At 72.8% G+C, this 54,909-nt stretch carries 53 protein-coding genes and 1 pseudogene (1 of these 54 only partly in view); 35 read left to right on the top strand and 19 right to left on the bottom strand.

Annotated features, from left to right (window positions below):
• Nucleotides 1-1,475 carry the 5' portion of an alpha/beta hydrolase gene (locus ACZ7L0_RS02380; RefSeq protein ID WP_471240506.1) on the bottom strand. The gene continues 103 nt to the left of window position 1, outside the view, so only the first 1,475 of its 1,578 coding nucleotides appear in the window; it begins with the start codon at nt 1,473-1,475; its stop codon lies off the left edge, out of view.
• Between the two features lie 135 nt (nt 1,476-1,610).
• A complete protein-coding gene (locus ACZ7L0_RS02375) occupies nt 1,611-2,663 on the bottom strand; it encodes an Rv2578c family radical SAM protein (protein ID WP_471240505.1) in 1,053 nt (350 codons plus the stop codon).
• A gap of 169 nt (nt 2,664-2,832) precedes the next feature.
• On the opposite strand from ACZ7L0_RS02375, the gene ACZ7L0_RS02370 reads away from it, so the two are divergent.
• The 9 genes and pseudogenes from ACZ7L0_RS02370 (at nt 2,833) to ACZ7L0_RS02330 (ending at nt 14,941) form a co-directional block, all read left to right on the top strand.
• Nucleotides 2,833-3,276 carry an SRPBCC family protein gene (locus ACZ7L0_RS02370; protein ID WP_471240504.1) on the top strand — a complete coding sequence of 148 codons (444 nt, stop codon included), beginning with the start codon at nt 2,833-2,835 and terminating at the stop codon, nt 3,274-3,276.
• Nucleotides 3,277-3,372: 96 nt separating this feature from the next.
• On the top strand, nt 3,373-5,763 hold the full coding sequence (locus ACZ7L0_RS02365) for an MFS transporter (protein ID WP_471240503.1): 2,391 nt from the start codon (nt 3,373-3,375) through the stop codon (nt 5,761-5,763).
• 162 nt (nt 5,764-5,925) lie between these two features.
• Nucleotides 5,926-8,443 (top strand): annotated as a pseudogene (locus ACZ7L0_RS02360) (ATP-binding SpoIIE family protein phosphatase).
• 77 nt (nt 8,444-8,520) lie between these two features.
• Complete coding sequence (locus ACZ7L0_RS02355; RefSeq protein ID WP_471240502.1) at nt 8,521-9,252, top strand: methyltransferase domain-containing protein; 732 nt, start codon at nt 8,521-8,523, stop codon at nt 9,250-9,252.
• Nucleotides 9,253-9,317: 65 nt separating this feature from the next.
• Nucleotides 9,318-10,151 (top strand): M55 family metallopeptidase, encoded by an 834-nt coding sequence (locus ACZ7L0_RS02350; protein WP_471240501.1) that lies wholly within the window; start codon nt 9,318-9,320, stop codon nt 10,149-10,151.
• Nucleotides 10,144-11,448, top strand: a complete 1,305-nt coding sequence (locus ACZ7L0_RS02345) for a M20/M25/M40 family metallo-hydrolase (RefSeq protein WP_471240500.1) — start codon at nt 10,144-10,146, stop codon at nt 11,446-11,448. Before ACZ7L0_RS02350 ends, ACZ7L0_RS02345 begins: the two co-directional genes overlap by 8 nt.
• Nucleotides 11,449-11,463: 15 nt before the next feature.
• Nucleotides 11,464-13,416 (top strand): S9 family peptidase, encoded by a 1,953-nt coding sequence (locus tag ACZ7L0_RS02340; protein ID WP_471240499.1) that lies wholly within the window; start codon nt 11,464-11,466, stop codon nt 13,414-13,416.
• Complete coding sequence (locus ACZ7L0_RS02335; protein WP_471240498.1) at nt 13,413-14,339, top strand: S66 peptidase family protein; 927 nt, start codon at nt 13,413-13,415, stop codon at nt 14,337-14,339. Before ACZ7L0_RS02340 ends, ACZ7L0_RS02335 begins: the two co-directional genes overlap by 4 nt.
• A 50-nt stretch (nt 14,340-14,389) precedes the next feature.
• The gene (locus ACZ7L0_RS02330; protein ID WP_471240497.1) at nt 14,390-14,941 is read left to right on the top strand and encodes a GNAT family N-acetyltransferase; all 552 of its coding nucleotides are present in this window, start codon (nt 14,390-14,392) and stop codon (nt 14,939-14,941) included.
• Here ACZ7L0_RS02330 and ACZ7L0_RS02325 read toward each other — a convergent pair.
• Together ACZ7L0_RS02325 and ACZ7L0_RS02320 are read right to left on the bottom strand one after the other, a co-directional pair.
• Nucleotides 14,913-15,260: a DUF6204 family protein gene (locus tag ACZ7L0_RS02325; RefSeq protein WP_471240496.1), complete on the bottom strand. Its 348-nt coding sequence runs from the start codon at nt 15,258-15,260 to the stop codon at nt 14,913-14,915. The genes ACZ7L0_RS02330 and ACZ7L0_RS02325 overlap by 29 nt on opposite strands.
• A 75-nt stretch (nt 15,261-15,335) precedes the next feature.
• Nucleotides 15,336-15,683, bottom strand: coding sequence for a VOC family protein (locus ACZ7L0_RS02320; RefSeq protein ID WP_471240495.1), 348 nt, complete (start codon nt 15,681-15,683; stop codon nt 15,336-15,338).
• A gap of 137 nt (nt 15,684-15,820) precedes the next feature.
• On the opposite strand from ACZ7L0_RS02320, the gene ACZ7L0_RS02315 reads away from it, so the two are divergent.
• Entirely contained in the window at nt 15,821-16,318 is a 498-nt protein-coding gene (locus ACZ7L0_RS02315) for a phage holin family protein (RefSeq protein ID WP_471240494.1), read from the top strand.
• A 63-nt stretch (nt 16,319-16,381) separates the two neighbouring features.
• Here ACZ7L0_RS02315 and ACZ7L0_RS02310 read toward each other — a convergent pair whose 3' ends face one another.
• Nucleotides 16,382-17,341, bottom strand: coding sequence for an LLM class F420-dependent oxidoreductase (locus ACZ7L0_RS02310; protein ID WP_471240493.1), 960 nt, complete (start codon nt 17,339-17,341; stop codon nt 16,382-16,384).
• Between the two features lie 163 nt (nt 17,342-17,504).
• Here ACZ7L0_RS02310 and ACZ7L0_RS02305 point away from each other — a divergent pair, with 163 nt between their 5' ends.
• The 13 genes from ACZ7L0_RS02305 to ACZ7L0_RS02245 all read left to right on the top strand — a co-directional run bounded on the left by ACZ7L0_RS02305 (nt 17,505) and on the right by ACZ7L0_RS02245 (nt 27,447).
• Nucleotides 17,505-19,106 (top strand): FAD-dependent oxidoreductase, encoded by a 1,602-nt coding sequence (locus ACZ7L0_RS02305; RefSeq protein ID WP_471240492.1) that lies wholly within the window; start codon nt 17,505-17,507, stop codon nt 19,104-19,106.
• A complete protein-coding gene (locus ACZ7L0_RS02300) occupies nt 19,103-20,950 on the top strand; it encodes a transketolase (protein WP_471240491.1) in 1,848 nt (615 codons plus the stop codon). The genes ACZ7L0_RS02305 and ACZ7L0_RS02300 overlap by 4 nt, the downstream gene beginning before the upstream one ends.
• On the top strand, nt 20,947-21,873 hold the full coding sequence (ligD, locus tag ACZ7L0_RS02295) for a non-homologous end-joining DNA ligase (protein WP_471240490.1): 927 nt from the start codon (nt 20,947-20,949) through the stop codon (nt 21,871-21,873). The genes ACZ7L0_RS02300 and ligD overlap by 4 nt, the downstream gene beginning before the upstream one ends.
• A 113-nt stretch (nt 21,874-21,986) precedes the next feature.
• A complete protein-coding gene (locus tag ACZ7L0_RS02290; RefSeq protein WP_471240489.1) occupies nt 21,987-22,373 on the top strand; it encodes a gas vesicle protein GvpO in 387 nt (128 codons plus the stop codon).
• Nucleotides 22,374-22,440: 67 nt separating this feature from the next.
• Nucleotides 22,441-22,872: a gas vesicle structural protein GvpA gene (locus tag ACZ7L0_RS02285; RefSeq protein ID WP_471240488.1), complete on the top strand. Its 432-nt coding sequence runs from the start codon at nt 22,441-22,443 to the stop codon at nt 22,870-22,872.
• Complete coding sequence (locus ACZ7L0_RS02280; protein ID WP_471240487.1) at nt 22,869-23,639, top strand: GvpL/GvpF family gas vesicle protein; 771 nt, start codon at nt 22,869-22,871, stop codon at nt 23,637-23,639. Before ACZ7L0_RS02285 ends, ACZ7L0_RS02280 begins: the two co-directional genes overlap by 4 nt.
• 28 nt (nt 23,640-23,667) lie before the next feature.
• Nucleotides 23,668-23,931, top strand: a complete 264-nt coding sequence (locus ACZ7L0_RS02275) for a gas vesicle protein GvpG (protein WP_471240486.1) — start codon at nt 23,668-23,670, stop codon at nt 23,929-23,931.
• The gene (locus ACZ7L0_RS02270) at nt 23,928-24,689 is read left to right on the top strand and encodes a DNA primase (protein ID WP_471240485.1); all 762 of its coding nucleotides are present in this window, start codon (nt 23,928-23,930) and stop codon (nt 24,687-24,689) included. The genes ACZ7L0_RS02275 and ACZ7L0_RS02270 overlap by 4 nt, the downstream gene beginning before the upstream one ends.
• A complete protein-coding gene (locus ACZ7L0_RS02265; protein ID WP_471240484.1) occupies nt 24,686-25,867 on the top strand; it encodes an SRPBCC family protein in 1,182 nt (393 codons plus the stop codon). Before ACZ7L0_RS02270 ends, ACZ7L0_RS02265 begins: the two co-directional genes overlap by 4 nt.
• Entirely contained in the window at nt 25,864-26,199 is a 336-nt protein-coding gene (locus ACZ7L0_RS02260) for a gas vesicle protein (RefSeq protein WP_471240483.1), read from the top strand. The genes ACZ7L0_RS02265 and ACZ7L0_RS02260 overlap by 4 nt, the downstream gene beginning before the upstream one ends.
• A complete protein-coding gene (locus ACZ7L0_RS02255; protein ID WP_471240482.1) occupies nt 26,196-26,984 on the top strand; it encodes a GvpL/GvpF family gas vesicle protein in 789 nt (262 codons plus the stop codon). Before ACZ7L0_RS02260 ends, ACZ7L0_RS02255 begins: the two co-directional genes overlap by 4 nt.
• Nucleotides 26,981-27,169: a gas vesicle protein gene (locus tag ACZ7L0_RS02250; RefSeq protein ID WP_361802846.1), complete on the top strand. Its 189-nt coding sequence runs from the start codon at nt 26,981-26,983 to the stop codon at nt 27,167-27,169. Before ACZ7L0_RS02255 ends, ACZ7L0_RS02250 begins: the two co-directional genes overlap by 4 nt.
• A complete protein-coding gene (locus ACZ7L0_RS02245) occupies nt 27,166-27,447 on the top strand; it encodes a gas vesicle protein K (protein ID WP_471240481.1) in 282 nt (93 codons plus the stop codon). The genes ACZ7L0_RS02250 and ACZ7L0_RS02245 overlap by 4 nt, the downstream gene beginning before the upstream one ends.
• A gap of 28 nt (nt 27,448-27,475) precedes the next feature.
• Here the strand turns inward: ACZ7L0_RS02245 and ACZ7L0_RS02240 are convergent, their stop codons facing one another.
• The 3 genes from ACZ7L0_RS02240 to ACZ7L0_RS02230 all read right to left on the bottom strand — a co-directional run bounded on the left by ACZ7L0_RS02240 (nt 27,476) and on the right by ACZ7L0_RS02230 (nt 30,077).
• Nucleotides 27,476-27,646 carry a hydrophobic protein gene (locus ACZ7L0_RS02240; protein ID WP_471240480.1) on the bottom strand — a complete coding sequence of 57 codons (171 nt, stop codon included), beginning with the start codon at nt 27,644-27,646 and terminating at the stop codon, nt 27,476-27,478.
• Between the two features lie 42 nt (nt 27,647-27,688).
• A complete protein-coding gene (locus ACZ7L0_RS02235) occupies nt 27,689-28,510 on the bottom strand; it encodes a class I SAM-dependent methyltransferase (protein ID WP_471240479.1) in 822 nt (273 codons plus the stop codon).
• Nucleotides 28,511-28,577: 67 nt separating this feature from the next.
• Complete coding sequence (locus ACZ7L0_RS02230) at nt 28,578-30,077, bottom strand: phosphatase PAP2 family protein (RefSeq protein WP_471240478.1); 1,500 nt, start codon at nt 30,075-30,077, stop codon at nt 28,578-28,580.
• A gap of 80 nt (nt 30,078-30,157) precedes the next feature.
• On the opposite strand from ACZ7L0_RS02230, the gene ACZ7L0_RS02225 reads away from it, so the two are divergent.
• On the top strand, nt 30,158-30,814 hold the full coding sequence (locus ACZ7L0_RS02225; protein ID WP_471240477.1) for a histidine phosphatase family protein: 657 nt from the start codon (nt 30,158-30,160) through the stop codon (nt 30,812-30,814).
• A gap of 42 nt (nt 30,815-30,856) precedes the next feature.
• Nucleotides 30,857-32,476 (top strand): ABC-F family ATP-binding cassette domain-containing protein, encoded by a 1,620-nt coding sequence (locus ACZ7L0_RS02220; RefSeq protein ID WP_471240476.1) that lies wholly within the window; start codon nt 30,857-30,859, stop codon nt 32,474-32,476.
• 43 nt (nt 32,477-32,519) lie between these two features.
• On the opposite strand, the gene ACZ7L0_RS02215 is transcribed toward ACZ7L0_RS02220, so the two are convergent.
• Nucleotides 32,520-33,635: a baeRF2 domain-containing protein gene (locus ACZ7L0_RS02215; protein WP_471240475.1), complete on the bottom strand. Its 1,116-nt coding sequence runs from the start codon at nt 33,633-33,635 to the stop codon at nt 32,520-32,522.
• Nucleotides 33,636-33,692: 57 nt separating this feature from the next.
• Between ACZ7L0_RS02215 and ACZ7L0_RS02210 the strand changes: the two genes are divergently transcribed.
• Complete coding sequence (locus ACZ7L0_RS02210) at nt 33,693-33,980, top strand: DUF6158 family protein (RefSeq protein ID WP_471240474.1); 288 nt, start codon at nt 33,693-33,695, stop codon at nt 33,978-33,980.
• A gap of 54 nt (nt 33,981-34,034) precedes the next feature.
• Here the strand turns inward: ACZ7L0_RS02210 and ACZ7L0_RS02205 are convergent, their stop codons facing one another.
• From ACZ7L0_RS02205 to ACZ7L0_RS02185, 5 genes are all read right to left on the bottom strand, one after another.
• Nucleotides 34,035-36,140 (bottom strand): catalase, encoded by a 2,106-nt coding sequence (locus ACZ7L0_RS02205; protein ID WP_471240473.1) that lies wholly within the window; start codon nt 36,138-36,140, stop codon nt 34,035-34,037.
• Entirely contained in the window at nt 36,140-36,682 is a 543-nt protein-coding gene (locus ACZ7L0_RS02200; RefSeq protein ID WP_471240472.1) for a type 1 glutamine amidotransferase domain-containing protein, read from the bottom strand. The genes ACZ7L0_RS02205 and ACZ7L0_RS02200 overlap by 1 nt, the downstream gene beginning before the upstream one ends.
• Nucleotides 36,654-37,382, bottom strand: a complete 729-nt coding sequence (locus ACZ7L0_RS02195; RefSeq protein ID WP_471240471.1) for a diguanylate cyclase — start codon at nt 37,380-37,382, stop codon at nt 36,654-36,656. The genes ACZ7L0_RS02200 and ACZ7L0_RS02195 overlap by 29 nt, the downstream gene beginning before the upstream one ends.
• The gene (locus ACZ7L0_RS02190) at nt 37,379-37,753 is read right to left on the bottom strand and encodes a DUF2795 domain-containing protein (protein ID WP_471240470.1); all 375 of its coding nucleotides are present in this window, start codon (nt 37,751-37,753) and stop codon (nt 37,379-37,381) included. The genes ACZ7L0_RS02195 and ACZ7L0_RS02190 overlap by 4 nt, the downstream gene beginning before the upstream one ends.
• 87 nt (nt 37,754-37,840) lie before the next feature.
• The gene (locus ACZ7L0_RS02185; RefSeq protein WP_471240469.1) at nt 37,841-39,649 is read right to left on the bottom strand and encodes a thiamine pyrophosphate-requiring protein; all 1,809 of its coding nucleotides are present in this window, start codon (nt 39,647-39,649) and stop codon (nt 37,841-37,843) included.
• Nucleotides 39,650-39,933: 284 nt separating this feature from the next.
• Between ACZ7L0_RS02185 and ACZ7L0_RS02180 the strand changes: the two genes are divergently transcribed.
• The 4 genes from ACZ7L0_RS02180 (at nt 39,934) to ACZ7L0_RS02165 (ending at nt 44,277) form a co-directional block, all read left to right on the top strand.
• Nucleotides 39,934-40,728: an RNA polymerase sigma factor SigF gene (locus ACZ7L0_RS02180; RefSeq protein WP_471240468.1), complete on the top strand. Its 795-nt coding sequence runs from the start codon at nt 39,934-39,936 to the stop codon at nt 40,726-40,728.
• A 184-nt stretch (nt 40,729-40,912) separates the two neighbouring features.
• Complete coding sequence (locus ACZ7L0_RS02175) at nt 40,913-41,755, top strand: hypothetical protein (protein ID WP_471240467.1); 843 nt, start codon at nt 40,913-40,915, stop codon at nt 41,753-41,755.
• A gap of 87 nt (nt 41,756-41,842) precedes the next feature.
• Nucleotides 41,843-43,195: an aminotransferase class I/II-fold pyridoxal phosphate-dependent enzyme gene (locus ACZ7L0_RS02170; RefSeq protein ID WP_471240466.1), complete on the top strand. Its 1,353-nt coding sequence runs from the start codon at nt 41,843-41,845 to the stop codon at nt 43,193-43,195.
• Nucleotides 43,192-44,277 carry an MBL fold metallo-hydrolase gene (locus ACZ7L0_RS02165; protein WP_471240465.1) on the top strand — a complete coding sequence of 362 codons (1,086 nt, stop codon included), beginning with the start codon at nt 43,192-43,194 and terminating at the stop codon, nt 44,275-44,277. Before ACZ7L0_RS02170 ends, ACZ7L0_RS02165 begins: the two co-directional genes overlap by 4 nt.
• On the opposite strand, the gene ACZ7L0_RS02160 is transcribed toward ACZ7L0_RS02165, so the two are convergent.
• Both ACZ7L0_RS02160 and ACZ7L0_RS02155 read right to left on the bottom strand, forming a co-directional pair.
• A complete protein-coding gene (locus tag ACZ7L0_RS02160) occupies nt 44,267-44,893 on the bottom strand; it encodes a DedA family protein (RefSeq protein WP_471240464.1) in 627 nt (208 codons plus the stop codon). The genes ACZ7L0_RS02165 and ACZ7L0_RS02160 overlap by 11 nt on opposite strands.
• A complete protein-coding gene (locus ACZ7L0_RS02155) occupies nt 44,890-45,663 on the bottom strand; it encodes an MBL fold metallo-hydrolase (protein WP_471240463.1) in 774 nt (257 codons plus the stop codon). Before ACZ7L0_RS02155 ends, ACZ7L0_RS02160 begins: the two co-directional genes overlap by 4 nt.
• An 85-nt stretch (nt 45,664-45,748) precedes the next feature.
• Between ACZ7L0_RS02155 and ACZ7L0_RS02150 the strand changes: the two genes are divergently transcribed.
• The 4 genes from ACZ7L0_RS02150 to dnaK all read left to right on the top strand — a co-directional run bounded on the left by ACZ7L0_RS02150 (nt 45,749) and on the right by dnaK (nt 50,936).
• Nucleotides 45,749-46,180: a hypothetical protein gene (locus ACZ7L0_RS02150; protein WP_471240462.1), complete on the top strand. Its 432-nt coding sequence runs from the start codon at nt 45,749-45,751 to the stop codon at nt 46,178-46,180.
• A 102-nt stretch (nt 46,181-46,282) separates the two neighbouring features.
• Nucleotides 46,283-48,376: a phage holin family protein gene (locus tag ACZ7L0_RS02145; protein WP_471240461.1), complete on the top strand. Its 2,094-nt coding sequence runs from the start codon at nt 46,283-46,285 to the stop codon at nt 48,374-48,376.
• Between the two features lie 114 nt (nt 48,377-48,490).
• Nucleotides 48,491-48,916, top strand: coding sequence for an OsmC family protein (locus ACZ7L0_RS02140; RefSeq protein WP_471240460.1), 426 nt, complete (start codon nt 48,491-48,493; stop codon nt 48,914-48,916).
• Nucleotides 48,917-49,064: 148 nt separating this feature from the next.
• Nucleotides 49,065-50,936 (top strand): molecular chaperone DnaK, encoded by a 1,872-nt coding sequence (gene dnaK, locus ACZ7L0_RS02135; protein ID WP_471240459.1) that lies wholly within the window; start codon nt 49,065-49,067, stop codon nt 50,934-50,936.
• Between the two features lie 32 nt (nt 50,937-50,968).
• On the opposite strand, the gene ACZ7L0_RS02130 is transcribed toward dnaK, so the two are convergent.
• The 3 genes from ACZ7L0_RS02130 to ACZ7L0_RS02120 all read right to left on the bottom strand — a co-directional run bounded on the left by ACZ7L0_RS02130 (nt 50,969) and on the right by ACZ7L0_RS02120 (nt 53,739).
• Nucleotides 50,969-51,784, bottom strand: coding sequence for an SAM-dependent methyltransferase (locus ACZ7L0_RS02130; protein ID WP_471240458.1), 816 nt, complete (start codon nt 51,782-51,784; stop codon nt 50,969-50,971).
• Nucleotides 51,785-51,896: 112 nt separating this feature from the next.
• The gene (locus tag ACZ7L0_RS02125) at nt 51,897-52,760 is read right to left on the bottom strand and encodes a helix-turn-helix domain-containing protein (RefSeq protein WP_471240457.1); all 864 of its coding nucleotides are present in this window, start codon (nt 52,758-52,760) and stop codon (nt 51,897-51,899) included.
• A 100-nt stretch (nt 52,761-52,860) separates the two neighbouring features.
• Nucleotides 52,861-53,739, bottom strand: coding sequence for a helix-turn-helix domain-containing protein (locus ACZ7L0_RS02120; RefSeq protein WP_471240456.1), 879 nt, complete (start codon nt 53,737-53,739; stop codon nt 52,861-52,863).
• A gap of 29 nt (nt 53,740-53,768) precedes the next feature.
• On the opposite strand from ACZ7L0_RS02120, the gene ACZ7L0_RS02115 reads away from it, so the two are divergent.
• A complete protein-coding gene (locus tag ACZ7L0_RS02115) occupies nt 53,769-54,872 on the top strand; it encodes an ADP-ribosylglycohydrolase family protein (RefSeq protein ID WP_471240455.1) in 1,104 nt (367 codons plus the stop codon).
• Nucleotides 54,873-54,909: the final 37 nt, after the last annotated feature.

Here is a 54,909-nt window from a genome sequence, read left to right as displayed (position 1 = left end):
GCGTCGGCCCCGCCGTGGCCGCGCGGGACCTTGCCGCTGGTCAGGTAGGTCGCCAGGTGCTTGTCCAGGCAGGTGTTGCCGCTCAGGGTGATGCCGTGGTTGCCGCCGCCCCGCTCGACGACCAGGCTGGAGCCGGTGAGGAGGTGATGGACCGTCACTCCGCCCTGGTAGGGGGTGGCCGCGTCGTTCGTCGCCTGGAACAGCAGGGCCGGCGGCAGCTTGCCGTTGGCGACGTTCACCGGGCGCAGGGATTCCTTCGGCCAGAAGGCGCACGGCGCGTTGTACCAGGTGTTGTTCCAGGCCATGAAGGGTGCCCGGTCGTACGCCGCCCAGGTGTCCTTGTGCCACTGCTCCCAGCCGCGGGGCCAGGAGGCGTCCCGGCACTGCACCGAGGTGTAGACGCCGTAGCCGTTGTCGCCCGAGGCGTCGAGGGCGGCGAAGTCCTGGTACGTCTCGAGGAGCGGACCGGTGTCCCGGTCGTTGGTGTAGGCCGCGAACACCTTGGCGAGCTCGGGCCAGTAGCCGTTGTAGTAGCCGGCCGGGATGAAGGTGTCCTCCAGTTCGGAGGCGCCGACCTTGCCGCCCGCGGGCTTCTTCGCCAGCGCCGCCCGCATCGCGTACCACTTGGCCTCGACCTTCTCCGGATCGGTGCCGAGCCGGTAGGCCGAGTCGTGCCGGGCGATCCACGCCATCAGGGCGCGGTGGCGGTCGTTGAAGGCGTGGTCCTGGCGGAGGTTGTCGTCGTACCAGACGCCGGACGGGTCGACGACGGAGTCCAGGACCAGGCGGCGCACCCGCTGCGGGTAGAGCTTGGCGTAGACCGCGCCGAGATAGGTGCCGTACGAGTAGCCGAGGTAGTTGAGCTTCTTCGCGCCGAGGGCCCGCCGCACGGCCTCCATGTCCCGGGCGGCGCTGACGGTGCTGATGTACGGCAGCACGCTCGCGTACTTCTTGCCGCAGGCGGCGGCGAAGGCCTTCACGCGCGTGAGGCCCGCCTCCTCGACCGCGGGCGTGCCGGGGACGGTGTCGGGGCGTACGGGATCGAAGTAGCCGCGCTTGCAGTTCAGCGCGGGGGTGCTCTTGCCGACGCCGCGCGGGTCGAAGCCGATCACGTCGTACTGCGCGGCCACCGCCTTGGGCAGCGTGGACGCGACGAAGCCGGCCAGCGTCAGACCGCTGCCGCCGGGGCCGCCGGGGTTGACCAGCAGCGGGCCCTGGAAGGTCCTGGCGGTGTGCCGGACCCGGGACAGGGCGAGCGTGATCTGCCGGCCGGTGGGTTTCGCGTGGTCGAGCGGCACCTTCAGCGACGCGCACTGCAGCGTCGGATAGTCGGTGGTGGCGCACTTCTTCCAGGCGAGACCGGCGGCCTGGACGGCGGGCGCGGTCTGCGGCGTCGTCGCGTCGGCGGGGACGGCCGTGACCGACCCGGCCACCATGACGGCGGCACCGCACAGCATGGCTGCGCGTGTTCTCAATGGGTCCTCCCGGGACGGAGGGGCGCGGACCGCGAGGGCCGCGGTCCTCGCCGCATCGTCCCGGGAAGCGGATCCGGAAGAACCTGTTCTGCCGATACTTGACCCGATTGCGCCGTGGGATCCCCCCGAACGTGCTCAGATCAGCGTGAGTTGGGTCGGTCCGCACACCTCGTGCCCGGGGTCCGGGGCTTCGGCCGGTTCGGAAGGGCCGACCCGCCGGTGCGCGCCCGCGCGCGTGGGGCCGATGCCGTACTCCTGGGCCAGCTCGTGGACCTGACGGGTGATCCGGCGCTGGTACCACTTCGGCGCGTAGGCGCCCTCCGCGTACAACCGCTCGTAACGGCGCACCAGATGCGGGTGGTGCGCGGCCAGCCAGGCCATGAACCACTCGCGGGCCCCGGGCCGCAGATGCAGCACCAGCGGGGTGACGGAGGTGGCCCCGGCGGCGGCGATGGCCCGTACGGTGGCGCGCAGTTGCGCCGGGTCGTCGCCGAGGAACGGGATCACCGGAGCCATCAGCACCCCGCAGCCGATGCCGTGCTCGCCGAGGGTGCGTACGACGTCCAGGCGGCGCTCGGGCGCGGGCGTGCCCGGCTCCACGGTGCGCCACAGGCCGTGGTCGGTGAAGCCGACGGAGACCGAGATGCCGACGTCCGTGACCTGCGCGGCCCGGGTCAGCAGGTCGAGGTCGCGCAGGATCAGCGTGCCCTTGGTCAGGATCGAGAAGGGGTTCGCGTGGTCGGTGAGGGCGGAGATGATGCCCGGCATGAGGTGGTAGCGGCCCTCGGCCCGCTGGTAGCAGTCGACGTTCGTGCCCATCGCGACGTGCTCGCCCGCCCAGCGGCGGGAGGAGAGCTGGCGGCGCAGCAGCTCGGGCGCGTTGACCTTGACCACGATCTGGGTGTCGAAGCCGATGCCCGTGTCGAGGTCGAGGTAGCTGTGCGTCTTGCGGGCGAAGCAGTACACGCACGCGTGCGTGCAGCCCCGGTAGGGATTGACCGTCCACTCGAACGGCATGCGGGAGGCGCCCGGCACCCGGTTGAGGATCGAGCGGGCCCGGACCTCGTGGAAGGTGATCCCGCGGAACTCGGGTGTGTCGAACGTACGGGTGGTGACCGCGTCCGCGTCGAACAGTGCGGTGTCGGCCCGGCCGTGTTCGGACTCGGCTGTGAGGTTCTCCCAGCGCATCAGGCCTCCTCGGTAGCGCTGGCCCCAGAATAGAACATTCGTTCGCATGATCGTGCGAGACGGTTTCCGACCGCATCGGACACCCCGATTTGGGCGGCCGGGGACCGGGGTGGTTGGCTTGCCTCCCACCCCGAGAAACCCCGAGCACAGCAGGTCCTGGAGGAACGCAATGGCGCAGGTCGAGGCCACTACGGAGCGGGTCGTCGCGGCGGACGCGGAGAAGGTGTTCGACGCCCTCGCCGACTACACCGGCACGCGCGCGAAGCTGCTGCCCGAGCACTTCAGCGAGTACGAGGTGCGCGAGGGCGGCGACGGCGAGGGCACCCTCGTCCACTGGAAGCTCCAGGCCACCAGCAAGCGCGTGCGCGACTGCCTCCTGGAGGTCAGCGAGCCCACCGACGGCGAACTGGTCGAGAAGGACCGCAACTCCTCGATGGTCACCACCTGGCGCGTCACCCCGGCCGGCGAGGGCAGCTCCCGGGTCGTCGTCACCACCACCTGGAAGGGCGCCGGCGGCATCGGCGGCTTCTTCGAGCGGACCTTCGCCCCCAAGGGTCTCGCCCGGATCTACGACGCCGTCCTCGCCAAACTCGCCGCCGAGGTCGAGAAGTAGCTCCGCCCAAGGCCGTAACTCGTCGCACTTGCTCGCAGTTGTCGCATTAGGTGGTTACGCGGCAATTGATCGGCAGTGCGACGAGGGGAGCGACAGGTGGGCGGGACGACTCTGGTGCAGGACGAGCCGGCCCGGGCGGCCGGCCGACCGCCCGCCCCGCCGCCCGCACCGGCCGCCGGACCGAGCCCGCGCCGGGTCCGGCTGGTCTTCGCCGCGCTGATGCTCGCGCTGCTCCTCGCCGCCCTGGAGCAGATGATCGTCGCCACCGCGCTGCCCCGGATCGTCGGCGAACTGCACGGCGTGGACCGGATGTCCTGGGCGATCACCGCCTACCTGCTCACCTCCACCGTGGGCCTGCCCGTCTACGGCAAGCTCGGCGACCTCCTCGGCCGCAAGGGCGTCTTCCAGTTCGCCATCCTCGTCTTCGTCGCCGGCTCCGCGCTCGCCGGGCGGGCGCAGACCATGGACCAGCTGATCGCCTTCCGCGCGGTGCAGGGCGTCGGCGCGGGCGGGCTCATGACCGGGGTGCAGGCGATCATCGCCGACATCGTGCCGCCCCGCCGGCGCGGCCGCTACCTCGGCCTGATCGGCGCCGCCTTCGGCCTCGCCTCCGTCGCCGGACCGCTCCTCGGCGGCTACTTCACCGACCACCTCTCCTGGCGGTGGTGCTTCTACGTCAACGTGCCCTTCGGCCTGATCACGCTGGCCGTCGTCACGGCCGTGCTGAAGCTCCCCAAGCCGCCCGCCCGGGGCCGTTTCGACGTACTCGGCACGGTGCTGCTCACGGCGGCCTCCACCTGCCTGGTGCTGCTGACCAGCTGGGGCGGCACCGAGTACGCCTGGGACTCGCGCGAGATCCTCGGCCTCGGCGCGGGCGCGCTGGCCGCGACCGTCCTCTTCCTGGTCGTCGAGCACTTCGCCGTCGAACCCCTCATCCCGCTCAGGCTGTTCAGGGACTCCGTCTTCACCGTGACCGGCCTGGTGGGCCTGGTGACCGGCGTCGCCCTGTTCGGCGCCGCGAGTTACCTGCCGACCTACCTGCAGATGGTCGACGGCGCCTCCGCCACCGAGTCAGGACTGCTCATGCTGCCCATGACGGGCGGCATCGTCGGCGCCTCCGTCCTGGCCGGGCAGCTCATCACCCACACCGGCCGCTACAAGGCGTTCCCCGTGCTCGGCGGCGCCCTCTCCGTGGCCGGCATGTGGCTGCTGTCCCGGCTGGAGGCCGACACGCCCCGGCTGCACCACGGCATCTGGATGGCCGTCCTCGGCGCCGGCATCGGCATGGTGATGCCCGTCCTCGTCCTCGCCGTGCAGAACTCCGTGCACCCCGCCGACCTCGGCACCGCCACCAGTGCGGGCAACTACTTCCGGCAGATCGGCGGCAGCGTCGGCGCCGCCGTCTTCGGCACCCTCTTCACCGCCCGGCTCACCGACGCCCTGCACGACCGCCTCCCCCCGCACACCGGCGCCCGCCTCCCCGACCCCGAGGCGCTCACCCCGCACCTGGTGCACGCGCTGCCGCCCGCGCTGCGCGACGCCTGCGTCCGCGCCTACGCCGACGCGATGCCCCGGATCTTCCTCTACCTCGTCCCGGTGCTCGTCATCGGCCTGCTCCTCGCCTTCTTCCTCAAGGAGAAACCACTGGTGTCCCACAACGCCCCCGTAGCCGACCAGGAGACCGCGCCGGTGAACGCCCCGATCCCGCAGGCCCGTTCGCCGTACGCCTCCGGAGTCCCCGTCTGCGGCACGGTGCAGCACTCCGACGGGACCGTGGTGCCCCGCGCGGCACTCACCCTCATCGACATCGCCGGGCAGCAGGTCGGACGGGGCGCCAGCGGCGAGGACGGGCGGTACGCGCTGTCCACGCCCGGCTCGGGATCGTACGTACTGATCGCCGCCGCGGGCGGCCACCAGCCGCAGGCCGTCTCCGTGACCGTCGGCGAACGCCCCGTCGAACTCGACGTCGTCCTCGGCGGCGCCGGACGCCTCGCGGGCAGCGTGGTCACCGCCGACGGCACCCCCGTACGGGACGCCACCGTCACCCTCACCAACGTGCACGGCGAGGTCGTCGCCAGCACCCGCAGCGGCCGCGAGGGCGGCTACGCCATCACCGAACTGGTCGCCGGCGAGTACACCCTCGCCGCCAGCGCGCCCGCGTTCCGCCCCGCCGCGCTCCCGGTCAGCGTCCAGGCCTCCCGGGAGACCCGCCAGGACGTCGAACTCGCCGGCGGCGCCGTGCTGCGCGGCACCGTCCGGGCCGGCGGGGGACGGCCCGTGGAGGACGCCCGCGTCACCCTGCTCGACGCCGCCGGGAACGTCGTCGACACGCTCACCACCGGGAGCGAGGGAACCTTCCGGTTCGTCGACCTCTCCTCCGGCGAGTACACCGTCATCGCGGCCGGCTACCCGCCCGTGGCCACCGTGCTCCAGGTCGCCGGGGGCGGCAGGACGGAACGGGACCTCCAACTGGGGCACGAAGACTAGCCCTTGAACGTGCGCCGCGGGGCCGGGTACGGGAATTCATCGATTGCCGCACACACGACGTGTCGCGCCCGTACCGTGGAGTAGGCGGCACAGATCATGACGTGGCTCGTGCGGTGCCGACGGGGAGCCCGCGCGTTTCGAGGGGGAGGAAGGGTCGGGGCCATGGACCATGGCACGGAAATGGGCGAAGACCCCGGGGACGGCGCCGCGCCGCCACGGCATGCCGGGGCCGGCCGGATTCCGCTCGCCGTGGTCATCGTCGACCGCGACGGCCTGGTCTCCCACTGGAGCACGGGCGCGCGACGGCTGTTCGGCGTGGCCCGGGAGGACGCCGTGGGCCACTCCGCCGCCGACCTGCTGCCGGTCTCCGGCGCCCTGCCCGACACCCTCGACACCGAACCGCTGCTCGACGCCTACGAGGCGTACGACGCACTGGGCCCCGACCTGGAGTCCTCCCTCGGCGGCCGCACCGCCTACCCGACGGCGGGCCGGGCCCGGATCTCCGGGCGCCACGGCGAAGGGCCCGGACAGACCGGACCCGGATCCGAACGCATCGACGTCCTGTGGTGGGCCTACCCGCTCGTCGGCCCCGGGCCCGCACGGCTCCTGGTGCTCGCCGCCGACGCCACGCGGCTGCGCGACGAGCGCGGCCACGACGAGGAGGCCGCCGAGCGCATCTCGCCCGGCTTCGCCCGCCACACCGAACTCCCCGCCTCCGACGACCTCGCTTGCCGGCTGCCCGAGATCCTGCCCAACATGGGGCCCGGCCTGAGCGGCCGCGTCGTCTCCCAGATCCTCGAACTCGGCTATCCCGTCCTGGAGTTCAGCCAGTACGACCGGGTGCCCGTGACGCCCGACTGGGGCGTGCCGCGCCGCGCGGGACGCCACCCCCTCGAAGCCGCCCCGCAGCGGCACACGGTGGCCGTCGTCCCCGCCGGCGCCGAACACGACCTGGAGTACGCGGCCGTCCGCGAGCGGCTGGAGTTCCTCAACGAGGTCAGCTCCGGCATCGGCTCCTCCCTCGACCTCGGCGAGACCATCCGCGAGGTCACCAGCGCCGCCGTGCCCCGCTTCGCCGACTTCGCCGGCACCCATCTGCGCGCCGCGGTCCTCGCGGGCGAGGGGTTCCCCGACGGCCCGCCGGACGCGAGCACCGTGATGCACCGCGTCTGGGTCGAACACAACGACGAACCGGGCCGCTGGGACGACACCGTGCCGGTCGGCGAGGCCTTCGCCTTCCCCGAACACACCCCGTTCTACAAGTGCATGGTCAGGGGAGAGCCGGTCCTCATCCCGAGGGTCACCGAGGAACTGTCCGACCGCATCTCCGGCGAGTTCGAGAAACGCGACCTCAGGCCCCTCATCACCGGCCGCTCCCTGCTGATCGTCCCGCTCAAGGCACGCAACGTCGTCCTGGGCTTCATGGTGCTGATGCGCCGTCCGGACCGGCAGCAGTTCGACGACATGGACCGCACCACGGGCGCCGAACTCGCCGCCCGCGCAGGCCTCGTACTCGACAACGCCCGCATGTACACCTACCAGGAGAACGTCGCCGACACCCTCCAGGACAGCATGCTGCCGCAGGTGGCCCCGCGCACCGCCGGCTGCGACGTCGCCACCCGCTACCTGCCCGGCACCCGGCTCGGCCGGATCGGCGGCGACTGGTTCGACACCATCAAACTGCCCGGCTCGCGCACCGCGCTGGTGGTCGGCGACGTCATGGGCCACGGCCTCAACTCGGCCGCCATGATGGGCCAGTTGCGGACCGCTGTACAGACCATGGCCGCCATGGAGACCCCGCCCGCCCAACTGCTGCGCAACCTCGACGACCTGGCCCGCCGACTCGGCGAGAACTACCTCGCCACCTGCCTGTACGCGGTGTACGACCCGATCCGCGGCGAACTGCAGCTCTCCAACGCCGGCCACATCCCGCCCGTCCTGGTGCGCGCCGAGGACGGCAGCAGCGAGCTGCTCGACCTGCCCACCGGCGCCCCCGTCGGCGTGGGCGGCGTCCCCTTCGAGGCCGCCGTCGTCCGCGTCCGGCCCGGCGACCGGCTGGTGCTGTGCACGGACGGGCTGGTCGAGGTACGCGGCGCCGACATCGGCGAGGGCCTCGCCCGCCGACATCGGCGAGGGCCTCGCCGCGCTCTGCGAGTCCGCCGCGCACCCCGCGGCCTCCATGGACGCGGCCTGCGACACCATCATCCGGGCCCTCAACACCCGCGGCGGACGCAAGGACGACGTCGCCCTGCTCATGGCCCGCCTCAACGGCGTCCCCGCCGACCACGTCGCCCAGTGGCAGCTCGCCCGCGACCCGCGCGAAGTGGCCCGCGCCCGGCGGCTGGTGCGCGCCCAACTGCTCCAGTGGGACCTCCCCGACGCGGTGGACACCGCGGAACTGCTGGTCAGCGAGGTCGTCACCAACGCCGTACGGCACGGGGACGGCGACCGGATCGGACTGCGGCTGGTCCGCACCGACGCACTGCTGTGCGAGGTCACCGACGACGAACCGGCCCTGCCCGCCCTGCTCAGCGCGGGCACCTACGACGAGTCGGGCCGCGGCCTGCGCGTCGTCAGCCGCCTGGCCGGCGAATGGGGCGCCAGCGCCGCCGGGCACCGCAAGACGGTCTGGTTCGAGCAGGCCCTCACCCCTCGGCGCAGAGGCTCGAACATCAGGTGAAAGGTGGACTCCCACCCCTTGCCCGGCATCCCGTGAACGCGATACTTCGGTCACGGCACCGACCCTGGGGAGTTCACATGAAGGTCTCGGAGAACTACCGCGACAACTGGGAGAGTTACTGGCGGCAGACGTCCGACGCACGGGGCGAGGCGATCTGGGACGCCGATCCGTCCCTGACCTCGGCGCCGCACAGCGAACTGCTCCTGCCCTACGCGGACACCACCCGCCCCATAGTCGACCTCGGCTGCGGCAACGGCACCCAGACGCGGTACCTCGCCACCCGGTTCGCGCGCGCCGTCGGCGTCGACCTCTCGCACGCCGCCATCGCACACGCCCGCCGCGCCGCCGACGGCGACACCGTCGAGTTCCAGCAACTCGACCTGACCGACACCGAGGCCGTGCGCGCCCTGCACGCCCGCACCGGCGACAGCAACGTGTACATGCGGGCCGTCATCCATCAGAGCGAGCCGGCGGCGCGCCCCCTGGTGGCCGGCGCGGTCGCCGAGCTCATCGGCTCCGAGGGGCGGGCCTTCGTCGTCGAACTGACCTCCGGCTCCCGGCAGGTGCTGCGCCGCGCCGCCGCCGGCCCCGACGGGCCGCCGCCCAAGCTGCGCCGGGTCTTCGAGCACGGGCTCAAGCCCGCCGACGCGGAGGACGAGGAGATCCCCCAGCTGCTGCGCAAGGCCGGGCTCGAGATCCTCGCCAGCGGCGAGACGACCCTGCCGCAGACCGAGCACATGGCGGACGGCACCCTCATCGACCTCCCCGCACGCTGGTTCGTCCTGGCCGGCGACGGCGCGGCCGGCTGAGCGCGGGCCGACGGGGCGTACGGGATCCTGGCCGGAGGGGTTCCCACCGCGTAGCGTGACGTCGTATGAAGATCCTCATCAGTGCGGACATGGAGGGCGCCACGGGGGTCACCTGGCCGGCCGACGTGCTGCCCGGGACGCCGCAGTGGGAGCGCTGCCGCGCGATGTTCACCTCGGACGTGAACGCCGCCGTGCTCGGCTTCTTCGACGGCGGCGCCGACGACGTGCTCGTCAACGAGGCCCACTGGACCATGCGCAACCTGCTTCTCGAACAGATGGACGAGCGGGTGCGGATGCTCACCGGGCGGCACAAGTCGCTGAGCATGGTGGAGGGCGTGCAGCACGGCGACGTCGACGGCATCGCGTTCGTCGGCTACCACGCCGGCGCCGGCATGGAGGGCGTCCTCGCCCACACCTACCTGGCCAACTCCGTCACCGGGGTGTGGCTGAACGGCGTACGGGCCAGCGAGGGCCTGCTCAACGCCCACGTCGTCGCCGAGTTCGGCGTACCCGTCGTCCTCGTCACCGGCGACGACGTGGCCTGCGAGGACGCGCTCGGGTACGCGCCGGAGGCGCTCAAGGTCGCGGTCAAGGACCATGTGTCGCGGTACGCGGCCGTGTGCCGCACTCCGGCCAGGACCGCCGCCGACATCCGCGCCGCGGCGAAACAGGCGACCGAGTTGGCGGTTCGTCAAAACCCTGTCGTCGCAGGGCCCTTCACCCTCACTCTGGAGTTCGACGCCGAACACCTCGCCCAGGCCGCGACCGTCGTGCCGGGCGTGGACCGGATCGGGGAGCGGAAGGTGGCGTACACCAGCGACACCATGTACGAGGGGATCCGTACCTTCAAGGCGGTCACCACGATCGTCTCGGCCGCGGTGGAGGAGCAGTATGGCTGACGAGCGGGCGCTGGACGAGGTCGTCCGGTTCACCTCCGACCTGATCCGGATCGACACCACCAACCGGGGCGGCGGCGACTGCCGGGAACGCCCGGCCGCCGAGTACGCCGCCGAGCGGCTCGCCGGGGCGGGACTCGAACCCGTGCTGCTGGAGCGCGCGCCCGGGCGGACCAACGTCGTCGCCCGGATCGAGGGCACCGACCCGTCCGCCGACGCGCTGCTCCTGCACGGTCACCTCGACGTGGTGCCCGCCGAGGCCCGCGACTGGAGCGTCCACCCCTTCTCCGGCGAGATCCGCGACGGCGTCGTGTGGGGGCGCGGGGCCGTCGACATGAAGAACATGGACGCGATGATCCTCGCCGTGGTGCGCTCCTGGGCCCGGGAGGGTGTGCGGCCCCGGCGGGACATCGTGGTGGCCTTCACCGCCGACGAGGAGGCCAGCGCCGAGGACGGCTCCGGCTTCCTCGCCGAACGGCACCCGGGGCTGTTCGAGGGGTGCACGGAGGGCGTCGGCGAGTCGGGGGCGTTCACCTTCCACGACGGCGCAGGGCGGCAGCTGTACCCCATCGCCGCCGGCGAACGCGGCACCGCCTGGCTGAAGCTCACCGCGCGCGGACGGGCCGGACACGGCTCCAAGGTCAACGCGGAGAACGCGGTGACCCGGCTGGCCGGCGCCGTCACCCGGATCGGCGAGCACGAGTGGCCGCTGAGGCTGACCCCGACCGTGAGCGCTGCCCTCACCGAACTCGCCGCCCTGTACGGCATCGAGGCGAACCTGAGAGAGGTGGACCGGCTGCTGGAGAAGCTCGGGCCGGCCGCGAAACTCGTCGAGGCCACCGTCCGCAACAGCGCCAACCCGACGGTGCTGCAGGCCGGTTACAAGGTCAACGTGATTCCGGGGGAGGCGGTCGCCTACGTGGACGGCCGGTTCCTGCCCGGCGCCGAGGAGGAGTTCCGCGCCACCCTCGACCGGCTGACCGGGCCGGACGTGGACTGGGAGTTCCACCACCGCTCGGTGGCCCTCCAGGCGCCGGTGGACTCGCCCACGTACGCCCGGATGCGGGCCGCCGTCGAGGAGTTCGCCCCCGAGGGGCACGTGGTGCCGTACTGCATGTCCGGCGGCACGGACGCCAAGCAGTTCTCCCGCCTCGGCATCACCGGCTACGGGTTCGCGCCGCTGAAGCTCCCGGACGGGCTGGACTACCAGGCGCTCTTCCACGGTGTCGACGAGCGGGTCCCCGTCGAGGCGCTCCACTTCGGCGTCCATGTCCTCGACCGCTTCCTGCGGTCGGCCTAGGAGGTGGAGAACGGCGTGCGGACGCTTGCCTACGGTTCCTGGCCCTCGCCCATCGACGCGGCGCTGGCCGCCGCCCACGACGGGCACCCCGAGTGGGTGGGCTTCGTGGGCGAGGAGACATGGTGGACGGAGCCCCGGCCCGCCGAGGAGGGCCGCCGCACGCTGGTGCGGCGACGGGCGGACTCCACCGAGGAGTCGGTGCTGCCCGCGCCGTGGAACGTGCGCAGCCGGGTCATCGAGTACGGCGGCAAGCCCTGGGCCGGGGTGGTCCGAGGCGGCCGGCCCCTCGTGGTGTTCGCGCACTACGCCGACCAGCGGCTGTACCGGTACGAGCCCGGCGGCGAGCCGCGTCCGCTGACGCCTGTGTCCACGGTGGGCGGCGGACTGCGCTGGGCGGAGCCGCTGGTGCTGCCGGAGCGCGGCGAAGTGTGGTGCGTGCTGGAGGAGTTCACCGGGGAGGGGCCCGGCGACGTGCGCCGTGTCCTGGCCGCCGTGCCGCTGGACGGTTCCGCCGCCTCCGACCGGGGCGCCGTCCGCGAACTCACCGGCGACCGGCACCGCTTCGTGACCGGGCCGCGGCTGTCGCCCGACGGGCGTGGTGTCGCCTGGCTGGCCTGGGACCATCCGCGGATGCCGTGGGACGGTACGGAGCTGATGCGCGCCGAGGTGGGCGACGACGGTGTGCTGCATACCGTACGCACGGTGGCGGGCGGGCCCGAGGAGTCGATCGCCCAGTGTGAATGGTCGACGGACGGCGGTCTGCTGTATGCGAGCGACCGCACCGGCTGGTGGAACGTATACCGCGACGGCGTCCCGCTGTGCCCGCGCGAGGAGGAGTTCGGCGGACCGCTGTGGAAGCTCGGGCAGCGCTGGTTCGCGCCGCTGGCGAGCGGGCTGATCGCCGTCGTCCACGGTCGGGGGTCGACCGCACTCGGGATACTGGATCCCGAATCCGGCGAGGTCGTCGACGCGGCCGGCCCCTGGACCGAGTTCGCGCCCACCCTCGCGGTGCACGGCGATCGGGTGGCGGCCGTCGGAGCCAGCCCGCGCAGCGCCTACGAGGTCGTCGAGCTGGACACCGGGACCGGCCACGCCCGGGTGATCGGCGCCCCGCACGCCGACCCGGTGGATCCCGCGTACTACCCGGAGCCGCAGATCCGCACCTTCACCGGCCCCGAGGGCCGCGGGGTGTACGCCCACATCTACCCGCCCCACCACCCCGGCTGCGTCGCGCCCGGCGACGAGCTGCCGCCGTACGTCGTCTGGGCGCACGGCGGCCCCACCAGCCGGGCACCGCTGGTGCTGGACCTGGGCATCGCCTACTTCACCTCGCGCGGCATCGGGGTCGCCGAGGTCAACTACGGCGGCTCCACGGGGTACGGCCGGGCGTACCGGGAGCGGCTGCGCGAGCAGTGGGGCGTGGTCGACGTCGAGGACTGCGCGGCCGTCGCCCTCGCCCTCGCCGACGAGGGCACCGCGGACCGCGGCCGGCTCGCGATCCGGGGCGGCAGCGCGGGCGGCTGGACCGCCGCCGCCTCGCTCGCCACGACCGGCGTCTACGCCTGCGGCACGATCGCCTACCCCGTCCTGGACGTCACGACCTGGGCGTCGGGGGAGACCCACGACTTCGAGTCGCGCTATCCGCAGACGCTGGTCGGACCGCTCACCGAAGTGCCGGGACGGTACACCGAACGGTCGCCGGCCGAGCAGGCCGACCGGATCACCGCGCCGTTCCTGCTGCTCCAGGGACTGGACGACGTCATCTGCCCGCCCGCGCAGTGCGAACGTTTCCTCGCCCGGATCCAGGGGCGGGGCGTGCCGCACGCCTACCTCGCCTTCCCGGGGGAGGGCCACGGGTTTCGGCGGACCCGGACGCTGGTCAGGGCGCTGGAGGCGGAGCTGTCGCTATACGCTCAGGTGTTCGGCCTGCACCCGGCCGGCGTCCCCACCCTGGAGCTCGCCCCATGAAACAGCTGGTCCGCCCCGCCCGCCTCGCCCCCGGCGCCCGGGTGGCCGTCGTCGCCCCGAGCGGCCCGGTGCCCGAGGAGCGGCTGCAGGCCGGCCTCGACGTGCTGCGCGGCTGGGACCTCGACCCGGTGGTCGCCCCGCACGTACTCGACCGGCATCCGGAGTTCGGCTACCTGGCGGGCACGGACGCGGACCGCGCCGCCGACCTGCAGAACGCCTGGTGCGACCCGTCCGTGGACGCGGTGCTGTGCGCCCGGGGCGGGTACGGCGCGCAGCGGGTGACCGACCTGCTCGACTGGGAGGCGATGCGGGCCGCCGGACCGAAGGTGTTCGTCGGCTTCAGCGACATCACCGCGCTGCACGAGGCCTTCGCCGTCCGGCTGGGGCTCGCCACGCTGCACGGGCCGATGGCGGCCGGTGTCGACTTCATCAAGAACGCGCGGGCGCAGGAACACCTGAAGGCCACCCTCTTCGCCCCTCAGACGGTCCGCACCATCGCCTCCGGCGGCCGTGCCCTGGTCCCCGGCCGCGCCAGGGGTGTCACCCTCGGCGGCTGCCTGTGCCTGCTCGCCGCGGAGTGCGGCACCCCGCACGCCCGGCCCTCGGCGCGCGGCGGGCTGCTGTGTCTGGAGGACGTGGGCGAGGAGACGTACCGCCTGGACCGCTACCTCACCCAACTCCTGCGCGCGGGCTGGCTCGACGGGGTGCACGGCGTGCTGCTCGGATCCTGGGAACAGTGCGAGGCCGAGGACCGGGTGCGCGCCCTGCTCGCCGACCGGCTCGGCTCCCTCGGCAACATTCCCGTCGTCGAGGATTTCGGCTTCGGCCACTGCGCGGGCGCGTGGACGATCCCGTTCGGGCTCACCGCCGAACTCGACGCCGACGCGGGCACGTTGACCCTCGACGAACCCGCCCTGCGCTGACCGCGCCCGTTCCTGAAGCGCCCCGGCCGATGACGTCGTATCGTGGCGGGATGCCGCACACCGCGTCCCGCTATCTCGCCGAAGGCCCCCGGGTGGGCATACGCCACTTCACCTACGAGGACGGCCCCGAGTTCGCCGCCCGGGCCCGGGAGAGCAAGGACCTGCACCACCCGTGGCTGTTCCCGCCGCTCACCGAAGAGGCGTACACGGCCTACGCGGGACGGCTGATCGAGGACCCGACGAAGGCCGGGTTCCTGGTCTGCGAGAAGGACGGCGGGGCCGTCGCCGGATTCATCAACATCAACAACATCGTCGGCGGCGGCTTCCAGTGCGGCGCCCTGGGCTACGGCGCCTTCGCCCACGCGGCCGGGCGCGGGCTGATGCGGGAGGGCCTCGACCTGGTGGTGGGCCACGCGTTCGGGCCGATGCGGCTGCACCGGCTGGAGATCAACGCGCAGCCCGGCAACGCCGCGTCCATCGCCCTCGCCCGCGGCGCCGGCTTCCGCCTGGAGGGCTTCTCGCCGAACATGATCTACGTCGACGGGGCCTGGCGGGACCACGAGCGGTGGGCGATCACCGCCGAGATGCGTGCTTCCGGTTGACCTTCATGGTGTCGAGGTCCGTGACGGTCGACCGCAGGTCGCGAAAACCGTAGCCGAGGGCGCCCAGCGCGCGCTCCGCCCGGTCCTCGGCGATCGCCGCCGCCATCTCCTCGCCGTCGGCCGCGTCCGACACCACCACGTACCGCATCGAGAAGTGCTTCAGCGGCGACGGCTCGTACGACAGCGAGCCCTCCTCGGTGAACCGCATGCTCGTCATCCCGTGGCCGGCCGCCTCCGCCAGCAGCCGCGCCCGGGCCTCCTCGGTGAGGGCGTCCCAGGTGCCCCGGACGATGACCCGGTAGGTGTGCCGCTCGCTCATCCGCTTCCGTACCTTTCGTGAAGACAGCAGACAGCCGACTGTATGCCGTAGGCGATGCCCGTGCGCGGGCGAGCCTCAGCCCGCCTGGTCCACGTACTCGAAGACGGCCCCGTCCGGATGCATCGCGATCAGATTGCGGCCCACCGGTGTCGCGAGCGGGCCCGCGATGACGCGGGCGCCGAGGGTGGTGAGGACCCGCTCGGCCTCCTCGACGTCCTTGACCGCGATCGTCGCGGTCACCTTGCGCAGCAGCTCCAACTCCGCCTCGGGGCCGCTCATCAGCAGGAAGGAGCCGACCGCGGCGACCTGCACCCCGCCACGGGCGAAACGCATGGCTCTGGCGCCGGTCAGACGCTCGTAGAAGGGGATCACGGTGTCGAGGTCGGCGACGTAGATGCGCAGTGCGGCGCCCTGAATCTCCATGCCGACGAGCCTAGTTGGCGGCGGCCGGGGGAGGAGATCCCTTCACCCGATCCCCTCCGCCCGCCGCAGGCTCACCCGCGGGCACGGCGGTGTCACGGACCGCGTTAACCGCACGTGTGTGCGGGTACCCGGGATACATGGACCGCTTGGATCATCTGGAGCATCTCGACAAGCAACTGGTCGACGAGCTGGCGCAGGTGGCGCGCGAGACCGTGCGCGACGAGCTGCGTGAGCAGACCCGCAAGCAGCGCCGCACGGCCATGCTGTACGCCGCGTCCGGCGCCGTCGCCCTGTACGCGGGCGGCGCGCTCGCGCTCGCCCTGGGCCTGGCGCTCGCCGTCGGCCTGCCCGGCTGGGCCGCCGCGCTGATCACGGCCGCGATCCTGGGAGTCGTGGCCTACGTGCTGCGCGGCGCGGCCCGTCCGAAGTCCGCGCAGGCCTCCGCGGCCCCCGGTCACGTGGTCGGCGGCACGCCGCCCCCCGGGCCGCCCGGCGGCCTCGGCATGCCGTACCCGCCCATGCCGTCCACGGCACCCGGCGCGGGCGCGGCGGGCGGCCCGGCCCCTGGTATGCGTGAACCGGAGGCGCCGCGCCTGGGGGACATCGACCCCGAGGGCCCGCACCACCGGGCCTGACCCCCGCGATCGGAAAGACCCCACCGACAGGCCTCCCCGGGCCGCCGGCGGGGTCTTCGCCGTTCAGTGCCCCGTCAGCTGCGGCAGCACCTTCGTACGGTAGAAGTCGAAGAAGCCGCGCTGGTCGGGGCCGATCTGGTTGACGTAGACGCGGTCGAAGCCGGCGTCGGCGAAGGCGGTCAGGGCCGAGACGTGTTCGTCCACGTCGTCGCCGCAGACCCGGTTCTCGCGGACCATGTCCTCGGTGACCAGCGGCTGGAGCTGCTCGAAGTGGCGCGGCGTGGGCAGGATCTGGCCCATCTCGCCGGGCAGCAGCTCGTTCGCCCACAGCCCGTGCGCCCGGCGCACGGCCTCGTCCCGGTCGGTGCCGTAGCAGACCTTCGTCCCGCCGCTGACCGGCTTGGTGCCCCCGCCGCCCTTGCGGAACTGGGTGACCATCTCCTCCTCCGGCATCATCGTGATGTAGCCGTCGCCCACGCGCGCCGCGAGCTGGGTCGCCTTGGGGCCGAAGCCGGAGATGTCGATCGGGACCGGTTCGTCGGGGACGGTGTAGAGGCGGGCGTTCTCCACGGTGTAGTGCGTGCCGTGGTGGTTGACCTCCTCGCCGGTGAACAGCCGGCGCATCACCTGGATGGCCTCCTCCAGCATCTCCAGCCGGATGTGCAGCGGCGGCCAGGCGTCGCCGAGGATGTGCTCGTTGAGGGCCTCGCCGGTGCCGACGCCGAGCCGGAAACGTCCGCCGGTCAGCACCGCGCTGGTCGCCGCGGCCTGCGCCACCACCGCCGGGTGGATCCGCACGGTGGGACAGGTCACCGCCGTCTCGATCGGCAGCGACACGGCCTCCGAGAGCGCGCCGATGACCGACCAGACGAACGGACTCTGGCCCTGGGCGTCGTTCCACGGGTGGTAGTGGTCCGAGATCCACAAGGCCTGGAATCCGGCCTGCTCGGCCATGCGCGCCTGCTCGACGAGGTCGGCGGGACCGTGTTCCTCGGTCGACAGGAAATAGCCGTATTCGGGCATAGGGGTACCTCCGCGACCCGGCGGCCGGGTCTGGTCGGGTGGGGTCGCGGGCCCGGGTAACCGGACGGGGTCGGGCCGAAACGCTCCGCCGCCCCGGCGTTTGGGTGCCCTGACCAGGGGGACGCGGAAGGCCTCGGACGAGCCAGACCGCCGGAGGCGTACCGTGAGTCGACCCCGCATCGTGATCGTCGGTGCCGGTTTCGCCGGGTACCGGGCCGCCCGCACCCTCTCGCGGCTGACCCGGCACCGGGCCGCCATCACCCTGCTGAACCCGACCGACTACTTCCTCTACCTGCCCCTGCTGCCCCAGGTGTCCGCCGGGATCCTGGAGCCGCGCCGGGTCACCGTCTCCCTCTCCGGCACCCTGCCCCGGGTGCGGCTGGTGCTCGGCGAGGCCGCCGGCATCGACCTGGACGGGCGCGCCGTGCACTACACCGACCCCGAGGGGGGCACCGGCACGCTGCCCTACGACCGGCTGGTAATCGCCGTCGGCAGCGTCAACAAACTGCTGCCCATCCCCGGCGTCGCCGAGCACGCGCACGGCTTCCGCGGCCTCCCCGAGGCGCTGTACCTGCGCGACCACGTCACCCGGCAGGTGGAGCTCGCCGCCGGGTCCGACGACAGCAAGAGCCGCGCCGCCCGGTGCACCTTCGTGGTGGTCGGCGCCGGATACACCGGCACCGAGGTGGCCGCGCAGATGCAGATGCTCACCGACGACCTGGCACGCCGGCAGGTGCGGCGGCTGGGGCTGCGGCCACGCTGGATGCTGCTGGACATCGCGCCGCGCGTCCTCCCGGAGATGGACGAACGTCTTTCGCATACAGCCGACCGTGTACTGCGGGAACGCGGTGTCGACGTCCGGATGGGCACCTCCGTCAAGGAGGCGACCCACGAGGGGGTGCTGCTCACCGACGGCGACTTCGTCGACACCCGCACCCTCGTCTGGTGCGTCGGCGTCCGGCCCGACCCCCTCGTGGAGAGCACCGGGCAGCCGCTGGAGCGGGGACGCCTCATCGTCGACCCCTACCTCCAGGTGCCGGGGCGGCCCGAGGTGTTCGCGTGCGGCGACGCCGCCGCCGTGCCCGATCTGGACAACCCGGGGAAGTTCACCCCGATGACGGCCCAGCACGCCTGGCGGCACGGCAAGACCGCCGCGCACAACGTGGCCGCCTCGCTCGGCCTCGGCGAGCGGCGCCCCTACCGCCACCGCGACCTCGGCTTCGTCGTCGACCTTGGCGGCGTCAAGGCCGCCGCCAACCCCTTCGGCATACCGCTGTCCGGGCCGCCCGCCGGCGTGGTGACCCGCGCCTACCACCTCGCGGCGATGCCCGGCAACCGCGTCCGGGTCGCCGCCGACTGGCTCCTGGACTCCGTACTGCCGCGCCAGGGCGTCCAGCTGGGCCTCGTACGGTCCTGGTCGGTCCCGCTGGACACGGCCTCCCCGGAGCTCGCGCACGTACCCGGCGGACGCGAACAGCAGGCCCGCACGGGCCCGGGCGCGGCCCTCCCCGAGGACACCGGCGACGAGCCCGCCGAGCACCGGCCGGAGCCGGACCCCGCGCCCGAGAACAACCGGCGAGGCGCGGAACCGGCGAAGAACCAGCCCGGCGGCGAACCCGCCAGGAACCAGCCGGGCGGCGAACCGGCGAAGAACCAGCCGGGCGGCGAGCCCGCCAAGAACCAGCCCGGCCCCCGGCCCCGGGGCGACCATCCCGCCCCGGGCCCCGTCAAACGCGAGGACACCCCCGCGGAAGGAGACTCATGAACAGCGACGAACTCGTCGAACTCGGGCAGCAGCTGCGTGTGGACAGCGTGCGGGCCGCCGCCGCGGCGGGGTCCGGGCATCCGACGTCCTCGATGTCGGCCGCGGACCTGATGGCGGTGCTCCTCGCCCACCACCTCCGCTACGACTTCGAACGCCCCGAGCACCCCGGCAACGACCGCTTCGTCCTGTCCAAGGGCCACGCCTCGCCCCTGCTGTACGCCGCCTACAAGGCGGCCGGCGCGATCGAGGACGGCGAACTGCTGACCTTCCGCAGGCTCGGCAGCAGGCTGGAGGGCCACCCGACGCCGCGCCGGCTGCCCTGGGTGGAGACCGCCACCGGCTCGCTCGGCCAGGGCCTGCCCGTCGGCGTCGGCATCGCGCTGGCCGGCAAGCGGCTGGACCGCACCGGCTACCGGGTGTGGGTGCTGTGCGGCGACAGCGAGCTCGCCGAGGGCTCCATCTGGGAGGCCGCCGAGCACGCCGCGTACGAGCACCTCGACAACCTCACCGTGATCGTCGACGTCAACCGCCTGGGCCAGCGCGGACCCACCCGGCACGGACACGACCTGGACGCCTACGCCCGCCGCTTCCAGGCGTTCGGCTGGCACACCGTGGAGATCGACGGCCACGACGTGGACGCTGTCGACCGCGCCTACGGCGAGGCGGAGTCGACCACCGGGCAGCCGACCGTGATCCTCGCCCGCACCCTCAAGGGCAAGGGCGTCGCCGCCGTCCAGGACCGCGAGGGCCTGCACGGCAAGCCGCTGCCCGACGCGCAGGAGGCGATCGCCGAACTGGGCGGGGAGCGCGACCTCACCGTCCGCGTGCAGGAGCCGCAGGCCGCCCGCATGCTGCACGCCGTCCGCGACACCTCCCTCGCCCTGCCCACCTACGACAAGGGCGACGAGGTGGCCACCCGCAACGCCTTCGGCGAGGCACTCGCCGCGCTCGGCACCGCCCGCGGCGAGGTCGTCGCCCTGGACGGCGAGGTCGGCGACTCCACCCGCACCGAGTACTTCGGCAAGGAGCACCCCGACCGCTACTTCGAGTGCTACATCGCCGAGCAGCAACTGGTCGCCTCGGCCGTCGGCATGGCGGCGCGCGGCTGGGTGCCGTACGCCGCGACCTTCGCGGCGTTCCTCACCCGCGCGTACGACTTCGTGCGCATGGCCTCGATCAGCGGCGCCGGCATCAACCTCGTCGGCTCCCACGCGGGAGTCGCGATCGGCCAGGACGGGCCCTCCCAGATGGGTCTGGAGGACCTGGCGATGTTCCGGGCGGTGTACGGCTCGACGGTGCTCTACCCGTGTGACGCCAACCAGACCGCCAAGCTGGTCGCGGCCATGGCCGACCTGGACGGCGTCCGCTACCTGCGCACCTCGCGCGGCGAGAGCCCCGTCGTCTACGGACCCGAAGAGGAGTTCCCCGTCGGCGGCAGCAAGGTGCTGCGCTCCTCCGGCGAGGACCGGCTGACCGTCGTCGCGGCCGGGGTGACCGTGCACGAGGCGCTGGCCGCCGCCGACGCCCTGGAGCAGGAGGGCATCCGCGTCCGGGTCGTCGACCTGTACTCCGTCAAGCCGGTCGACAAGGAGACCCTGCTGCGGGCCGCCGAGGAGACCGGCTGCCTGCTCACCGTCGAGGACCACCACGAGGAGGGCGGCCTCGGCGACGCCGTCCTGGACGCCTTCACCGACGGCCGGCCCGTACCCCGCCTGGTCCGGCTCGCCGTGCGGACCATGCCCGGCTCGGCCGCGCCCGACGAGCAGCTGCACGCCGCGGGCATCGACGCGGCGGCCATCGCGGCGGCCGGACGGCTGCTGGTGGAGGAGGCGGTCGTGCGATGAACGACGACGTGCGGACGGTACGGGCGGGCCGCCGCACGGTCGAGGTGCACCGGCCCGGCAAGGTGCTCTTCCCCGGCGGGGGCGGCGCCAAGGAGTACACCAAGGGCGACCTCGTCGACTACTACCGGTCCGTCGGGCCGCTCATGGTGCCGCACCTGCGTGGGCGTCCGCTGATGCTGGAGCGGTACCCGGACGGACTCGACGGGCCCCGCTTCATGCAGAAGAACGCCCCGGACCACTATCCGGACTGGATCACCCGGGCCGAGGTCGCCAAGGAGGGCGGCACGGTCACGCACGTCGTCTGCGACGACACCGCCACCCTGGTCTTCCTCGCCGACCAGGCCTGCCTCACCCTGCACCGCTGGCTCTCCCGCACCGGCCGCACCGACCGTCCGGACCGCATGGTCTTCGACCTGGACCCCTCCGGTGACGACTTCGCGGCGGTACGGGACGCCGCCCGGCTGCTCGGCGGGCTCCTCGACGACCTGAAGCTGCCCTCGGCGCTGATGACCACCGGCTCGCGCGGCCTGCACGTGGTCGTCCCCGTCGCCGGGCACCACGACGTCGACGAGGTCCGCGCCTTCGCCCGGGACGTCGCCGAGCTGCTGGCCGCCGAACACCCCGACAAGCTCACCACCGCCGCCCGCAAGAAGGACCGCGGCGACCGGCTCTACCTCGACGTGCAGCGCAACGCCTACGCCCAGACCGCCGTGGCCCCCTTCACCGTCCGCCCCCGCCCCGGCGCCCCGGTCGCCGTCCCCGTCTCCTGGGAGCAGCTCGACGACCCGGACCTCGGCCCGCGCCGCTGGACCATCGAGGACGCCCTCGACCAGGCCCGCACCAACCCCTGGGCGGGCCTGTCCGGCCGGGGCCGCGCCCTGGGCCCGGCCCGGCGTCGGCTCGACGCGCTGCGCGGCGGCTGATCCACCGGATCGAAGCACCTTCGTACGCAGGTCGGACGGGGCGTGTCGCACACGCATGCGCTCCCACATGTTTGGCCCACGCCGCTGCGGCCACACGGAGGGAAGAGGTGGCCATGTCGAACACAAAGAACACATCGGATTCGCAAGGTTCACAGAAACCCCAGAAGCCCCAGGAACCGCAGAACGCACAGGAGCCGCAGGAGGAGGACACCGACCGGCACAGGGAGGAGGAGCACCGGCCGAGCCCCATGGAGGTGCTACGCCAGGCGCGCGCCCAGCTCGCGGAGCTCACCGGCCTCGCCCCCGAGTCGGTCTCGTCCTTCGAACAGACCGAGGACGGCTGGTCGTTGGAGGTGGAGGTCCTCGAACTCGCCAGGGTGCCCGACACGATGAGCCTCATGGCGAGCTACCAGGTCGAACTCGACCCGGGGGGACAGCTCACCGGATACCGGCGCGTCCGCCGCTACGAACGCGGACGGGCCGACGCACGCGGCCGCTAGACCGGCCCGCAGCGACCTCATCCACAGACCGTCACGACCACGACACAGACAAGGAGGCGCGGTCGGCATGACCGTAGTCCCGGCACAGCAGACCGGCGGCGGAGGCGGCAGCAGCGGCCTCTACGACGTACTGGAACTCGTCCTCGACCGGGGTCTCGTCATTGACGCATTCGTACGGGTGTCCCTGGTCGGCATCGAGATCCTGAAGATCGACGTGCGGGTCGTCGTCGCCAGCGTCGACACCTACCTGCGCTTCGCCGAGGCGTGCAACCGGCTCGACCTGGAGGCCGGCCCCCGCAAGAGCCCGGGCCTGCCCGACATGGTCGGCGAGATCACCGAGTCCGGTGCCCGCGGCAAGTCCAAGGGGGCGCTGTCCGGCGCCGCCGAGACCATCTCGGGCGCCTTCAAGCAGGCGCGCGACGAGGGTGAGACCGAGACCCAGTCCAGGCCGCGGCCCCGCAAGAGCACGGCCGCACGCCGGAAGGAGGAGCAGGAGTGAGCACCTACGTGTACGCGATCGCGGCGAGCTCCCACCCCGCGCTTCCCGACGGCATGGGCGGCGTCGGTGAACCGCCGCAGCCCGTCCGGATCCTCAAGGAGGGCGACCTCGCCGCCGTCGTCAGCGAGGCCCCCGAAGGGCTGCGCCCCAAGCGCAGGGACCTGCTGGCCCACCAGAACGTGCTCGCCGAGGCGGGCGCGGGCGGCGTCTTGCTGCCCATGCGGTTCGGCAGTGTCGCCCCGGACGACGCCACGGTCACCGGTGTGCTGGCCGAGCGCGCCGACCACTACAAGGAGCGCCTGCGGGCGCTGGACGGCAAGGTCGAGTACAACGTCAAGGCCAGCCACGTGGAAGAGGCCGTCCTGCACCGCGTGATGGCCGAGAGCCCCGAGCTGCGCGCCCTCGCCGAGGCCAACCGGACGTCGGGCGGCGGCAGCTACGACGACAAGATCCGCCTCGGTGAGATGGTGGCCGCCGCGGTCAAGGCCAAGGAGGCCGAGGACGCCGCCGAGGTGCAGCGCCTGCTGGCCCCGCTCACCGACGCCGTCAGCGTGGGCCCCGAATCCACGGGCTGGCTGGTCAACGTGTCGTTCCTGGTGGACCGCGGCACGGCCGAGGACTTCCTGGCCGCCGTCGAGGAGGCCCGCAAGTCCCTCGCCCACCTCGAACTGCGCGTCAACGGACCGCTGCCGCCCTACAGCTTCGTCGAGCCCGGCCCCGCCGAGCCCGCGGGCACCACGGCCGGAGCGGACGCGGGAGCCGAATAGCGGCCCCGCGGGACGGAGGGAGTAGCGGATGGGACTGATCGGTGAGGTGCTGCTGCTGCCGTTCGCACCGGTGCGCGGGAGCGCATGGGTGATCGAACAGGTGGTCCGCGAGGCAGAGCGGATCTACTACGACCCCTCCACCGTACGGGCCGAACTCGCCCGCCTCGAGGAGCAGCTGGAGGCGGGCGAGATCACCGAGGAGGAGTTCGACCGGCGCGAGGACGAACTCCTCGACCGGCTGGAGACCGGGATGGGCTCCGGCGAGACGACGGGTAACGGGACGGGACTATGAACCGAACGGCAGTGGGCCTCGCGGTAGGCGCCGGGTACCTCCTCGGACGTACCAAGAAACTGAAGATGGCCCTGGCGGTCGGCTCCCTGGTGGCCGGCAAGAAGCTCAACCTGAGCCCGCGTGCGCTCGCGGACCTGGTGAACCAGCAGCTGCGCAACAACCCGCAGTTCAAGGAGATCGGCGACCAGCTGCGCGATGACCTGCGGGGCGTCGGCAAGGCCGCGTCGGGGGCCATGGCCGAGCGGCAGATGAACGCCCTCGCCGACCGGCTGCACGGCCGCACGGCCGGCGTACGCGACCGGCTCTCGGGCGTGGCGTCCGGCAAGGGCTCCGAGGACGCCGAGGACACCGAGGACACCTACGAGGAGGAGGAAGAGCCGGAGGAGCAGGAAGAGCAGGAGCAGGAAGAGCCGGAGGGCCAGGAAGAGCAGGAAGAGCCGGAGGAGGAAGAGCCGGAGGAGGAAGAGCCGGAGGAGGAAGAAGAGCCGGAGGACCAGGAGGCGGAGGCCGAGGAGGAGGCCCCGGCGCCCAGGAAGAAGGCGGCGGCGAAGAAGGCTCCGGCTCCGGCCAAGAAGGCCCCCGCGAAGAAGGCGGCGGCGAAGAAGGCTCCCGCCAAGAAGGCTCCCGCCAAGAAGGCACCTGCCAAGAAGGCGGCGCAGAAGACCCAGGGCGCGGCGCGGAAGACGACCGCGAAGAAGACGGCCGCGGCCGGTGGCTCGCCCCGGTCCCGGCGGTCGAAGGGCGGTGATGAAGGATGACCGAGAACCTCGGATCCGCGAAGTCCGCCGCGGGCAAGGCGACGGGCGACACCGACGGCGCGGCGCAGGACAACCCCCTCACCGCGCTGGTCCACAGCGAAGCCGCCGACCGCCTCAAGGCGGAGGCGCAGGAATACCTCGCGGCACAGGCCCAGCGCATGCTGAGTGGCGTCGGCCGCAAGCTGGGCGAGACCACGGTCAAGCTCAACGACATCGCCGAGGGCAACAGCCCGGGCTTCGCCAAGATGGCCCTCGACGGCGGCCGCAAGCTCGCCGAAGGCAAGGGCCCGCTGCGGTCCGCGCTGGAGGTGGGGGCCTCGCGAGCCAAGGAGAGCGTGATGGGAGCCCTGAAGAACCTGGGCGGCGGCAAGGGCAAGCGCAAGAGAGGCGCGGGCTCCAAGCCGATCGTCATCATCGAGCACATCGACGTCGGCGTGCCGCTGCGCACCGCCTACGACCAGTGGACCCAGTACCAGGACTTCAGCACCTTCGCCAAGGGCGTCAAGAGCGCCAGCCGCGCCGACGACACGCACAGCGACTGGCAGGCGAAGGTGTGGTGGTCCAGCCGCAGCTGGAAGGCCCAGACCACCGAGCAGATCCCCGACTACCGCATCCAGTGGACGTCGGAGGGCGCCAAGGGCACCACCAAGGGCGTGGTCTCCTTCCACGAGCTGGAGGAGAACCTCACCCGCGTGCTGCTGGTCATGGAGTACTACCCCACCGGCTTCTTCGAGAAGACCGGCAACATCTGGCGCGCCCAGGGCCGCCGGGTCCGGCTCGACCTCAAGCACTACGCCCGGTTCATCACCCTCAAGGGCGAGGCGGAGGACGGCTGGCGCGGCGAGATCCGCGACGGCGAGGTCGTCCGCAGCCACGAGGACGCCGTCGAGGAGGAGGAACAGCAGCAGGCGGCCGAAGAGGGCGAAGAGGGCGAAGAGGGCGCCGAGGCCGGCGAGGACGAGGAGCAGTACGAGGACGAGGCCGAGGCCGAGGGCGAGGAGGAAGAGCCCGAGGAGGACGAGGCCGAAGAGGAAGAGGGCGAGGAAGAGGGCCCGTACGCCGAGGACGAGAGCGGTGAGTACGAGGAGGAGCCCGAGGAGGAGGCCGAGGAAGAGCCCGAGGAGGCGTACGAGGAGGAAGAGGAGCCTGAGTACGCCGGGCGCGGGGGCCGTCGATGACGACGCCCGGCCGGCTCCCCGAGCCCTACGGCCAGGGCGGGGGAGCCAACCTCGCCGACATCCTCGAGCGCGTGCTCGACAAGGGGATCGTCATCGCGGGCGACATCAGGATCAACCTGCTCGACATCGAACTGCTCACGGTGAAACTGCGGCTCATCGTCGCCTCCGTGGACAAGGCGAAGGAGATGGGCATCGACTGGTGGGAGACCGACCCCGCCCTGTCCTCCCGCGCCCGCCGCGACGAACTCGCGCGTGAGAACGCCGAGTTGCGGGAACGGCTGGCCCGCCTGGAGGAACTGGAGCCGAGCCGCGTGCCGAAGGAGGAATCATGATCGGACTGCGGTACGTCTACGCCGTCTGCCGCCCCTTCGACGCGCCCCTGCAGGCCCAGTTGACGGGGATCGGGGGCGCCCCGCCGGGGCTGCTGCACCACCACGGACTGGTCGCGGTCGTCAGCACGGTCCCCGAGGCCGACTTCGCCGAGGACGCCCTGCGCGCCCACCTGGAGGACCTGGACTGGCTGACCGTGACCGCCCGCGCCCACCAGGGCGTGATCGACGCGCTCACCACCGTCACCACCCCGCTGCCGCTGCGCCTGGCCACCGTCTTCAGGGACGACAGCGGTGTACGGACCATGATCGAGGCCCGCGAGAAGGAGTTCCGGCACACCCTCGACCGGCTTCAGGGCCGGGTGGAATGGGGGGTGAAGGTGTACGCCGACATCGCACCGGCCCAGCCGGAACAGCCGGCGCCCAAGCCCGCGTCGGGCCGCGACTACCTCCGGCAGCGGCGGGCCCGGACCCGGTCGGACGACGACTTGTGGCAGAAAGCGGAGGAATTCGCGAGCCGTCTGCACGGCACGCTTTCCGAGCGGGCCGAGGATTCCCGGCTGCACGCCCCGCAGAATCCCGCGCTTTCCAAGATTTCGGGGCGGAACATCCTCAACGCGGCCTATCTCGTGCCGCGTGCGCATTCCGAGGAATTCGTGGAAATCGTGGACCGGGCGAAAGACGAGACTCCTGGGCTGCGGGTGGAACTCACCGGCCCCTGGGCCCCCTACTCCTTCGCAGGTGACGTCCGGGGCGAGGCACCCGGAGAGGGTGGGGAAGGCACGTGACCGTCATAGAACGCCGCGAGGTCGCCCTGGTGGACCTGCTGGACCGGCTGCTGGCCGGCGGCGTCGTCATCACCGGGGACGTCACGCTGCGCATCGCGGACGTCGACCTGGTCCGCATCGACCTGAACGCGCTGATCAGCTCGGTGAACGCACAGGTGCCGTCACCGTTCGAGGAGCCGTCATGACCCCGCGCAACCGCATGGAGCTCGAACCCGACACGGTCGAGCGCGATCTCGTCAAACTCGTCCTGACCGTCGTGGAGCTGCTGCGCCAGCTGATGGAACGGCAGGCGCTGCGCCGTTTCGACACCGGCGACCTCACCGAGGAGCAGGAGGAGCGGATCGGGCTCACCCTGATGCTCCTGGAGGACCGCATGGCCGAACTGCGCGACCGCTACGGGCTGCGGCCCGAGGACCTGAATCTGGACCTCGGGCCGCTCGGACCTCTGCTGCCCCGGGAATGACGCCGTACAGCGCGTCTTCCGGGTCAGTTCACCACCTGTACCAGCGGCTCCTGCCGCCGCCCGCGGCGGTTCCGCGAAGCAGGAAACCCAGCAGCCAGACCACGAGAACCGCCAGGGCGATCCACCAGAGCAACTTCAGCGCGAATCCGGCGCCGAAGAGAATGAGCACCAGAAGCAGTACCAGCAGGATGGGAACCATGATGTGAACCTCCTGCATTCCGGGTTTCCCGGAATGCGTGGATCAGGCTTCCTTCCTGCACAGGATTTCTCCGTGCAGGACCGCGAACCACCCGTCCTCCCGCTCGCCCCACTCCCGCCACGCCCGCGCCACCGCCCCCAGCCGCTCCGGGGTCGCGTGACCGCCCTCGGTGGCGCGCTCCGCATAGGAGGAGGCGACGGTGCGGTCCGCCCACAGCCCGCTCCACCAGGCCCGCTCCCCGGCGGTGGCGAAGGTCCAGGTGGCGGAGGTGGCCGTGATGTCGGTGAGCCCGGCGGCCAGCGCCCAGGACTTCAGCCGGCGCCCGGCGTCCGGCTCGCCGCCGTTGGCCCGGGCCACCCGCAGGTACAGCCGGCGCCAGTCGTCCAGGCCCGGCAGCGCCGGGTACCAGGTCATCGCCGAGTAGTCCGAGTCGCGGACGGCGATGAACCCGCCGGGCCTGGTGACCCGGCGCATCTCGCGCAGCGCCCGCACGGGATCGCCGACGTGCTGCAGCACCTGGTGGGCGTGGACCACGCAGAACGTGTCGTCCGGGTAGTCCAGGGCGTGCACGTCGGCGACGGCGAAATCGACGTTCGTCAGGCCCCGCTCGGCGGCGGTCTCCCGCGCCCGGTCCAGGATGCCCGGCGCGTGGTCGACGCCGGTGACGTGCCCGCCGGGGACCAGCGCCGCCAGGTCGGCGGTGATGGTCCCCGGTCCGCAGCCGATGTCCAGGATCCGCATATGGGGCTTGATCGAGCCGAGCAGGTACGCCGCGGAGTTGGCGGCGGTCCGCCAGGTGTGCGAACGCAGCACCGACTCGTGGTGCCCGTGCGTGTAGACGGCGGTCTCCTGCGGCTCCGGCATGGCTGCACCCCTTGGTCGTCGGTACGCCTCACCGTACGCGCGCCAACCGCATTTTGAGACCGGCGTTTTACAATGTGGACTGACCGAAGGGCCGGTACACCGTCAGTGCCTCGGGCAGCTTCTCCAGCGTCACCTCGCCCCCCACCTCGGTGACCTCACCGTCGTACGCCAGCGGCGTGCCCGGCGCGACCCCGGCCAGGCGCAGCCGGTTCACCTGCACCGCCGCGTGCGCCGGGGAGCGGGTCAGCGGGCCCGCCGCGGCGGCGGCGAGCAGGCGCAGCGCGGGCCTGCGGCTGCCGTGCACCACCCGTACGTCCAGCAGCCCGTCCGCCAGATCGGCCCGGCGGCCGGGCGCCAGGCCCATGCGGTGGTAGACGCCGTTGCCGACGAACAGCAGCCACAGCGGGCGGGTCTCGCCGCCGACCTCGACCGCCAGCGGATGCCGGTCGGCGCGCAGCACGCGCAGCGCGCCGAGCACCCCGGCGGGCCAGCCGCCGATCCGGCTCGACCAGCGCTCCCGCTCGCGCACCAGCTCCGGATAGACGCCGAGGCTCAGCGTGTTGACGAAGACGCCGGAGGTGTCGCGGCACGCGAACCGGCCGACGTCCACCCGCACGGCCTCGCCCCGCCGGACGGCGCCGGCGAGGTCGCGTACGTCCTCCACGCCCAGGTCGTAGGCGAAGTGGTTGAGCGTCCCGCCGGGCAGCACCGCGAGCGGCAGCCCGTGGCGCAGGGCGACGGCGGCGGCCGCGTTCACCGTGCCGTCGCCGCCGCACACCCCCAGCACCCGCGCCCGCGTGGCCGCCTTCTCCAGTTCGGCCCGCATCTCCTCGGGCGCGCACTCGACGACCTCGGCCTTCGGCAGGGCGTCGCACAGCGCGCGTACCCGCTCGGCGGTGCCCGAGGCGGTGTTCGCCACGACCACCAGGCCTTCGCCGTCCTCGAGTGCCGGGGCCTGGGTGCGGGGCCGGGCGGGCGGGCTGCCCTGCGCGCGGGTCGGCACCAGGCCCCGGACCGCGTACGCGGCGCCCACCCCCAGGGCGGCGCCCGCCAGGACGTCGCTCGGGAAGTGCACGCCCGTGTAGACGCGGGACATGGCGACCGAGAACGCCACCGGCGCCACCACCGCGCCCCAGGCCGGCGACTCCAGGGCGACCCCGGCGGCGAAGGCCGCCGCGGAGGCGGAGTGGCCCGAGGGGAACGAGGTGGTGATCGGCTGCCGCTTCAGCTGCCGTACCAGCGGCACGGGGTCCAGCACCGGCCGGGGGCGGCGCACCGAGCGCTTGCCGAGGGTGTTGATGGTCAGGGAGGCCAGGCTCAGCGAGGCCAGGCCCCGGGCGGCGGCCCGGCGGGCGCGCGGGGTCCGGGCGGCGGCCATGGCGGCGGCCGCCGCGAACCACAGCACCCCGTGGTTCGCGCTCCGGCTCAGCCGGGGCAGCACGCGCTCGGCGCCGGGCCAGTGCCGTTCGGCGGCCACCTCGAACAGCCGGCAGTCCAGGGCGAGCAGCTTCTCACGCAGGGCGTGGCGGCCGGGCCGGGGGACAGTGAGGTCGACGTCAGGGCTCATGTGGCTGCGGATACCCTGAAGTGGCCGTTTCTTGTCGGCCGACGGTGTACCCGAGGCTGTCCGACGGGGAAGGAACCCGTATGCGCCTGCTCCTCGTCCGGCACGGCCAGACCCCGTCCAACGTCGGTTTCCTGCTGGACACGGCCGCCCCCGGCCCGGGGCTGACAGAGCTCGGCGAGCGACAGGCCGCCGCCCTCCCCGAGGCCCTCGCGGGTGAGGACATCGAGGCCGTCTACGCCTCCACCCTGATCCGCGCCCAGCTCACGGCCGCCCCGCTGGCCGCCGCCCGCGGCCTGGAGGTGAACGTCCGCGACGGCATCCGCGAGGTGTCCGCGGGCGACCTGGAGATGCTGCCCGGCCACTCGGCACGGGGCGAGCTGTACATGCGCACGGTGTTCGCGTGGGCGGCCGGTGACACCGCGCTGCGCATGCCCGGCGGGGAGAGCGGCACCGAGGCGCTGGCCCGCTACGACGCCGTCGTCGCCGAGGCCGCGGACAGCGGCGCCTCCACGGTCGCCCTGGTCAGCCACGGCGCGGCCATCCGCATGTGGACCGCCGCCCGCGCCGGCAACGTCGAGGTGCCCTTCGCCGCCGCCCGCCCCTTGGACAACACCGGCGTGGTGATCCTGGAGGGCTCGCCCTCCGACGGCTTCAAGGCGCTGTCCTGGCAGGGCACCCTGGTGGCCCCCGCCGGGGAGAGCGGGCCGGCCGGGCAGCCGCTGGACGCGACCGGATAAGCGTTTGCCCCAGGTCGGGGGAGCCCCGGAGAATGCCACCCCATGGGACACCTGGAAGCCGCGCACCTCGAGTACCACCTCCCCGACGGGAGGACCCTGCTCGGCGACGTGTCCTTCCGGGTCGGCGAAGGCGCCGCCGTCGCCCTGGTCGGCCCCAACGGCGCCGGCAAGACCACCCTGCTCCGCCTGATCTCCGGGGAGCTCAAGCCCCACGGGGGCACGGTCACCGTCAGCGGCGGCCTCGGCGTGATGCGCCAGTTCGTCGGCTCCGTACGGGACGAGACGACCGTACGCGACCTGCTCGTCTCCGTCGCACCGCCCCGCATCCGCGAGGCCGCGAAGGCGGTCGACGAGGCCGAGCACGCCGTCATGACCGTCGACGACGAGGCCGCCCAGCTGGCGTACGCGCAGGCCCTCGCCGACTGGGCGGAGGCGCGCGGCTACGAGGCCGAGACACTGTGGGACATGTGCACCACGGCCGCGCTCGGCGTCCCCTACGAACAGGCCCAGTGGCGGCAGGTGCGCACCCTGTCCGGCGGCGAGCAGAAGCGGCTGGTCCTCGAGGCGCTGCTGCGCGGCACCGACGAGGTGCTGCTGCTGGACGAGCCGGACAACTACCTGGACGTGCCCGGCAAGCGCTGGCTGGAGGAGCGGCTGAAGGAGACCCGCAAGACCGTCCTGTTCGTCTCCCACGACCGCGAACTCCTCGCCCGCGCCGCCGAGAAGATCGTCTCCGTCGAGCCCGGCCCGGCCGGCGCCGACGCCTGGGTGCACGGCGGCGGCTTCGCCACCTACCACGAGGCCCGCCGCGAACGCTTCGCCCGCTTCGAGGAACTGCGCCGCCGCTGGGACGAGAAGCACGCCCAGCTGAAGAAGCTGGTCCTGAACCTCCGTCAGGCCGCCTCGGTCAGCCACGAACTGGCCTCCCGCTACCAGGCGGCGCAGACCAGGCTGCGCAAGTTCGAGGAGGCCGGACCGCCGCCCGAGCCGCCGCGCGAGCAGGACATCCGCATGCGCCTGAAGGGCGGCCGCACCGGCGTACGGGCCGTCACCTGCGCGGGCCTGGAACTGACCGGCCTGATGAAACCGTTCGACCTGGAGGTCTTCTACGGCGAACGGGTCGCCGTCCTCGGCTCCAACGGATCCGGCAAGTCGCACTTCCTGCGTCTGCTCGCCGGCGACGAGGTGGCGCACACGGGAGCGTGGAAGCTGGGCGCGCGGGTGGTGCCCGGGCACTTCGCGCAGACCCACGCCCATCCGGAGCTGGAGGGCCGCACACTGCTCGACATCCTGTGGAAGGAGCACTCCCAGGACCGGGGCGCGGCCATGTCCCGGCTGCGCCGCTACGAGCTGACCCAGCAGGCCGAGCAGCCCTTCGAGAAGCTCTCCGGCGGCCAGCAGGCCCGCTTCCAGATCCTTCTGCTGGAACTGGAGGGTGTCACGGCCCTGCTCCTGGACGAGCCGACCGACAACCTCGACCTGGAGTCCGCCGAAGCCCTCCAGGAGGGCCTGGAGGCCTTCGAGGGCACGGTCCTCGCGGTCACCCACGACCGCTGGTTCGCCCGCTCCTTCGACCGCTACCTGGTCTTCGGCAGCGACGGCCGGGTGCGTGAGACGTCCGAGCCGGTGTGGGACGAGCGCAGGGTGGAGCGGGCCCGGTAGCCCCGCGGTGGGACTACCGGGCCCGCTCCGGCTCAGACGGTCCTCACTTCCAGCGCAGCAGCGCGCCCAGGCCGCCCGCCGGGGTGTCGTCCCCCGTGTCCCGGAGCACCGCCGCCAACGACAGCGCGGCGGCGTCCGTGGCCACGGCGGAGCGGATCAGCGCGTCGTCGGCGCGCACGGACCAGGAGTGCTGCTCGCCGAGGATCTGCAGCTCGGTGCGGCGCACCGCCAGCTGGTCCGGATCCTCCCCGATCCACACCTCGCGGTGCGCGTCGGGGCCGTCCGGCCTGAGCAGCAGCTCCTCGATCCGGTGCTCCCGGGCCGCCTCCACCAGCGCGGGCACGCCCTCGACGGCGCCGACGCGGCCCTCGTCGTCCTGGGAGCGGGCGGCCCGGAACCGGTCCAGCCGAGCCGCGAGCCCACGCCGCACGTGCTCGGCGCGCACCTGCTCCACCTCGTCGTCCAGCAGCCTGCTGCCGGTGCCGTGCGCGGACTCCACCACCCGGTCGTGCAGCCGCTTGGGCAGCCGCTCGCGCACCTCGCGCCGCTCCCGCTCGTCACCGACCAGGATCAGCAGGTCCGCCCGGGTCTCGTCCTGGCAGACGGCGAGCGCGTCGGCGATCTCGGCCGCGTTGTGCTCCCAGGTGTTCTCCACCTTCAGCTGGAAGTGCCGCTCGGACCAGTCGGCGCTGCTGGTGCGGTGGACCGGCCACTGCCGGCCCACGACCGCGCCCGCCTTCTGCCGTCCCAGCGAGCTGCGCAGCTCGAAGTCGGCGCCGCGGCGATCGACGTAGGCGACGATCGCCACCGGGTGCTCACCCGCCAGATCCAGCAGCGGGGTCACGCGGGGCAGCGGGGCCCACGTGGCGTGGCTGCCCGGCGGGGTGTGCGCCAGCACCGGGTCGAGCACGACCTCCCCGCCCCGCGCGAACAGGGACCGCCCGTACGGGTCGGGGGAGTGGCGCAACTCCTCGACCGCCTCCTGCACCGCCCGGCACGTGGCGTCGTCCGCGCCCTGCTCCCCCAGGTCCCGGGCCATCGCCTGGGCCGTCAGGTGCAGCTGGTGCGGTGTGTCCTCCGCGTGCCTGGAGGTGTCGACGTACACGGAGGCCCAGGGGCCGGAATGTTCGTACAGTGGATGCAGAAAGGCGAGATCCATGGCTCCCTCCCGGATGCCGCTCGGGGGTAGTGCGTGCCGGGCGGGTACCCGTACCGCATGAACGAACACGACGAGCGGGACATCACGATGACCGGAGTCGACGCCAGCCGCCTGGACGACCAGCAGCTGATGAAAGAGCTGGAGACGATCCACCGCACACGTCACGACACGCTCCTGTACGGCTCGAACGACGCGCTGCGGGCCCACAACGAGCGCATGGCCCAGCTGGAGGGCGAGTACCTGCGCCGCAACCCGCGCCGGCTGGTGGCCGCGGGCCGCACCCGGGAGGGCGCCCGAGAACGGAGCTGCGCCGAGACGGCGGCGCCCGACGGCTCCGGTACATGACGACGCGGGGGCTCCCCGGACGGGAAGCCCCCAAGAGTGCCGGCCGGTGCGCCGTCAGCAGTGCAGCGGTGGCCTGCCCCAGTGCCGGTGGGCGGATACGGCGGCCACGAACGCCTCGGCGAAGTCCGCGTGCGCGGCGCCCGGGGCGGTGTCCGTGACCACGCCTTGGTCGCTGACCACGTGGTGGAACTCGGTCGACAGCCTCAGACCCTCCGGTTCCAGTGCCGACAGGATCCCGACGCCCGAGCCCAGTGCCCCGATCGCCTTGCCGTGCCGGTAGGCGGAGCGGACGAAGCGCATCGCGTCCGGGTCCGCGATGACCGCCGGGGTGCCGGTGGGGCCGCCGGGGAGCAGGACGGCGTCGTACAGGACGGAGGCGACCGTGGGCAGAGCGCGGTCGACTGTATACGATCGACCGTCGATTCCCGTCACCGTGCCCTCCGTCGCCGACAGCGCCTCCACGATCGCCCCCTCGGCCGCCAGCACCTCCCGCACCGACGCCAGCTGCTCGGCGTCCACGCCGTCGGTGACCAGCACCGCGATCTGCCGCGTGCGGATCGAACCGTCGCCGCGCAGCGCCTCCAGGCTGAGCGCGGGCGAGACCTGCTTGGCCCCCGCCGCCTCGACGGCCGACGGCTCGGGCACCCCGATACCGCTCGCCACCTGCGCCGCCAGCTCGGTGTCCACCCTGGCCAGCTGCTCGACCGTACGCGCCCGCACCGTCCGCGCGTCCACCTTGCCCAGCTCGAACCGGAACGCCGCCACGATGTGCTGCCGCTCCCAGTCGGTCATGCTGTGCCAGAACAGCGCGGCCTGACTGTAGTGGTCCTGGAAGCTCGGACTGCGCCGCCGGATCGTCGCGCCGTCCACGCGCTCGGTGTAGTGCGTGAACGCCGCCCCGCCGGCCCCGGCGTGCGCCGGGCAGCCGCCGCCGAGGGAGTTCGGGAAGTAGTTCGTGCCCCGGTGGATCGCGCCCTGGTGGTAGCCGTCGCGGTGGTTGGTGCGCACCGGCGCCACCGGCCGGTTCACCGGTATCTGGGTGAAGTTGGGGCCGCCCAGCCGGATCAGCTGCGTGTCCAGGTAGGAGAAGTTCCTGGCCTGCAGCAGCGGGTCGTTGGTGAAGTCGATGCCCGGAACCACGTTGGCCGTGTGGAAGGCGACCTGCTCGGTCTCGGCGAAGAAGTTCTCCGGGTTGCGGTTCAGCACCATACGGCCGATCGGCCGCACCGGCACCTGCTCCTCCGGGATGACCTTCGTGGCGTCCAGCAGATCGAAGTCGAACGCGAACTCGTCCTCCTCCGGCACCAGTTGGACACCCAGCTCCCACTCCGGGTACTCACCCGCCTCGATCGCGTCCCACAGGTCGCGCCGGTTGAAGTCCGGGTCGCGGCCCTGGCACTCCTGCGCCTCGTCCCACACCAGCGAATGCACACCCAGCTTCGGCTTCCAGTGGAACTTCACGAACGTGCCGCGCCCCTCGGCGTTCACGAACCGGAAGGTGTGCACGCCGAAGCCCTGCATCATCCGGTAGCTGCGCGGGATCGCCCGGTCCGACATCAGCCACATGATCGCGTGCAGCGTCTCCGGCTGCAGCGACACGAAGTCCCACAGGGTGTCGTGCGCGGACGCGCCGGTGGGGATGTCGTTGTGCGGCTCCGGCTTCACCGCGTGCACGAAGTCCGGGAACTTGATGCCGTCCTGGATGAAGAAGACCGGGAAGTTGTTCCCCACCAGGTCGTAATTGCCCTCGGACGTATAGAACTTCGTGGCGAAACCGCGCACGTCGCGCACCGTGTCCGCCGAACCCTTGGGGCCCTGCACGGTGGAGAACCGCACGAACACCGGCGTCCGCACGGACGGGTCCTGCAAGAACGCCGCCCGCGTGAACGGTGCGCAGGACTCGTACGGTTCGAAGAAGCCGTACGCGCCCGCGCCCCGCGCGTGCACCACCCGCTCCGGGATCCGCTCGTGGTCGAAGTGGGTGAGCTTCTCCCGGAAGTGGAAGTCCTCCATCAGCGTCGGCCCGCGCTCGCCGACGGTCAGCGAGTCGTCGGTGTGGTCGACGCCGACACCCTGGTCGGTGGTGAGCGGACCCGCCGCCGGGTCGTCGGCGTGGAACGCCTCGCGCTGCTCCTGTTTGCGGTCGGCAGGTGTGCCCATCAGCCGGCCTCCCCAGCGAACACGTGCAGGAACGCGTCGCAGAACGCCTTCAGGTCGTCCGGCTTGCGGCTGGTGACCAGCTGGTTGGAGCCGTGGTCGCAGATCTTCACCTGCTCGTCCACCCAGGTGCCGCCCGCGTTGCGGATGTCCGTCGCGAGGCTCGGCCACGAGGTCAGCACCCGGCCCCGTACGACGTCCGCCTCGACCAGCGTCCACGGGGCGTGGCAGATCGCGGCGACCGGACGGCCCCCGTCGAAGAAGCCCTTCACGAACGCGACGGCCTTCTTGTCCATCCTGAGGAAGTCCGGATTGGCCACCCCGCCCGGCAGGACCAGCGCCCCGAACGAGCCGGCCGACGTCTCGCCCACCACCTCGTCCACGTCGAACGTGTCCGCCTTGTCCAGATGGTCGAAAGCCTGCACCTTCCCCGGCTTCGTCGACACCAGCACCGGTTCGTGCCCGGCGTCCGAGGCCGCCTTCCACGGCTCGGTCAGTTCGACCTGCTCGACGCCCTCAGGTGCCACCAGAAACGCGATACGCATGATCGTCATGGTCCTTTCCACGTTCGAAAGACGTCCGGGAGACGTCTCGGCGTCCGTCCGTCGCACCCCACCGGGCGCTGTCCCGCGCGCGCTTCCGCCTCGCCCTGGCCGCCCGCCGGCAGCGCAGCAGCTCCTCGCCGTACGGCAGGAGCACGCACGCGCCGATCGCCACGCCGATGCCCGCCAGATAGCCGGGCGACAAGGGGCGCCGGCGCGGCACCAGGCGCCACGCGTCCGGGTCGCCCCGGCCGCCGCGCAGCAACGACCGCACCTGGTCGGCGTGCAGACACATCAGGGCACTCAGCCCGGCGAACGGCAGCGACTCCAGGAAACTGTGGATGTGCTGCTCGACCGGCTTGACCTCGCGGTCGCTGCCGACCGCCGTCCGCACGTCCCACAGCGCCGTCGCCTCGTGCACGGCGGCCGCGCCCAGCTGCACCGTCAGCAGCAGCGGATTCACCTCGTAGCGCAGGGTCAGCGCGATGGGCAGACCCACCTCCGCCATCATCAGCGAATGGATCAGGGACTCCTTGGTCCCGGCCGTGTCCTCGATCCGGGTGCGCCGGTGCATCACCCAGTCCGCCACACCCGGCACGAACCAGCCGGGCAGCAGCCCGTACAGCAGATACCGGGTGGTGGCGTCACCGACGTCCACGGTGACGCCCGCCGCGGCGATCTCCGCGGCCCTGTCCCGGCTCATCCGCGGCCCACCAGCGCCTCGGCCAGCTCCTGCACGGTGGTGTAGCGGGTCTGGCGCGGCAGCCGCGCCACCGCCTCGATCAGGGCGTCCGGCGCGTTCTTGCGTCGCAGGCCCCGGGCCAGGTCGGCCGGATGCGCCGGGAACGCGCTGCGCCCCAGGATCCGGGCCAGCTCGAACCGGACCGTCTCCAGCGTTCCGGAGCGTCCCGGCGCGACCGGACCGCCCCAGATCTCCGGATCGTCCTCGGCGGTCGGCTCCGGGTCGTGCCACTCCTCGGTGCGCGTGGGGTGCCCGGACCGGAGCAGGCCCTGGAGTTCGTGCTTCATCTCGTCGTCCCGGTGAACGCTCAGCCGGTCACTGCCTCGCTGCATGTCTCCCTCCAGATCTTCGGGGTCTGCCCCGCGTACCCGAGCACCGGACGCCGACACGGGATCGGGGGGACGGAAACGAGCCGCCCTCTACTCCCCGTGCCGCCCCGGCAGGAACTCCTGCACCTTCGCCTTCAGCCCCTGCTTGATCACCGACCCGCGGTCCGCGTCGCCCTTGAGGATCGAGGCCGCCGTCGCCTCCATCTGCTCCCAGGTGGCGTGCGGCGGAATCGGCGGCACCGCCGGATCGGTGAGGAACTCGATCACCGAGGGCCCGTCCGCCTCCAGCGCCGCGCGCCAGCCCGCCTCGACGTCCTCCGGCTTCTCCACCCGGATCCCGGTCAGCCCCAGGGAGCGGGCGAACGCCGCGTACTGCACGTCCGGCAGCGCCTGCGAGGGCAGGAAGGACGGGGCGCCCTCCATCGCGCGCATCTCCCAGGTGACCTGGTTGAGGTCGTGGTTGTTCCACACCGCGAACACCAGCCGCGGATCCGTCCACCGGTCCTGGTACTTCGCGGCGGTGATCACCTCGGCCAGCCCGTTCATCTGCATGGCGCCGTCCCCGACCAGCGCGAACACCGGCCGGTCCGGATGCGCGAACTTCGCGCCGATCGCGTACGGCACACCGGCGCCCATCGTCGCCAGCGTCCCGGACAGCGAGCCGCGCATGCCCGGCCGCATGGTGATGTGCCGCGCGTACCAGTTGGCCACCGAACCCGAGTCCGAGGTGATGATCGAGTTGTCCGGCAGCAGCGGGTCCAGCGCCCGCGCCACGTACTCCGGGTTGATCGGGTCGGCGGACAGCTGCGCCCGCCGCTCCATCGTCTCGTGCCAGCGCCGCACGTTCGCGCACACGGTGTCGAACCACTCGCGGTCCTGGGGGCGGCCGTCGCGGTCGGCCTCCAGCAGCGCGATCAGCCGCCGCAGGGTCGCCTTGGCGTCGCCGACGAGGTTCACCTCGTACGGGTAGCGCATCCCGACCATGTGCGGGTCGATGTCGATCTGCACCCCCCGCGCCTTGCCGAACTCCGGCAGGAACTGCGTGTACGGGAAGGACGAACCGATGGTCAGCAGCGTGTCGCAGTCCCGCATCAGCTCGTACGACGCACGCGTGCCCAGCAGGCCGATCGAACCGGTGACGTACGGCAGTTCGTCACTGAGCGCGTCCTTGCCCAGCAGCGCCTTGGCGACGCCCGCGCCGAGCAGCTCCGCGATCCGCTCCACCTCCGCCGCCGCGCCGGCGGCACCCTGGCCGATCAGGATGGCCGGCTTGTCCCCGGCGTTCAGGACGTCCACGGCCCTGCGCAGCGCGTCGTCGGCCGGGGTCGAGGTCCAGTCGCTCAGGCCCAGGCTGGAGGGCACCATCTTGAACTCGTGCGTGGGTGCCGAGTAGTCCAGTTCCTGCACGTCACCGGGGATGATGACGGCCGTCGGACTGCGCCGGGCGTACGCGGTGCGGATCGCCCGGTCCAGTACGTTCGGCAGCTGTTCGGGGACGGTGACCGTCTCCAGGAAGTCCGACGCGACGTCCTTGAACAGCGAGTGCAGGTCCACCTCCTGCTGATAGGAGCCGCCCATCGCGGTCCGGTGCGTCTGGCCGACGATCGCCAGCACCGGCACATGGTCCAGCTTGGCGTCGTACAGGCCGTTGAGCAGGTGGATGGCGCCGGGACCGGAGGTTGCCGCGCACACCCCGAGACGGCCGGAGAACTTGGCGTAGCCGACCGCCTGGAAGGCGGACATCTCCTCGTGCCGGGACTGGATGAATCGCGGCTGGTCCTCGGCCCGTCCCCAGGCCGCGAGCAGGCCGTTGATACCGTCGCCGGGATAGCCGAAGACCTGCTCCACGCCCCATGCGCGCAGCCGCGCCAGGACGTGGTCGGACACCTTGGTGCTCATGGAGTGAACCTCCCGGTGATGGGGGAAACGGACGATCCGGTCAGCCCGTTCCGAGTGACCGCCCCGGCATGCGGAAAACCTGCGGGGCCGCCCCCGGGCCCCGCGGTCGGGAAAGCGGGTGTTTGCCCCCGGCGGCCGGGGGCAGGCGCACGGGCACAGTGCTTCGGACAGGAGGCACACGTCCGTGGGAGCGGCGAGTCGTCGCCACGGGTGCCTCTGTCCGGACCGGATGCGCTCCCACGGTGACCCTCGAACCCAGCACTCCAGGGGAGTTGCTACGCACCATGCCGAACCGAGCGAGCACGAAGCACCACCCCCACGACGACGCCCCCGACACCGCGGACGCCTTCCGCCGCCTCGCCGCCCTCCCCCCGGGAGCCGAACGCGACGCGCTGCGCGACAAGGTCGTCGAGGCCTGGCTGCCCATGGCCGAACGGCTCGCCGGCCGTTTCCGCAGCCGCGGCGAGAGCTACGAGGACCTGCGCCAGGTCGCCGCCCTCGGCCTGGTCAAGGCCGTCGACCGGTACGACCCCGAACGCGGCAACGCCTTCGAGAGCTACGCCGTGCCCACCGTCACCGGCGAGATCAAGCGGCACTTCCGCGACCACATGTGGACCCTGCACGTGCCCCGCCGGATCCAGGACCTGCGCAACCGGGTCCGGTTCGCCTCCCAGGACCTCTCCCAGACCACGCCCGGCCGCCGGCCCACCGCCGCGGAGATCGCCGAGCACGCCGGCCTGAGCGAGGAGGACGTGCGGGCCGGCCTGGAGGCGCTGGAGAGCTTCACCGCGCTGTCCCTGGACGCGGAACTGCCCGGCAGCGAGGACGGCTACTCGCTCAGCGACGCGCTCGGCGCCCCCGACCCCGCGCTCGACACCGTCGTCGACCGCGAGGCGGTCAAGCCCCGGCTCGCGGCACTGCCCGAGCGCGAACGGGCCATCCTCTACATGCGGTTCTTCGGCGACATGACCCAGAGCCGGATCGCCGAACAGATGGGCATCTCGCAGATGCACGTCTCCCGGCTGATCAGCCGCTGCTGCGACCGGCTGCGCGAGCAGGTGATGAGGGACGTGGCGTAGGACCCGTCCCGTCAAGCCCTCCCGCGGCGCAAACCCGGCCGGCCGCCGGATCACCCGATAGGCCCTGCGGTGTCCCGCCAATGGGGTCCGGCCGCGCGCGGCGCGGGGTGCGGCGGGCTGTGATGGCAGACGAGGGGCGCGTACCCCGCGCCCGACGCAGCCGTCGTTCCGAGGAGCCCGCCCCATGCGCCGCACCGCACGCGCCCTGTCCGTCGCCGCCCTGGCCGCGGCCGCGTCCGCCATCGCGCCGGTCGCGTACGCGGACCCCGCGGCGCAGCTCCGCCCGGGCACCGTCCAGCCCGGCCGAGCCGTCACCGTCTCCGAGCCCTGCGGCGCCGCCGGCGTCACCCCCGGCGCCCCCGGCGACACCGGCCCGGGCGCCGCGCGGACCGTCGACGGCGCGTGTCCGACGGCCACCGGTGGCGAAGGCGAGCCGGGGAGCGCGAAGTTCACGGTGCCGGGCGGGACGGACGGGAGCGGGACGGGCCGGAGCGGGATCGGCGACATCGGGAAGGTCGACGGCGGGGCGGGCGAGGTCGGAAAGGTTCAGGGCGGGGCGGGCGAGGTTGGGAAGGATCAGGGCGGGCTCGACGGGACTGGGCAGGGCGACGCCGGGAAGTCGGACGTCGGGCAGTTCGACGTCGGGCAGTTCGACGTCGGGCAGGACGAGGCCGCTGGGGAGTGTGCGGGGTCGCAGTTCTGTGTGGGCGGGAAGGACGGAGGCGTCGGTGCGGACGCGGGCGGGACAGACGGGACAGGCGGGACCGGGACGGGACAGGCCGGCCGGGACGAGGCCGGCCGGGAGTGCGCCGGGTCGCAGGCTTGCGCGGGCGCGAAGGAGGACGGCGGCCACGTCTGCGCCGACTCCCACGCCGCCCCCTCCTGCGCCCCGGCCACCGTCCAGCGCGGCGCACACGCGGGGGAGGGCGGCACCTTCGACGGATCCGTCCCCGCGCTGGTCGCCGGCGCGGTGCTGATCGCGACGGCGGGCGCGGGCGCCGTGTACCGGATGCGAAGGCGCACCTGACGGGTACCCGGGGCCCTGGACCCGGACGGTCCCCGGAGAGACACCGGGACTACAGGACACGGCACCACGGACTGCGCGGAGGCGGACATGCGGCGGACGGACCCGGAAGGCCACGGCCCCGTCCGTCACGGCACGCACGGCCACCGCCCCGCGCACCAGGGCTCCACCGGCCGGCCCCCTGAAGCCCACACCCCTGAAGCCCACACCCCCGAAGGCCACGGCCCGGTCCGCTTCGGCCCGCCCCCGCCCGGCGACGGACTGCCCGTGCTGCCCGAACTCTCCGCCGTACTCGCCGCCGCCGCGAACCGCGCCGACGGCCAGCCGGCCGGCGGCGGCCCGGCGCTGCTGGACGCGGCGTGCGGCTACTGGTCGCGTCGCGGACTGCCCACCGAAGCCGGCCACGTGGCGGCCGGCCCCGGCGCCCCCTCGCTGCTGCTCGCGCTGACCGCCGCGCTCGGCGGCGACATCCTCGTGCCCCGCCCCTGCGCCGCCTGGTGGGCCCCGTACGCCCGCCTCCTGGGGAGGCCCGCCTTCCACGTCGCCACCCCCGCCGAATCCGGCGGCGTCCCCGACCCCTACGCCCTCCTGGAGACCGTACGCCGCGTCCGCGCCGAAGGCGGCGACCCCCGCCTGCTGGTGCTCTCCGTCGCCGACGACCCGACCGCCACCGTCGCACCCCCCGAACTGCTGCACGAGACCCTCGAGGCCGCCACCGGCGAGGGGCTGCACCTGGTCAGCGACGAGACCTGGCGCGACACCCTGCACGCCCCGCACGGCACGGTGCTGCTCAGCCCGGCCGAGATGCTGCCCGACCACGTCACCGTCGTCACCGACCTGGCCGGATCCCTGCTGCCGCCCGGCTGGCCCGCCGCCGTCGCCCGCTTCCCCGCCTCCGACGCCGGAACAGGGCTCCACGCGCGCGTGCTCGACGTCCTCACCGCACTCGGGGCGAGCGTCGCCGAACCGGTCGCGGCCGCCGCCGGGTACGCGCTCGGTGAACCCGAGCCCGTCACCGTACGCCGCGCCGCCGCCGTACGCCTGCACGCGCGCGTGGCCGCCGCCGCACACACCGCCGTCACCGCCGCGGGCGCCCTGGCCCGGCCGCCCCAGGCCGGCCGGCACCTGTACGCCGACCTCGAACCGCTGCGCGCCGCGCTCGGCGCCCACGGCGTCGGCGACGCGCAGGAACTGGAGGACTTCCTCACCGCCCGGCTCGGCATGCCCGCACCCGGCGGCCACCGCTTCGGCGACGACCTCGGGGCGCTGCGCGTGCGGCTGGCCACCGGACCGCTGCTGGGCGGCACGGACGAGGAACGCACGGAATGCCTCACGTCACCCGAACCGTTGGAACTGCCACACGTGCAACGCGCGTTGATCTCCTTGAGGTCGGTCTTCGACGATCTCCGCGACGACGCCCAGCGATGGGAGCCTCCTCGATGACGCAGCAGTCCGAGTCGACCACCACCCAGGCCACCCCCACCCCAACACCGGAAGCCGACGAACCGACGGCCACGTCACCCCTCGCACCCCCCTGCCCGCCGCTCGCCCCACCCCGCCCCCTGGGCGAGCCCCGCGTCTGGCCGCGGACCTTCCACGACCGGCTGACCGCCCCGCTGCCCGGCCTCAAGTCCCTCGCCCGCTTCGCCCGCGAGGGCGCCGTACGCCCAGGCAAGGAGGGTCTCGCCGACATCCCCCGCCTGCCCTACGCCCCCGCCCCGCTGCCCCGCGTCGACGCCCGCACCGTCGCCGTCACCTGGGCCGGCCACGCCAGCTGGGTGGTGCACATAGGCGGGCTGACCGTCCTGACCGACCCCGTCTGGTCCCGCCGGATCCTCGGCACCCCCGCCCGCATCACCCCCGTGGGCGTCGACTGGGACGCCCTGGGACACGTCGACGCCGTCGTCATCAGCCACAACCACTACGACCACCTGGACGCCCCCACCCTGCGCAGACTCCCGCGCGACACCCCGGTGTTCGTCCCCGCCGGCCTCGGCGCCTGGTTCCGCCGCCGCCGGTTCACCACCATCACCGAACTGGACTGGTGGGAGGCGGCCGAACTGTCCGGCGTCCGCTTCGACTTCGTCCCCGCCCACCACTGGTCCAAGCGCACCCTCACCGACACCTGCCACAGCCTGTGGGGCGGCTGGGTCCTCACCGACCCCGACGGACAGCGCGTCTACTTCGCCGGCGACACCGGCTACGGTCACTGGTTCTCCCGCATCGGCCGCCGCTACCCCGGCATCGACCTCGCCCTGCTGCCCATCGGCGCCTACGACCCGCGCTGGTGGCTCAGCGACGTCCACTGCGACCCGGAGGAGGCGGTCCGCGCCGCCCGCGACCTCGGCGCCCGCCGCATGGCCCCCATGCACTGGGGCGCGTTCGTCCTCTCGGCGGAGCCGGTCCTGGAACCGCTCACCCGCGTACGCGCCGCCTGGGCGAAGGCGGGGCTGGACCGGGAGGACCTGTGGGACCTGCCGGTGGGAGGTTCACGGGTGCTGCCCCAGGGCTCCCTCACGCCTTGACGGCCCGGCGGGCCCGGCGCCACATGCTCGGCGCCGTGCTGACCAGCACGGTCAGCGCGACCGCCGCGACCACGCCCTCCCACGGGCGGGGAAACAGCGACCCGCCCAGAATCCCGATCACCTGATACGTCGCCGCCCACGCCAGGCACGCCGGCAGATTGCCCCGCGCGAACCGTCTGAGCGGCCACTCGGCCATCAGACAGGCCAGCATCACCGGTATCCGCCCCGCCGGCACCAGCCGGGACAGCACCAGCACCGCCACATTGTGCTCGGCGAGCTTCTCCTGCGCCTGCGCCAGCCGTTCCTCCGGCGCCCGCGCCCGGATCGCCGCCAGCCACCGCGACCCGTTCTTCGACCCCATACCGCGCCGCCCCAGCCAGTACAGCGTCGCGTCCCCCAGGAACGCCGCCAGCGACGCCGTCAGGAACACCAGGAGCAGCGAGAACGGCGCCGTCTGATGGAAGGCCACCACCGCCGCCGTACTCACCAGCGCCCCCGTCGGCACCACCGGCACCAGCGCCCCGATCAGCACCAGCAGGAACAGCGACGGATACCCGAACGCCTGCTGGGCCGACGCGGCCGGTACGAGGGTCACCGCGGCGGCGAGCCGTATCACCGGGCGACCTCCAGGCGCACGCTCTCCCCGTGCCCGAGCCGGTGCACCGCCACCTCCGGCGCGTGCGCCGCCGCCAGCCGCACGAACTCGTCGCCCGGCGCGTGGAACTCGTGCGGGCGCACCGCGTCCATGCCGATCGGCCAGTACGTCCCGTAGTGCACCGGCACCGCACTGCGCGGCGCCAGCCGGGCCAGCGCCCGCGCCGCCCGCCCCGCGTCCAGATGCCCCTCCCCGAGATACGGCCCCCAGCCGCCCACCGGCAGCAGCGCCACCTCCACCGGCCCGACCTCCTCGGCCATCGACTCGAACAGGCCCGTGTCCCCGGCGAAGTACGTCCGCGCCTCACCCTCCACGACATACCCGAGCGCGGGGGAGCGGTGCGGACCGACCGGCAGCCGCCGCCCGTCGTGCAGCGCCGACACCACCCGCACCACCAGCGGGCCCACCTCGACCAGGTCCCCGGGAACCACCTCCGTGATCCGCAGACCGCCGAGTCGGCGCAGCCCCGGCACCGCCCGGGGCGCGCCCCGCGGCACGAGCAGACGCGTACCCGGGGCGAGCCGCGCCAGCGACGGCACATGCAGGTGGTCGGCGTGCAGATGCGACACCAGCGCCACATCCGCGTGCCAGGCCCCCGGCGGAGGCAGCGCCCCCCGGCGGCGCCGCAGATGCGCGAGCCGGCGGGCGAACAGAGGATCGGTCAGCACTCGTGCGCCCGAATCCTCGACCGTGCAAGTGGCGTGACCCCACCAGGTGATCTCCACCGGCACCTTGTTTGCCTCCTTCGCACGACTCCCCCGAAGCCTACGGGCAGGAGTAGGGTCGGCGGCGAAACCCGGAGGTGAGGGGGACGCCATGGGACAGATACGGGGCGCCTTTGGCAGGGCCGCGCTGGTACGGGTCACCGCGATCGCCAGCCTGACCCCCCTGGAGGAACTGGAGATCGACCCCTTCCTCGTGGACTCCCGCAGCCAGCACGCCATGTGCGCCCGCTGGGCCGCCGAGCACGGCTACGTCGTCACCCGCGAACTCCTCGTACGACGGCTGCGCCACGACCACTGCGCGCTCTGGGACGGCGTCCGCCCCGGACTCGACGTGTTCGTCGCCCCCAGCCACCGCGTCCTCGAGTCCGCGCTGTCCTCCGTCGAGGACTTCACCGCCGAGTGCGCCCGGCGCCAGGTCCGCGTCGAGACCGTCGGACGGGCCGAGCCGCGCTACGACGCGCAGATGAAGGCACACGTACACCGCAGACTGTCGATGCCCACCGCCGGATACGACGGACGGTAGCCGCACATCCCGCCGTGCCCGCACAACCCGCCGTGCCCGCACCCCGTATGACAGGGTGGGGGCGTGAACGCCCGCGGCGGCCGCGGGCCCGGGACGTGAGGGGTGCGCGGCGTGCGTGGCGGGCGGTGGCGGCGGATCGCCAGTCAGATCGGGCGGAGCATCACCGTGTGGGCGGTCTCCACCGCCACCATGCTCGTCCTCGCCGGCCTGCTGCCCGACTTCCGGCTGCAGTCCGCCGACGACGACAGCGCCACCCGCATCGGCGTCACCGCCGCCCTCGGCGCCGGCGCCTTCGGTCTCCTGTCGGCCGTCGTCTGGCCCCTCCTCGTACGCCTGCTGCTCCTCGTCCCCGCCCTCGTCCTCGGCCTGCTGGTCTTCTTCCTCAACGGCTCACTGCTGCTGCTCGCGCTGCGCATCAACCCCTCCGGCGACAGCGAGGCCGCACCCGAGACCGCCGTCATCGTCGCCGCCGTGATGTCCGCCGTCGCCTCCGCCACCGGCGCCGCCCTCACCGTCCGCGACGACGACGCCTACCGGCGCAGGCTCTACCGGCTCGCCGACCGCCGCCGCGGAGCACACCCCCCGTGCCCGGCCGCCCCCGGCACCGTCTTCGTCCAACTCGACGGCGTGGGCCACGACGTCCTCACCGACGCCGCCACCAAGGGCCTCATGCCCACCGTCGGCCGCTGGCTCGCCGCCGGCGACGGCGCACGGCCCACCCACCGGCTCACCCCCTGGCGCACCGACTGGTCCAGCCAGACCGGCGCCAGCCAGCTCGGCATACTGCACGGCAGCGCTTTCGACATCCCCGCCTTCCGCTGGTACGAGAAGGACAGGGACGAGGTGATGGTATGCAATCGCCCGACCAGCGCCGCCGAACTGCAGCGCCGCGCGATATCGCATACAGGCGACGGCGGACTGCTCACCGTCGACGGCGCCAGCCGCGGCAACCTCTTCAGCGGCGGCGCCGAGGAACAGGCCCTCGTCCTGTCCATCGCCACCCGCCGCCGCGGCCGCGAGAACCGCTCCCGGGCCGGCTACTTCGCCTACTTCTCCGACCCGGCCAACGCCGTACGCACCGCCCTGTCCTTCACCGCGGAGGTCGCCCGCGAGATAGGCCAGTCCACCCGCGCCCGCATCGCCAGACAGCGCCCCCGCGTCGGACGCGGCGGCCTCTACCCCCTCGTCCGGGCCTTCGCCACCGTCGTCGAACGCGACGTCGTCGTCGCCGCCGTCACGGGCGACATGCTCGCCGGCCGCACCGCCGTCTACGCCGACCTGGTCGCCTACGACGAGGTCGCCCACCACTCCGGGCCGCGCAGCCGGGACGCCCAGCAGGTCCTGGCCCGCCTCGACCGCTCCCTCGCCCTGATCGAGAACGTCGCCGAACACGCCCCCCGCCCCTACCGGATCGTCGTCCTGTCCGACCACGGGCAGAGCCCCGGCGAAACCTTCCGCTCCCGCTACGGCCTCACCCTCGCCGACCTGGTCCGCGCCGGCTGCGGACTGCCCGTCCCGCGCAAGGCCGAACGCACCCACAGCGGCGCCGAGGCCCGCGCCGCCGTACGCGCCGCCCTGCGCCGCCCGGTCGAGGAACGCGGCGAACGCCACCGCCCCGCCCCCCACACCGAGCCGATCGTGCTCGCCTCCGGCAACCTCGGCCTGATCTCCTTCCCCGAGGTCCCCCACCGCATGACCAAGGAGGAGATCGACGCCCGCCACCCCGCGCTGCTCGCCACCCTCGCCAACCACCCCGGCATCGGCTTCCTGCTGGTGCGCAGCGCCGAGCACGACGGCGTGGTGCTCGGCGCGCACGGCGCCGAGATCCCCCTCGCCCGGCTCGACGACGACCCCGGCCCACTGGCCGTCTTCGGCCCCGGCGCCGCCGACGCCGTCCGCCGCACCCACTCCTTCCCGCACACCGCCGACATCATGGTCAACTCCTTCCACGACCCCGCCGACGGCGAAGTCCTCGCCTTCGAGGAGCAGATCGGCTCCCACGGCGGCCTCGGCGGCGCCCAGGCCCGCCCCTTCCTGCTGTCCCCCCTCGACCTGTCCCCGCCCGTCGGTGACGGGGAGGAGCTGGCCGGCGCCGAGCATGTGCACCGCGTCCTGCGCCGCTGGCTGAGCGAGTCGAACGGGCCCGAGGTACCGGTCGCGGACACCGAGACGGAGCGGGACCGGAGGGCCGCCTGAGCGCCGCTCGCCGTTCACCCGGGGTGAACGGTTCCTGCGGGTGCGGCCCGCCGGAATGTGATCGGATGGGGGCGACGGAACCCGGACCCGGGCCCCCACGCGAAAGGACACACCGTGGCAACCACGCGCACCGCACACACCGTCTGGGAAGGCAACCTGCTCGAGGGCAACGGCGTCGTCACCTTCGACTCCTCCGGCATCGGCCAGCAGCCGGTGTCGTGGCCGTCGCGCGCCGAGCAGGCGAACGGCAAGACCAGCCCCGAGGAGCTGATCGCCGCCGCCCACTCCAGCTGCTTCTCCATGGCCCTGTCGCACGGCCTCGCCGGCGCGGGCACCCCGCCCACCAAGCTCGTCACCTCGGCCGACGTCACCTTCCAGCCGGGTGAGGGCATCACCGGCATCCACCTGACCGTCGAGGGCAGCGTCCCCGGCCTCGACAACGACGCGTTCGTCGCCGCCGCCGAGGACGCCAAGAAGAACTGCCCCGTGAGCCAGGCCCTCACCGGCACCACCATCACCCTCTCGGCGAAGCTCGCCTGACCTTCGTCCCCCGGTGCCGCGCCCATGATCGACAGGGCGCGGCACCGTCTCGTCCGGCCCCGCCGGGGTACCCGCCATTGACAACGGCCCGGTCGGGTTCTGTGCTGGGAGTGCGAGGCGCCGGCGCCCTGGCGGAAGGGGACCAGAGATGGCACACGCGGTCGGGATCGATCTCGGGACGACGAACTCGGTGGTGGCCGTCCTGGAAGGCGGCGAGCCCACCGTCGTCGCCAACGCCGAAGGGGCGAGGACCACCCCGTCGGTGGTCGCTTTCGCCAAGAACGGCGAGGTACTGGTCGGTGAGGTCGCCAAACGGCAGGCCGTCACCAACGTCGAGCGCACCGCCCGCTCGGTGAAACGGCACATGGGCGACGCGCACTGGCGCTTTCCCGAGCAGGGCTCCGTCGACGGCACCCGCTACCGCGCCCAGGAACTGTCGGCGCGGGTGCTGCAGAAGCTGAAGCGGGACGCGGAGGCCTACCTCGGCGAGGACGTCACCGACGCGGTGATCACCGTACCCGCGTACTTCGACGACGCCCAGCGGCAGGCCACCAAGGAGGCCGGCGAGATCGCGGGCCTGAAGGTCTTGAGGATCATCAACGAGCCGACCGCCGCCGCCCTCGCCTACGGCCTCGACCGGGGCGAGGAGCAGACCGTCCTCGTCTTCGACCTCGGCGGCGGCACCTTCGACGTCTCCCTGCTGGAGATCGGCGACGGGGTCATCGAGGTGAAGGCCACCAACGGCGACACCCACCTCGGCGGCGACGACTGGGACCAGCGGATCGTCGAACACCTCGCGAAGCGCTTCAAGGGGCAGTACGGCATCGACCTCACCGGCGACAAGATGGCCGTGCAGCGGCTGCGCGAGGCCGCCGAGAAAGCCAAGATCGAACTGTCCTCCTCGTCCGAGACCAGCATCAACCTGCCCTACATCACCGCCTCCGCCGAGGGCCCGTTGCACCTGGAGGAGAAACTGACGCGGGCTCAGTTCCAGGAGCTGACCGCCGACCTGCTCGACCGCTGCAAGACCCCCTTCCACCAGGCGGTCCGGGACGCCGGCATCCAGCTCCCCGCGATCGACCACGTCATCCTCGTCGGCGGCTCCACCCGGATGCCCGCCGTCACCGACCTGGTGAAGGAACTCACCGGAAAGGACCCGCACAAGGGCGTCAACCCCGACGAGGTGGTCGCGGTCGGCGCGGCCCTCCAGGCGGGCGTCATCCGCGGCGACGTCAAGGACGTCCTCCTCCTCGACGTCACCCCGCTGTCCCTCGGCATCGAGACCAAGGGCGGCATCATGACCAAGCTGATCGAACGCAACACCACGATCCCCACCCGCCGTTCGGAGATCTTCACCACCGCCACCGACAACCAGCCCTCGGTCGGCATCCAGGTCTACCAGGGCGAACGCGAGATCGCCGCCTACAACAAGAAGCTCGGCGTCTTCGACCTCACCGGCCTGCCGCCCGCCCCGCGCGGCGTCCCGCAGATCGAGGTCGCCTTCGACATCGACGCCAACGGGATCATGCACGTCTCCGCCAAGGACCTGGCGACCGGCCGCGAACAGAAGATGACCGTGACCGGCGGCTCGGCCCTGCCCAAGGAGGACATCGACCGCATGATGCGGGACGCCGAACAGTACGCCGAGGAGGACCGCAACCGCCGCGAGGCCGCCGAGACCCGCAACCAGGCCGAACAACTCGTCTACCAGACGGAGAAGTTCCTCCGGGACAACGAGGACAAAGTGCCCGCCGACACCAGGAGCGAGGTCGAGACGGCGGCCACCGAACTCAAGACCCTGCTGGAACAGAACGCCGACACGGCCGCCCTGCGCACCGGCGTGGAGAAACTCGCCTCCGTCAGCCAGAAGATGGGCCAGGCCATGTACGCCCAGGCCCAGTCCCAGCCCACCGCGGGCGACGGCCCCGGCGAGGAACGGGAACGCGGCGGGTCCGACGACGGCGTGGTGGACGCGGAGATCGTCGACGACGACAAGAACGCCAAGGGCGGAGCGGCCTAGGCGGCGGCCGCTCCGGCCGGGACCCGCGACCCTCAGGGCTTGCGGGCCACCCCCGCGTACACGGGCACGATGCCCTCCGCCTGGGCCGCCACGTCCTCGGGATCCGGTCGCCAGCCGGTGACCGGGATGACCCCGGGACCCAGCAGCTCCAGCCCCTCGAAGAAACGGGAGAACTCGGCGAGAGAACGCGGATAGAACGGGGTGCCGTTGCGGCGGAAGAGACCGGCGGCCTTCTCGATGGCCTCCGGGTTCAGGTCGGGGGTGACCTGGGAGAGGATCAGATAGCTGCCCGGGGCGAGGGCGTCGGCGTACCGCTTGAGCAGACCGTGCACGTCGTCCCCGTCGGCGGCGTCACCGAGGTAGTGCGTCAGCGCCACCATCGACAGCGCCACGGGCCGGGAGAAGTCCAGGGACTCGGTGGCCAGCCGCAGGATGGTGTCGGGGTCGCGGACGTCCGCGTGCACATAGTCGGTGCTGCCCTCGGCGGAGCCGTGCAGCAGCGCCTCGGCGTGCCGCAGCACGATCGGGTCGTTGTCCGCGTACACGACCCTGGACTCGGGAGCCACCCCCTGAGCCACCTGGTGCAGATTCGGCTCGGTGGGGATGCCGGTACCGATGTCGAGGAACTGCCGTACCCCCGCCCCGGCGACCACGCGGGTCGCCCGCTGCATGAACCGGCGGTTGGCGCGCGCCCCGCGCACCACGGTGCCGTCCACGGCGAGGATCTTCCGCGCCAGTTCCTCGTCCACCGGGTAGTTGTCCTTGCCGCCCAGCCACCAGTCGTACACACGGGCCGGATGGGGCCGGCTGGTGTCGATGAAGGGGGAGACGGCATCGGATCCGGTCATGCGGGGTGTGCTCCTCGGTGTGAGTCGGTGTGAGTCGGTGTGAGTCGGCGCCGATCGGCGTGCGTCGGCGTGGGGCTGTGCGAATCGGAGGGCGCGCGGTCAAGGTGCCCGGTCAGTACATCTCGCGGCACTCCCGCAGGATCTTCCGGGTGCGCTGCGCCGACGCGGCGCGCGCCGTCATATGGTCCAGGACCTCCAGATGCGCGGAGACCTCCTTGCGGGAGTCCAGATACAGGGCCCCCGTCAGGTACTCGGTGTAGACCATGTCCGGCAGCTCCGGTTCGGCGAAACGGAACAGCGAGAACGGCGCGTACGTCCCCGGGTGCGGCCCTTTCACGAACTCGGCGACCTGAACCGTGACCCGGTCCCGCTCGGCGTACTCCAGCAGCTTGTCCAACTGGACGCGCATCACCTCGGCGCGCACGCTCACCGGCCGCCGCAGCACCGTCTCGTCCATGATCACCCACAGGTGCGGCGGATCCTCCCGCTCCAGCAGCCGCTGCCGGGCCATCCGCAGGGACACATGCCGCTCGATCGTGTCCGGCCCCGTCTGCCCGATCGTCCCCGCCTCCATCACCGACCGCGCGTACTCCTCCGTCTGCAGCAGACCGGGCACGAAGTGCGGCTCGTAGGAGCGGATGATCCGCGCGGCGCCCTCCAGGCTCACATACAGGCTGAACCAGTCCGGCAGCACATCGTGGAACCGCTGCCACCAGCCCGGCTGATTGGCCTCCTCGGCCAGCGTCACGAACGCGGCCGCCTCCTCCTCGGGCACCCCGTACGTCGCGAGCAGCACCTGCACGTAGGGAATCTTCAGCGCGACCTCGGCCATCTCCATCCGCCGCACGGTCGCGGACGCCACCCGCAGCACCCGGGCGGCCTCGTCCCGCCCCAGCCCCGCCGCCTCCCGCAACTCCTGCAACCGCTTGCCGAGCACCACCTGGCCCACGGTCGGCGCGGCCCGCCGCTCACTCACGCCACGTCCTCCCCTACGCGCCGAAGCATGCGAGCAGTGTGACACGCGAGGCCGCCCGGCACACCTGGCCGGGATGGTGCGGGCAGCACACCCGGGTTGATCAACCCACCAGCGAACGCAGGTACTTGGCCGTCGCCGGATCCGCCGGCAGGAACGTCTCGATCGCCAACTCGGCGACCGTCACGTCCATCGGAGTGTTGAAGGTCGAGATCGACGACACGAAGGACAGGATCCGGCCCTCGTGCTCGATCCGCATCGGCAGCGCGAAGTACGCGACCGGCTCCCCGGATTCCTCCTCCGGCACCTCGTCCGGAACCGGGTACGCGGCCACCTCCTCGTACAGCGCGCGCAATGCGTCCGAGCGGTGCAGCGCGATCTGCCGCTCCATCTGCGCCAGCAGATGCCCGCGCCACTCCCGCAGGTTGAGGATGCGCGGCGCCAGACCCTCCGGGTGCAGCGTCAGCCGCATCGCGTTCGGCGACGGCGCCAGCAACGCCTGAGGAACCCCCTCCAGCAGCATCGCGATGCCCCGGTTGGCCGCCACCACCGTGTACGTCGCGTCGACCACCAGCGCCGGATACGGCTCGTACCCCCCGATCAGCCGCTCCATACCGTCCCGCAGCGCCTCCAGCCCCGGGTCGTCCAAGGGCGTTTCCGGATAGTGCGGGGCGTAACCGGCCGCCAGCAGCAGCGCGTTGCGCTCCCGCACCGGCACCTCCAGATGCTCGGCCAGCCGCAGCACCATCTCCTCGCTCGGCCGCGACCGGCCCGTCTCGATGAAGCTGATGTGCCGGGCGGAGGAGTCGGCACGCAGCGCCAGGTCCAGCTGACTGACCCGCCGCCGCTCCCGCCAGGCCCTCAGCAGCGGGCCGACACCCTTGTCGGCGGCGGGCAGGGCGGAGGCTCTGGCGGCGGACCCCGCGGCGGACCCGGCGGGGGCCCCGGCCGGGACGGCGGGCCTGGAGGACACAATGGTCATACGGACGACCGTAGTCGAGGAGTGTGCGCATGAACGAGCCCTGGAAGCAGTCCTGGGAGGCCACGGCCGTGTACCGGGCCAGAGTCCGCGGCTGCCTCCTCGGCGGAGCACTCGGCGACGCCCTCGGCTATCCCGTCGAGTTCAGCTCCCTCGCCGCCATCCGCGCCGCCCACGGCCCACGCGGCGCGAGAGGGCTCGTCCCCGACTCCGACGGCGTCACCGGCCGCATCAGCGACGACACCCAGATGACCCTCTTCACCGTCGAGGGCATCCGGCAGGCCGTGGAACGCGAACGCCTCAAGGTCATCGGCGGCGGCCTGCCCCGCCTGCTGCGCTGGGCCTACGAACGCTGGCTCGAGACCCAGCTGAGGCCCGGCCCCGAGGCGAGCGACACCGCCCGGCCCACGGGCGGCTCGTACGAGGGCCCGCGCGGCGGCCTCGTCACCGAACCCTGGCTGTACGCCCGCCGCGCCCCCGGCAACGCCTGCCTGTCCGGACTCGCCCAGGACCACGTGCCCCCGCCCGGGTCCGAACTCGGCCCGCCCGGCCCCGTCAACCCCGACTCCAAGGGCTGCGGCGCCGTCATGCGCTCGGCACCCTTCGGGCTCACCGGCACCGACGCCGACAGCGCCTTCGGCCTCGCCGCCCGCTGCGCCCAGATGACCCACGGCCACCCCACCGGCTACTACGCGGCCGGCGCGCTCGCCGCCATCGTGACCCACCTCGTGGCCGGGGACTCCGTCGAGGGCGCCGTCCTGCGCACCCTGCGCCTGCTCGCCCGCCACCCCGGCCACGAGGAGACCACCGCCGCCCTGAACCACGCCCTCGACCTCGCCGCCGCCGGGGACGCCACCCCCGAGAGGCTGGAGACACTCGGCGCGGGCTGGATCGCCGAGGAAGCCCTCGCCATCGGCGTCTACAGCGCCCTCGCCACCCACCGCGTCGAGGACGCCCTGCTGCTCGCCGTCAACCACTCGGGCGACAGCGACTCCACGGGCTCCATCTGCGGCAACATCCTCGGCGCCCGCCACGGCGACCACGGGCTGCCGCACGCGTGGCTGGAGCAGGTGGAGGGCAGGGCCCGGATCGCGGCGCTGGCGGACGATCTGGCGGCGGAGTGTGCTCGCCGGTAGCCGGTAGCCGGTAGCCGGTAGCCGGTAGCCGGTAGCC

This window comes from Streptomyces sp. NPDC039424, from assembly GCF_055639495.1.
The sequence above is the reverse complement of the archived record's forward strand: the minus strand, read 5'-3'. Positions and strand labels throughout refer to the sequence as shown.

Excerpts from the sequence above, each read along its gene's own strand:
- ACZ7L0_RS02375 (WP_471240505.1), bottom strand. The coding sequence starts at position 2,663 with ATGCGCTGGGAGAACCTCACAGCCGAGTCCGAACACGGCCGGGCCGAC.
- ACZ7L0_RS02370 (WP_471240504.1), top strand. The coding sequence starts at position 2,833 with ATGGCGCAGGTCGAGGCCACTACGGAGCGGGTCGTCGCGGCGGACGCG.
- ACZ7L0_RS02355 (WP_471240502.1), top strand. The coding sequence starts at position 8,521 with ATGAAGGTCTCGGAGAACTACCGCGACAACTGGGAGAGTTACTGGCGG.
- ACZ7L0_RS02350 (WP_471240501.1), top strand. The coding sequence starts at position 9,318 with ATGAAGATCCTCATCAGTGCGGACATGGAGGGCGCCACGGGGGTCACC.
- ACZ7L0_RS02345 (WP_471240500.1), top strand. The coding sequence starts at position 10,144 with ATGGCTGACGAGCGGGCGCTGGACGAGGTCGTCCGGTTCACCTCCGAC.
- ACZ7L0_RS02335 (WP_471240498.1), top strand. The coding sequence starts at position 13,413 with ATGAAACAGCTGGTCCGCCCCGCCCGCCTCGCCCCCGGCGCCCGGGTG.
- ACZ7L0_RS02330 (WP_471240497.1), top strand. The coding sequence starts at position 14,390 with ATGCCGCACACCGCGTCCCGCTATCTCGCCGAAGGCCCCCGGGTGGGC.
- ACZ7L0_RS02325 (WP_471240496.1), bottom strand. The coding sequence starts at position 15,260 with ATGAGCGAGCGGCACACCTACCGGGTCATCGTCCGGGGCACCTGGGAC.
- ACZ7L0_RS02320 (WP_471240495.1), bottom strand. The coding sequence starts at position 15,683 with ATGGAGATTCAGGGCGCCGCACTGCGCATCTACGTCGCCGACCTCGAC.
- ACZ7L0_RS02315 (WP_471240494.1), top strand. The coding sequence starts at position 15,821 with ATGGACCGCTTGGATCATCTGGAGCATCTCGACAAGCAACTGGTCGAC.
- ACZ7L0_RS02310 (WP_471240493.1), bottom strand. The coding sequence starts at position 17,341 with ATGCCCGAATACGGCTATTTCCTGTCGACCGAGGAACACGGTCCCGCC.
- ACZ7L0_RS02300 (WP_471240491.1), top strand. The coding sequence starts at position 19,103 with ATGAACAGCGACGAACTCGTCGAACTCGGGCAGCAGCTGCGTGTGGAC.
- ligD (WP_471240490.1), top strand. The coding sequence starts at position 20,947 with ATGAACGACGACGTGCGGACGGTACGGGCGGGCCGCCGCACGGTCGAG.
- ACZ7L0_RS02290 (WP_471240489.1), top strand. The coding sequence starts at position 21,987 with ATGTCGAACACAAAGAACACATCGGATTCGCAAGGTTCACAGAAACCC.
- ACZ7L0_RS02285 (WP_471240488.1), top strand. The coding sequence starts at position 22,441 with ATGACCGTAGTCCCGGCACAGCAGACCGGCGGCGGAGGCGGCAGCAGC.
- ACZ7L0_RS02275 (WP_471240486.1), top strand. The coding sequence starts at position 23,668 with ATGGGACTGATCGGTGAGGTGCTGCTGCTGCCGTTCGCACCGGTGCGC.
- ACZ7L0_RS02270 (WP_471240485.1), top strand. The coding sequence starts at position 23,928 with ATGAACCGAACGGCAGTGGGCCTCGCGGTAGGCGCCGGGTACCTCCTC.
- ACZ7L0_RS02265 (WP_471240484.1), top strand. The coding sequence starts at position 24,686 with ATGACCGAGAACCTCGGATCCGCGAAGTCCGCCGCGGGCAAGGCGACG.
- ACZ7L0_RS02260 (WP_471240483.1), top strand. The coding sequence starts at position 25,864 with ATGACGACGCCCGGCCGGCTCCCCGAGCCCTACGGCCAGGGCGGGGGA.
- ACZ7L0_RS02255 (WP_471240482.1), top strand. The coding sequence starts at position 26,196 with ATGATCGGACTGCGGTACGTCTACGCCGTCTGCCGCCCCTTCGACGCG.
- ACZ7L0_RS02245 (WP_471240481.1), top strand. The coding sequence starts at position 27,166 with ATGACCCCGCGCAACCGCATGGAGCTCGAACCCGACACGGTCGAGCGC.
- ACZ7L0_RS02240 (WP_471240480.1), bottom strand. The coding sequence starts at position 27,646 with ATGGTTCCCATCCTGCTGGTACTGCTTCTGGTGCTCATTCTCTTCGGC.
- ACZ7L0_RS02235 (WP_471240479.1), bottom strand. The coding sequence starts at position 28,510 with ATGCCGGAGCCGCAGGAGACCGCCGTCTACACGCACGGGCACCACGAG.
- ACZ7L0_RS02230 (WP_471240478.1), bottom strand. The coding sequence starts at position 30,077 with ATGAGCCCTGACGTCGACCTCACTGTCCCCCGGCCCGGCCGCCACGCC.
- ACZ7L0_RS02225 (WP_471240477.1), top strand. The coding sequence starts at position 30,158 with ATGCGCCTGCTCCTCGTCCGGCACGGCCAGACCCCGTCCAACGTCGGT.
- ACZ7L0_RS02220 (WP_471240476.1), top strand. The coding sequence starts at position 30,857 with ATGGGACACCTGGAAGCCGCGCACCTCGAGTACCACCTCCCCGACGGG.
- ACZ7L0_RS02215 (WP_471240475.1), bottom strand. The coding sequence starts at position 33,635 with ATGGATCTCGCCTTTCTGCATCCACTGTACGAACATTCCGGCCCCTGG.
- ACZ7L0_RS02210 (WP_471240474.1), top strand. The coding sequence starts at position 33,693 with ATGAACGAACACGACGAGCGGGACATCACGATGACCGGAGTCGACGCC.
- ACZ7L0_RS02205 (WP_471240473.1), bottom strand. The coding sequence starts at position 36,140 with ATGGGCACACCTGCCGACCGCAAACAGGAGCAGCGCGAGGCGTTCCAC.
- ACZ7L0_RS02200 (WP_471240472.1), bottom strand. The coding sequence starts at position 36,682 with ATGCGTATCGCGTTTCTGGTGGCACCTGAGGGCGTCGAGCAGGTCGAA.
- ACZ7L0_RS02195 (WP_471240471.1), bottom strand. The coding sequence starts at position 37,382 with ATGAGCCGGGACAGGGCCGCGGAGATCGCCGCGGCGGGCGTCACCGTG.
- ACZ7L0_RS02190 (WP_471240470.1), bottom strand. The coding sequence starts at position 37,753 with ATGCAGCGAGGCAGTGACCGGCTGAGCGTTCACCGGGACGACGAGATG.
- ACZ7L0_RS02185 (WP_471240469.1), bottom strand. The coding sequence starts at position 39,649 with ATGAGCACCAAGGTGTCCGACCACGTCCTGGCGCGGCTGCGCGCATGG.
- ACZ7L0_RS02180 (WP_471240468.1), top strand. The coding sequence starts at position 39,934 with ATGCCGAACCGAGCGAGCACGAAGCACCACCCCCACGACGACGCCCCC.
- ACZ7L0_RS02175 (WP_471240467.1), top strand. The coding sequence starts at position 40,913 with ATGCGCCGCACCGCACGCGCCCTGTCCGTCGCCGCCCTGGCCGCGGCC.
- ACZ7L0_RS02170 (WP_471240466.1), top strand. The coding sequence starts at position 41,843 with ATGCGGCGGACGGACCCGGAAGGCCACGGCCCCGTCCGTCACGGCACG.
- ACZ7L0_RS02165 (WP_471240465.1), top strand. The coding sequence starts at position 43,192 with ATGACGCAGCAGTCCGAGTCGACCACCACCCAGGCCACCCCCACCCCA.
- ACZ7L0_RS02150 (WP_471240462.1), top strand. The coding sequence starts at position 45,749 with ATGGGACAGATACGGGGCGCCTTTGGCAGGGCCGCGCTGGTACGGGTC.
- dnaK (WP_471240459.1), top strand. The coding sequence starts at position 49,065 with ATGGCACACGCGGTCGGGATCGATCTCGGGACGACGAACTCGGTGGTG.
- ACZ7L0_RS02130 (WP_471240458.1), bottom strand. The coding sequence starts at position 51,784 with ATGACCGGATCCGATGCCGTCTCCCCCTTCATCGACACCAGCCGGCCC.
- ACZ7L0_RS02120 (WP_471240456.1), bottom strand. The coding sequence starts at position 53,739 with ATGACCATTGTGTCCTCCAGGCCCGCCGTCCCGGCCGGGGCCCCCGCC.
- ACZ7L0_RS02115 (WP_471240455.1), top strand. The coding sequence starts at position 53,769 with ATGAACGAGCCCTGGAAGCAGTCCTGGGAGGCCACGGCCGTGTACCGG.